At 60.4% G+C, this 46074-nt stretch carries 57 protein-coding genes, 1 pseudogene and 1 riboswitch; of the genes and pseudogenes, 23 read left to right on the forward strand and 35 right to left on the reverse strand.

What is annotated here, in order from left to right; translation table 11 throughout:
- On the reverse strand, nucleotides 1-1213 hold a 1213-nt coding region (locus tag EN993_RS03670; protein ID WP_164757527.1), incomplete at its 3' end, for a class I SAM-dependent RNA methyltransferase.
- Entirely contained in the window at nucleotides 1210-1974 is a 765-nt protein-coding gene (locus tag EN993_RS03675; RefSeq protein ID WP_127262395.1) for a TlyA family RNA methyltransferase, read from the reverse strand. The genes EN993_RS03670 and EN993_RS03675, both read right to left, overlap by 4 nt.
- Before the next feature lie 334 nt (nucleotides 1975-2308).
- On the opposite strand from EN993_RS03675, the gene EN993_RS03680 reads away from it, so the two are divergent.
- Together EN993_RS03680 and EN993_RS03685 are read left to right on the forward strand one after the other, a co-directional pair.
- A complete protein-coding gene (locus EN993_RS03680) occupies nucleotides 2309-3304 on the forward strand; it encodes a sterol desaturase family protein (protein ID WP_164757529.1) in 996 nt (331 codons plus the stop codon).
- A gap of 65 nt (nucleotides 3305-3369) precedes the next feature.
- Nucleotides 3370-4449: a GNAT family N-acetyltransferase gene (locus EN993_RS03685; protein WP_245468621.1), complete on the forward strand. Its 1080-nt coding sequence runs from the start codon at nucleotides 3370-3372 to the stop codon at nucleotides 4447-4449.
- Nucleotides 4450-4546: 97 nt separating this feature from the next.
- Here the strand turns inward: EN993_RS03685 and EN993_RS03690 are convergent, their stop codons facing one another.
- From EN993_RS03690 to EN993_RS03715, 6 genes are all read right to left on the reverse strand, one after another.
- Complete coding sequence (locus EN993_RS03690) at nucleotides 4547-4840, reverse strand: hypothetical protein (protein ID WP_127262398.1); 294 nt, start codon at nucleotides 4838-4840, stop codon at nucleotides 4547-4549.
- A 149-nt stretch (nucleotides 4841-4989) separates the two neighbouring features.
- Entirely contained in the window at nucleotides 4990-6903 is a 1914-nt protein-coding gene (gene dxs / locus EN993_RS03695; protein WP_127262399.1) for a 1-deoxy-D-xylulose-5-phosphate synthase, read from the reverse strand.
- A gap of 164 nt (nucleotides 6904-7067) precedes the next feature.
- Entirely contained in the window at nucleotides 7068-7988 is a 921-nt protein-coding gene (locus EN993_RS03700; RefSeq protein WP_109662229.1) for a pirin family protein, read from the reverse strand.
- Between the two features lie 42 nt (nucleotides 7989-8030).
- A complete protein-coding gene (locus tag EN993_RS03705) occupies nucleotides 8031-8297 on the reverse strand; it encodes a DUF2277 domain-containing protein (protein WP_027035955.1) in 267 nt (88 codons plus the stop codon).
- Nucleotides 8298-8395: 98 nt separating this feature from the next.
- Nucleotides 8396-8647, reverse strand: coding sequence for an exodeoxyribonuclease VII small subunit (locus EN993_RS03710; protein ID WP_013532792.1), 252 nt, complete (start codon nucleotides 8645-8647; stop codon nucleotides 8396-8398).
- A gap of 3 nt (nucleotides 8648-8650) precedes the next feature.
- Nucleotides 8651-9577 (reverse strand): histone deacetylase family protein, encoded by a 927-nt coding sequence (locus tag EN993_RS03715; protein ID WP_127262400.1) that lies wholly within the window; start codon nucleotides 9575-9577, stop codon nucleotides 8651-8653.
- 121 nt (nucleotides 9578-9698) lie between these two features.
- Nucleotides 9699-9879: riboswitch (cobalamin riboswitch) on the forward strand.
- Nucleotides 9880-9938: 59 nt separating this feature from the next.
- Between EN993_RS03715 and bluB the strand changes: the two are divergent.
- A pseudogene (gene bluB, locus EN993_RS37640) lies at nucleotides 9939-10556 on the forward strand (5,6-dimethylbenzimidazole synthase); the annotation flags it as partial.
- A 104-nt stretch (nucleotides 10557-10660) separates the two neighbouring features.
- Here the strand turns inward: bluB and EN993_RS03725 are convergent.
- Nucleotides 10661-11644: a hypothetical protein gene (locus EN993_RS03725; protein WP_245468622.1), complete on the reverse strand. Its 984-nt coding sequence runs from the start codon at nucleotides 11642-11644 to the stop codon at nucleotides 10661-10663.
- Between the two features lie 89 nt (nucleotides 11645-11733).
- Nucleotides 11734-12342 carry a TetR/AcrR family transcriptional regulator gene (locus EN993_RS03730; protein WP_109662224.1) on the reverse strand — a complete coding sequence of 203 codons (609 nt, stop codon included), beginning with the start codon at nucleotides 12340-12342 and terminating at the stop codon, nucleotides 11734-11736.
- Between the two features lie 120 nt (nucleotides 12343-12462).
- Here EN993_RS03730 and EN993_RS03735 point away from each other — a divergent pair, with 120 nt between their 5' ends.
- A complete protein-coding gene (locus EN993_RS03735; RefSeq protein ID WP_127262402.1) occupies nucleotides 12463-13683 on the forward strand; it encodes an MFS transporter in 1221 nt (406 codons plus the stop codon).
- A gap of 57 nt (nucleotides 13684-13740) precedes the next feature.
- Here the strand turns inward: EN993_RS03735 and ribB are convergent, their stop codons facing one another.
- Entirely contained in the window at nucleotides 13741-14841 is a 1101-nt protein-coding gene (ribB, locus tag EN993_RS03740) for a 3,4-dihydroxy-2-butanone-4-phosphate synthase (RefSeq protein WP_109662220.1), read from the reverse strand.
- A gap of 108 nt (nucleotides 14842-14949) precedes the next feature.
- The gene (aroC, locus tag EN993_RS03745; protein WP_127262403.1) at nucleotides 14950-16059 is read right to left on the reverse strand and encodes a chorismate synthase; all 1110 of its coding nucleotides are present in this window, start codon (nucleotides 16057-16059) and stop codon (nucleotides 14950-14952) included.
- Between the two features lie 178 nt (nucleotides 16060-16237).
- Here aroC and EN993_RS03750 point away from each other — a divergent pair, with 178 nt between their 5' ends.
- Nucleotides 16238-16498, forward strand: coding sequence for a DUF1344 domain-containing protein (locus tag EN993_RS03750; protein ID WP_109662215.1), 261 nt, complete (start codon nucleotides 16238-16240; stop codon nucleotides 16496-16498).
- Between the two features lie 75 nt (nucleotides 16499-16573).
- On the opposite strand, the gene EN993_RS03755 is transcribed toward EN993_RS03750, so the two are convergent.
- The 4 genes from EN993_RS03755 to EN993_RS03770 all read right to left on the reverse strand — a co-directional run bounded on the left by EN993_RS03755 (nucleotide 16574) and on the right by EN993_RS03770 (nucleotide 19780).
- Nucleotides 16574-17161 carry a histidine phosphatase family protein gene (locus EN993_RS03755; RefSeq protein ID WP_127262404.1) on the reverse strand — a complete coding sequence of 196 codons (588 nt, stop codon included), beginning with the start codon at nucleotides 17159-17161 and terminating at the stop codon, nucleotides 16574-16576.
- Nucleotides 17162-17208: 47 nt separating this feature from the next.
- On the reverse strand, nucleotides 17209-18027 hold the full coding sequence (gene fabI, locus EN993_RS03760; protein WP_109662211.1) for an enoyl-ACP reductase FabI: 819 nt from the start codon (nucleotides 18025-18027) through the stop codon (nucleotides 17209-17211).
- 106 nt (nucleotides 18028-18133) lie between these two features.
- Nucleotides 18134-19063, reverse strand: coding sequence for a J domain-containing protein (locus EN993_RS03765; protein WP_126068385.1), 930 nt, complete (start codon nucleotides 19061-19063; stop codon nucleotides 18134-18136).
- Between the two features lie 255 nt (nucleotides 19064-19318).
- Nucleotides 19319-19780, reverse strand: coding sequence for an RT0821/Lpp0805 family surface protein (locus EN993_RS03770; protein WP_109662207.1), 462 nt, complete (start codon nucleotides 19778-19780; stop codon nucleotides 19319-19321).
- 41 nt (nucleotides 19781-19821) lie between these two features.
- On the opposite strand from EN993_RS03770, the gene pdxH reads away from it, so the two are divergent.
- Nucleotides 19822-20439, forward strand: coding sequence for a pyridoxamine 5'-phosphate oxidase (gene pdxH, locus EN993_RS03775; RefSeq protein ID WP_109662205.1), 618 nt, complete (start codon nucleotides 19822-19824; stop codon nucleotides 20437-20439).
- A gap of 9 nt (nucleotides 20440-20448) precedes the next feature.
- Here the strand turns inward: pdxH and EN993_RS03780 are convergent, their stop codons facing one another.
- The 7 genes from EN993_RS03780 to EN993_RS03810 all read right to left on the reverse strand — a co-directional run bounded on the left by EN993_RS03780 (nucleotide 20449) and on the right by EN993_RS03810 (nucleotide 27075).
- Nucleotides 20449-21201 (reverse strand): crotonase/enoyl-CoA hydratase family protein, encoded by a 753-nt coding sequence (locus EN993_RS03780; RefSeq protein WP_127262405.1) that lies wholly within the window; start codon nucleotides 21199-21201, stop codon nucleotides 20449-20451.
- A 19-nt stretch (nucleotides 21202-21220) separates the two neighbouring features.
- Nucleotides 21221-22990: an acyl-CoA dehydrogenase gene (locus EN993_RS03785; protein ID WP_127262406.1), complete on the reverse strand. Its 1770-nt coding sequence runs from the start codon at nucleotides 22988-22990 to the stop codon at nucleotides 21221-21223.
- Nucleotides 22991-23232: 242 nt separating this feature from the next.
- Nucleotides 23233-23664: a hypothetical protein gene (locus EN993_RS03790; protein WP_127262407.1), complete on the reverse strand. Its 432-nt coding sequence runs from the start codon at nucleotides 23662-23664 to the stop codon at nucleotides 23233-23235.
- A 351-nt stretch (nucleotides 23665-24015) separates the two neighbouring features.
- Nucleotides 24016-24633, reverse strand: coding sequence for a hypothetical protein (locus EN993_RS03795; protein WP_127262408.1), 618 nt, complete (start codon nucleotides 24631-24633; stop codon nucleotides 24016-24018).
- A 38-nt stretch (nucleotides 24634-24671) separates the two neighbouring features.
- Nucleotides 24672-25067: a hypothetical protein gene (locus tag EN993_RS03800; protein WP_127262409.1), complete on the reverse strand. Its 396-nt coding sequence runs from the start codon at nucleotides 25065-25067 to the stop codon at nucleotides 24672-24674.
- A 3-nt stretch (nucleotides 25068-25070) separates the two neighbouring features.
- Nucleotides 25071-26393 (reverse strand): phage terminase large subunit, encoded by a 1323-nt coding sequence (locus EN993_RS03805; RefSeq protein WP_127262410.1) that lies wholly within the window; start codon nucleotides 26391-26393, stop codon nucleotides 25071-25073.
- Between the two features lie 46 nt (nucleotides 26394-26439).
- Nucleotides 26440-27075: a hypothetical protein gene (locus EN993_RS03810; RefSeq protein WP_127262411.1), complete on the reverse strand. Its 636-nt coding sequence runs from the start codon at nucleotides 27073-27075 to the stop codon at nucleotides 26440-26442.
- Between the two features lie 346 nt (nucleotides 27076-27421).
- On the opposite strand from EN993_RS03810, the gene EN993_RS03815 reads away from it, so the two are divergent.
- From EN993_RS03815 to EN993_RS03840, 7 genes are all read left to right on the forward strand, one after another.
- Nucleotides 27422-27610: a hypothetical protein gene (locus EN993_RS03815; protein WP_127262412.1), complete on the forward strand. Its 189-nt coding sequence runs from the start codon at nucleotides 27422-27424 to the stop codon at nucleotides 27608-27610.
- 100 nt (nucleotides 27611-27710) lie between these two features.
- Nucleotides 27711-27950, forward strand: coding sequence for a hypothetical protein (locus EN993_RS03820; RefSeq protein WP_127262413.1), 240 nt, complete (start codon nucleotides 27711-27713; stop codon nucleotides 27948-27950).
- 63 nt (nucleotides 27951-28013) lie between these two features.
- Entirely contained in the window at nucleotides 28014-28445 is a 432-nt protein-coding gene (locus EN993_RS03825; RefSeq protein WP_127262414.1) for a hypothetical protein, read from the forward strand.
- Entirely contained in the window at nucleotides 28442-28624 is a 183-nt protein-coding gene (locus EN993_RS03830) for a hypothetical protein (RefSeq protein ID WP_127262415.1), read from the forward strand. The genes EN993_RS03825 and EN993_RS03830 overlap by 4 nt, the downstream gene beginning before the upstream one ends.
- 3 nt (nucleotides 28625-28627) lie before the next feature.
- On the forward strand, nucleotides 28628-29077 hold the full coding sequence (locus tag EN993_RS03835; RefSeq protein WP_127262416.1) for a hypothetical protein: 450 nt from the start codon (nucleotides 28628-28630) through the stop codon (nucleotides 29075-29077).
- A 124-nt stretch (nucleotides 29078-29201) separates the two neighbouring features.
- The gene (locus EN993_RS38300) at nucleotides 29202-29336 is read left to right on the forward strand and encodes a hypothetical protein (protein WP_281040301.1); all 135 of its coding nucleotides are present in this window, start codon (nucleotides 29202-29204) and stop codon (nucleotides 29334-29336) included.
- Nucleotides 29333-29533 carry a hypothetical protein gene (locus EN993_RS03840; protein ID WP_127262417.1) on the forward strand — a complete coding sequence of 67 codons (201 nt, stop codon included), beginning with the start codon at nucleotides 29333-29335 and terminating at the stop codon, nucleotides 29531-29533. The genes EN993_RS38300 and EN993_RS03840 overlap by 4 nt, the downstream gene beginning before the upstream one ends.
- A 106-nt stretch (nucleotides 29534-29639) precedes the next feature.
- On the opposite strand, the gene EN993_RS03845 is transcribed toward EN993_RS03840, so the two are convergent.
- Together EN993_RS03845 and EN993_RS03850 are read right to left on the reverse strand one after the other, a co-directional pair.
- A complete protein-coding gene (locus tag EN993_RS03845) occupies nucleotides 29640-30185 on the reverse strand; it encodes a hypothetical protein (protein ID WP_127262418.1) in 546 nt (181 codons plus the stop codon).
- A 12-nt stretch (nucleotides 30186-30197) separates the two neighbouring features.
- On the reverse strand, nucleotides 30198-30716 hold the full coding sequence (locus EN993_RS03850; RefSeq protein ID WP_127262419.1) for a hypothetical protein: 519 nt from the start codon (nucleotides 30714-30716) through the stop codon (nucleotides 30198-30200).
- A 219-nt stretch (nucleotides 30717-30935) separates the two neighbouring features.
- Between EN993_RS03850 and EN993_RS03855 the strand changes: the two genes are divergently transcribed.
- Nucleotides 30936-31520: a hypothetical protein gene (locus tag EN993_RS03855; RefSeq protein WP_127262420.1), complete on the forward strand. Its 585-nt coding sequence runs from the start codon at nucleotides 30936-30938 to the stop codon at nucleotides 31518-31520.
- A 123-nt stretch (nucleotides 31521-31643) separates the two neighbouring features.
- Here EN993_RS03855 and EN993_RS03860 read toward each other — a convergent pair whose 3' ends face one another.
- The 4 genes from EN993_RS03860 to EN993_RS03875 all read right to left on the reverse strand — a co-directional run bounded on the left by EN993_RS03860 (nucleotide 31644) and on the right by EN993_RS03875 (nucleotide 33913).
- Nucleotides 31644-32780 (reverse strand): hypothetical protein, encoded by a 1137-nt coding sequence (locus EN993_RS03860; protein WP_127262421.1) that lies wholly within the window; start codon nucleotides 32778-32780, stop codon nucleotides 31644-31646.
- Nucleotides 32777-33073, reverse strand: coding sequence for a hypothetical protein (locus EN993_RS03865; protein WP_127262422.1), 297 nt, complete (start codon nucleotides 33071-33073; stop codon nucleotides 32777-32779). Before EN993_RS03865 ends, EN993_RS03860 begins: the two co-directional genes overlap by 4 nt.
- A gap of 91 nt (nucleotides 33074-33164) precedes the next feature.
- On the reverse strand, nucleotides 33165-33713 hold the full coding sequence (locus EN993_RS03870; protein ID WP_127262423.1) for a hypothetical protein: 549 nt from the start codon (nucleotides 33711-33713) through the stop codon (nucleotides 33165-33167).
- Nucleotides 33710-33913 carry a hypothetical protein gene (locus tag EN993_RS03875; protein WP_127262424.1) on the reverse strand — a complete coding sequence of 68 codons (204 nt, stop codon included), beginning with the start codon at nucleotides 33911-33913 and terminating at the stop codon, nucleotides 33710-33712. Before EN993_RS03875 ends, EN993_RS03870 begins: the two co-directional genes overlap by 4 nt.
- Nucleotides 33914-34083: 170 nt before the next feature.
- Here EN993_RS03875 and EN993_RS03880 point away from each other — a divergent pair, with 170 nt between their 5' ends.
- The 6 genes from EN993_RS03880 to EN993_RS03905 all read left to right on the forward strand — a co-directional run bounded on the left by EN993_RS03880 (nucleotide 34084) and on the right by EN993_RS03905 (nucleotide 38813).
- Nucleotides 34084-34344 (forward strand): hypothetical protein, encoded by a 261-nt coding sequence (locus EN993_RS03880; protein WP_127262425.1) that lies wholly within the window; start codon nucleotides 34084-34086, stop codon nucleotides 34342-34344.
- Nucleotides 34345-34459: 115 nt separating this feature from the next.
- Nucleotides 34460-36388 carry a virulence-associated E family protein gene (locus tag EN993_RS03885; RefSeq protein WP_164757528.1) on the forward strand — a complete coding sequence of 643 codons (1929 nt, stop codon included), beginning with the start codon at nucleotides 34460-34462 and terminating at the stop codon, nucleotides 36386-36388.
- 379 nt (nucleotides 36389-36767) lie between these two features.
- A complete protein-coding gene (locus EN993_RS03890) occupies nucleotides 36768-37004 on the forward strand; it encodes a hypothetical protein (RefSeq protein WP_127262427.1) in 237 nt (78 codons plus the stop codon).
- Between the two features lie 226 nt (nucleotides 37005-37230).
- The gene (locus tag EN993_RS03895; RefSeq protein WP_245468626.1) at nucleotides 37231-37650 is read left to right on the forward strand and encodes a Rap1a/Tai family immunity protein; all 420 of its coding nucleotides are present in this window, start codon (nucleotides 37231-37233) and stop codon (nucleotides 37648-37650) included.
- A gap of 166 nt (nucleotides 37651-37816) precedes the next feature.
- Entirely contained in the window at nucleotides 37817-38167 is a 351-nt protein-coding gene (locus tag EN993_RS03900) for a hypothetical protein (protein ID WP_127262429.1), read from the forward strand.
- Nucleotides 38168-38555: 388 nt separating this feature from the next.
- Nucleotides 38556-38813 carry a hypothetical protein gene (locus tag EN993_RS03905; RefSeq protein ID WP_127262430.1) on the forward strand — a complete coding sequence of 86 codons (258 nt, stop codon included), beginning with the start codon at nucleotides 38556-38558 and terminating at the stop codon, nucleotides 38811-38813.
- A gap of 30 nt (nucleotides 38814-38843) precedes the next feature.
- On the opposite strand, the gene EN993_RS03910 is transcribed toward EN993_RS03905, so the two are convergent.
- Together EN993_RS03910 and EN993_RS03915 are read right to left on the reverse strand one after the other, a co-directional pair.
- A complete protein-coding gene (locus tag EN993_RS03910; RefSeq protein WP_245468624.1) occupies nucleotides 38844-39092 on the reverse strand; it encodes a hypothetical protein in 249 nt (82 codons plus the stop codon).
- 95 nt (nucleotides 39093-39187) lie between these two features.
- On the reverse strand, nucleotides 39188-39802 hold the full coding sequence (locus EN993_RS03915) for a hypothetical protein (protein WP_127373139.1): 615 nt from the start codon (nucleotides 39800-39802) through the stop codon (nucleotides 39188-39190).
- Between the two features lie 173 nt (nucleotides 39803-39975).
- Between EN993_RS03915 and EN993_RS03920 the strand changes: the two genes are divergently transcribed.
- Nucleotides 39976-40833, forward strand: a complete 858-nt coding sequence (locus EN993_RS03920; RefSeq protein WP_127262432.1) for an ATP-dependent DNA ligase — start codon at nucleotides 39976-39978, stop codon at nucleotides 40831-40833.
- Nucleotides 40834-40863: 30 nt separating this feature from the next.
- On the opposite strand, the gene EN993_RS03925 is transcribed toward EN993_RS03920, so the two are convergent.
- The 3 genes from EN993_RS03925 to EN993_RS03935 all read right to left on the reverse strand — a co-directional run bounded on the left by EN993_RS03925 (nucleotide 40864) and on the right by EN993_RS03935 (nucleotide 43186).
- Nucleotides 40864-41598: a hypothetical protein gene (locus EN993_RS03925; RefSeq protein ID WP_127262433.1), complete on the reverse strand. Its 735-nt coding sequence runs from the start codon at nucleotides 41596-41598 to the stop codon at nucleotides 40864-40866.
- Nucleotides 41599-41687: 89 nt separating this feature from the next.
- Nucleotides 41688-41969 (reverse strand): hypothetical protein, encoded by a 282-nt coding sequence (locus tag EN993_RS03930; RefSeq protein ID WP_127262434.1) that lies wholly within the window; start codon nucleotides 41967-41969, stop codon nucleotides 41688-41690.
- Nucleotides 41970-41977: 8 nt separating this feature from the next.
- Nucleotides 41978-43186: a site-specific integrase gene (locus EN993_RS03935; protein WP_127262435.1), complete on the reverse strand. Its 1209-nt coding sequence runs from the start codon at nucleotides 43184-43186 to the stop codon at nucleotides 41978-41980.
- Nucleotides 43187-43474: 288 nt separating this feature from the next.
- Between EN993_RS03935 and EN993_RS03940 the strand changes: the two genes are divergently transcribed.
- Together EN993_RS03940 and EN993_RS03945 are read left to right on the forward strand one after the other, a co-directional pair.
- The gene (locus EN993_RS03940; RefSeq protein WP_127262436.1) at nucleotides 43475-43693 is read left to right on the forward strand and encodes a hypothetical protein; all 219 of its coding nucleotides are present in this window, start codon (nucleotides 43475-43477) and stop codon (nucleotides 43691-43693) included.
- A gap of 156 nt (nucleotides 43694-43849) precedes the next feature.
- Entirely contained in the window at nucleotides 43850-44959 is a 1110-nt protein-coding gene (locus tag EN993_RS03945; protein ID WP_127262439.1) for a glycoside hydrolase family 25 protein, read from the forward strand.
- Nucleotides 44960-44973: 14 nt separating this feature from the next.
- Here EN993_RS03945 and purD read toward each other — a convergent pair.
- Nucleotides 44974-46074 (reverse strand): phosphoribosylamine--glycine ligase (gene purD / locus EN993_RS03950; protein ID WP_127262437.1); only part of this gene is annotated, 1101 nt, incomplete at its 5' end.

The raw sequence follows: 46074 nt of genomic DNA on the forward strand, positions 1-46074 counted from the left end.
GCGCCACCGCCTCGACATGCGGCGACCACAGGAACTGGTCGATCGGCGTCACGCTTTTCAAGGTGTAACCGCCGTCGATGAGGATGCGCAGGTCGCGAGCCAGCGTCACCGGATTGCAGGACACCGCGGCAACATACGGCACATCCGAGCGGGCGATCTGCTTCGACTGGTCTTCGGCGCCCGCGCGCGGCGGATCGAACACCACGCCATCGAAGGCATTCAATTCCTTGAACGTCAGCGGCCGGCGGAACAGGTCGCGGCGTTCGCCCGTCACCCGCTTCAGGCCGGTGGCGAAGCGCGATCCCCGGTCGAGCGCCGAAAGGGCTGCCGCATCACCCTCCACCGCATGGACCTCCGATTTCATTGCCAGCCGCAACGCAAAGCTGCCGCAACCGGCGAAAAGATCCGCCACCTTCTTGGCACGCTTCAGATGTCCGCCGACAATATCGGCCATCGCCTGTTCTGCAGCCTCGGTTGCCTGCAAGAAGGCGCCCGGCGGAATGGCAACGGCCACGCCGCCGAACGTGACCACCGGCTTTTTGGGTTCGATGACGATCTCGTCGTCGATCGAAAGCCGGGCAAATCCCTGGGCCATGACGAAGTTGGAGGTGACCCGACGCTGGTTCTCACCCAACTTGCCTGACTCATAGACCGCGACATCGAGCCCCGAACCGGTCACAGTGACCGCCATGCGGAACGATTTGGTGGTGGCGCAGACCAATTCGGCGAGTGCCTTCAGGCGATCGAGCGCGGCGACGATCTCCGGCAGCGAGATCGGGCATTCCTCGATCGAGATGATCTCCGGCGACAAATGGCGATGGAAGCCGAGCAGCATGCCTGTATCGGTGCGCCGGGCGGCAAGCACGACACGTCGCCGCGTGTGCGGCGCGCAGGCGACCAGTTCGCCGATCGCGCAATCGATGCCTTTGCCCTTCAGGGTGTGCGCCACCTTTTCGCGTTTCCACTGGCGATAGGCTTCGGCTTCGAAATGCTGGAGCGCGCAACCGCCGCATTCGGTGAAATGGCGGCAGGCGGGATCGATGCGCAGCTGCGAGGCTTCCAGCACCGCCATCAGCATGGCGCGATCCCTTTCGCGCGCGGCGGTGACCGTTTCGCCGGGCAATGTAAAGGGAATGAACAGATCGCCTGTCTCGGTCTCGGCGATGCCGTCGCCCTGGGCGCCGAGTTTCCTGATGCTGAAGCGCGCGCTCATCGGTCCTTGATCCCACCGAGCAGGAATTCGCGATTGCCGTCGCCGCCCTCGATCGGCGACAAATGCAGCCCGAGCGAGCGCCAGCCGGGAACGGCGTCCAGCCAATCCTGCAGCAGGCCGGCGACACGGGAGGCGTCGTAGGGATCTTTCAACAGACCACCCTTGCCGATCGCTTCGCGACCAGCCTCGAATTGCGGCTTGACCAGAAACATGGCCTTGGCGCCAGCCTTCGCAAGGCCAAGCGCCGGTGGCATCGCCAGTTTCAGCGAAATGAAGCTGACATCGGATACGATGAAATCCGGAATACGACCGCCAAGATCGGCGGCTGTGAGATCGCGGGCGTTCAGACCCTCGATCACCGTCACACGCGGATCTCCTCCGACATCAGGGTGCAGCTGACCATGCCCCACATCGATCGCGGTAACATGAGCAGCGCCACGCTCCAGCAGAACCTGGGTAAAGCCGCCGGTCGAGGCGCCGACGTCGAGCGCCTCGCAGCCGGCAGGATCGAGGCCGAAATGGTCGAGCCCACCGATCAGCTTGAGTGCCGCGCGCGACACATAGCCTTGCGCCGGATCATCGACGGCAATCAGGCATTGCGGCAAAACACTCTGGCCGGGCTTGCGGGCAAGGACACCGTCGACCGTCACCGTGCCGCGTTCGACCGCGTCGCGGGCACGCGAGCGGCTGACAAACAGCCCGCGCTGGACGAGCAGGTCGTCGAGCCGCTGGCGGGTGCTGGCTGGCAGAGGCGAATTCATCGGCCTTCATGGCGAAAGCCGACGACGATGGCAAGGGCGCCAACCGGGCATTGAGGGAGGCATTCGTTTCCCACTCCAACCATCATCCTAGCAATATTGGGCTTTGAGACGATGGCGGTTAGTTCTGTCACGCTTCCATCCTTTGAAAATCCGTGCGCTACACTCGTTGAAACGGGTGGTTGCCGAAGCACGAGGCGTCGCCGTTTGCAGACCACTGTCCCGAATTCCAGAAATCTCATGGATCGTTAACCTATTTTCGTCGCATTTGCTTGAGGACTAAATGTTATGACTGCGACAGCCCGCAAAACAGGGTGAAGAGGCGTCAACCTTGGAAATGGCCAACGATATCGTCTACAAGGTGCTTGATCGGATTTCCGGCGCCGGCCTGCTGGCGACCGGACTTCTGTTGCTGACCGCTTTGGTCAGCGCCCTCGTCGCCTATTGGCGCACGGTCGAGAAAAAGAGCTGGAAGGAATTCTTCGAGTTCGCGATCCCGCACGAGGTGATCACTCATCCCTCGGCAAGGGCCGATCTTTTGTTCTGGGTGACGAGGAAGGCCCTCATGCCATTCCTCATGCTGCCTGCCGGCATCGTCTTCGTCAGCGCCGTCGGCTATGCGACGAACTGGCTGCTCTCGACGCTCCTGGCGATCCAGCCGCCCCTGATCGAGGGCCCGGCAGGCCCGGTGACGGTGACGATCTTCACCATCACCATGCTGCTCGCCTACGACATTTCGTACTATCTCTATCACGTCGCCCAGCACCGCTATCCGGTGCTCTGGGAACTGCACAAGGTGCACCATTCGGCTGAGGTGATGGTCGGCATCACCAAGGATCGCGTCCACCCGCTCGACGAATTGATGAACCGCGCTTGGGACGGTGTCATTCCCGGCATCTGCTTTGGCATCTGGTCGCTGGTGTCGCTGAACCTCGTTGAACTGACGGTCTTCGGCGTCAACGTTTACATCATACGTAACATCCTGATGATGGATTTCGTCAGGCACACGCATTTCAAGATCTCGTTCGGGCCGCTGAACAACCTGATCCTGTGCCCGCACTGGCATCAGTTGCACCACAGCACGGACCCGCGCCACTACGACAAGAACTTCGGGCTGCTCTTCTCGTTCTGGGATCGGCTCTTCGGAACTCTATGCGTTCCCAGACCCGACGAGGACTTCAAATTCGGGTTGATCGAACGCAACGTGCGCGACTATCAGTCGCTCGCAGGGCTCTATATCATGCCGCTGAAGCGGATGTGGTGGCAGATCGCCAGACACTTCCGAACCGGCAAGCCCGAGCCACAGCAATCGTCGCAAAGGGCCAAGCCTTGAACGGGCCTGTCGTGTGCCGGCTGCCGCGAACGCACCGGATCGAAGTCGCAACTTCGGATGCACGCGTGGCAGAAATCGCGCCCGCCTGGGCGGCGCTCTGGCAACGCGCCGGCGGCCTCGTTTTCCAGCATCCGGACTGGATCTCGGCGTGGTGGCGCACGACGCCGCATCAGGATCGGCGTGGCCTCAGGATCGGGTTGGTCTGGAGCGACGAGCGGCTCGTGGCCGTCATTGCGCTCGCGACCTTCAGACGCTCGGGTATCCGCGTCCTGGAATGGGCGGCGAAGGACCACTGCGATTATGGCGATGTCCTGCTTGCCCCGGATTGCGACCCGCAGATCCTGCGGCAGCTCTGGCAACGCATCCTCGACGACGGCGGCTTCGACCTTGTCTATCTGAATCGTCTTTTGCCCGATGCCCGATTGCCGGCCCTGCTCGGTCCCGCCGCCCCAGGCCGCGGTACGATCTTGCAGCCAAATCACCGCAGCGAGGTCAGCTATCGTGTCGCTGGCGCCTGGCCAGGCGGCGCGCAATGGTTCGAAAGCCAATCGAAAAAAGCCCGGCAAAACTATCGCCGTGGCCGCAAATTCATGGAGGAAGGCGGCGCGCTGCGCTTCCGCCTGATGGAAGCGCACGAAGCCCGCGAGCCGGTGCTTGAGCGCGTCGCGGCGCTGAAGCGGCTATGGTTGGCAAAGCACGGCCGCGTTTCGGACCTCTTCGACGAAGGCTCCACCGCTCTGGCAGCACTGGTGTCCGTGCTGGCCGGGCTCGGATTGCTGCGCATCTTCGTGCTCGAACGCGAAAACGAGATCATCGCCATCTCGATCAATTTCGAGCAGCATGGAACGATGATGGCTTTCGTCACAACCTATGACCCGGCCTTCGAGCGTGCCTCGCCGGGCATGGTCCTGATGATGGATTACATCCAGTGGTCGCTTGACCGGGGCTTGACCACGGTCGACTTTCTCTGCGGTGGCGAAGATTTCAAGCGCCGCTTTGCGACGCATTCGGTGACCTTATCGTCGGTGATGGGTGGGCGAAGCCTGCCCGGACGCCTCGCCGCCTTGGCCGACCGCGCCCGCCATGCCACGAAATCCTGGCGCTCCGAGAAACCATCGAAACAAGCGGAGCTGGCGGAGGAGTAAGATTGCCATCGCCTGCATGACGGCGAGCACAATGAAAAGGTCGGGCACAAACCGATCCGATCATACCCTCTTAAGCTTAGGCCTACTGGCCTCTAATCTAGAAAATGGTTCGCGAAACCTGGCGCTCGACGGCTGGGGACAACCCGTCGTCACGATCCCCAGAAGCTTGCTCACGTGAAGGCTCGGTCGCAACCGCAGGCGCGGAGACAGGGTCCGGCAGGACCACCAATTGCGGCACCTGCTTGTAGGAAAAACCGCCGCGGATGTCGCCCATCTTGCCGGCGACGATGCCCACCGCCGCCTTTTCGAGGCTGCGATCATAGCGCGTTTCGGCGACGGCCGGCGCGACGAGGACGGCGCAAAGCGCTACGCCGCACAGAAGCGTTTTCATTGTTGTTGTCTCCCTGCCTGGCCAATGATCTAGCAGGGCGCCGTTGAAAAACGGCCAAGAGACACGGTAAGCGAAAAGCCAAACGTCAGCGTAAACAATGCCTTAAGATCGTTGGCCGGCAAACTGATTCAAGTCTTTGAGACTTTGATTCAGGCGCGCTGGGCGCGGGTGCTGTGCCCGAGCGCGACGAAGACCGTGCGCACGATGCCGGCTGCGTCGAGCCCGGCATCGGCATACATCTTCTCGGGCTTGGCGTGGTCGGTGAACGCGTCGGGCAACACCAGCGGGCGCACCTTCAGGCCGCTTTCCAGCAGGCCTTCGTGGGCGAGGAACTGCAGCACATGGCTGGCAAAGCCGCCGACGGCGCCCTCTTCCACTGTTACCAGAACCTCATGCGAGCGGGCCAGCCGCCGGATCAGATCTTCGTCGAGCGGCTTGGCGAAACGGGCATCGGCGACCGTGGTGGAGAGCCCCGCAGCGCCAAGCTCCTCAGCGGCGATCAGACAATCCTGCAGCCGCGTGCCGAAGGACAGCAATGCGACCTTGGTGCCCTCCTTGACGATGCGGCCCTTGCCGATTTCGAGAACCGAGCCACGTTCCGGCATGTCGACGCCGACGCCATTGCCGCGCGGATAGCGGAAGGCAATCGGGCCTTCATCATAGCTCGCCGCGGTGCGCACCATGTGGCGCAGCTCCGCCTCGTCGGCCGCCGCCATGACGACGAAACCCGGCAAGGTCGCCAGGAAGGTGGTGTCGAAGGCGCCGCAATGGGTCGCGCCATCGGCACCGACGAAGCCGGCCCGGTCGATGGGAAAGCGCACCGGCAATTTCTGGATGGCGACGTCGTGGACGACCTGGTCGTAGGCGCGCTGCAGGAAGGTCGAATAGATCGCGGCGAACGGCTTGTAGCCTTCGGTGGCAAGGCCGGCGGCGAAGGTCACAGCGTGCTGTTCGGCGATGCCGACATCGAATATCCGCGACGGAAACGCTTCGCCGAACAGGTCGAGGCCGGTGCCGCTCGGCATGGCGGCGGTGACGGCGACGATACGGTCGTCCTCACGGCCTTCCTGAACCAGGCTTTCGGCGAATACCTTGGTGTAGGCCGGTGCGTTGGCCGGCGCCTTGGCCTGCGCGCCGGTGATGACGTCGAACTTGTTGACGCCGTGATACTTGTCGGCGGCGGCCTCCGCCGGCGCGTAGCCCTTGCCCTTCTGGGTCACGACATGGATCAGCACCGGGCCTTCGCCATTGTCGCGGACATTTTTCAGGACCGGGATCAGATGCTCGAGATTGTGACCGTCGATCGGGCCGATGTGGTAGAAACCGAGCTCCTCGAACAGCGTGCCGCCGGTGACGTAGCCGCGAGCATGCTCGACCGCCCTTGTAATCGCACGATCCGCCCGCTTGCCGAGATAGGATGTCAGTTTCTTGCCGAAATCGCGCAGGCCGATATAGGCCTTGCCCGAGGCCAGACGCGCCAGATAGGCGCTCATCGCGCCGGTCGGCGGCGCGATCGACATGTCGTTGTCATTGAGGATGACGATCAGCCGTGCATCGAGCGCGCCGGCATTGTTCATCGCCTCATAGGCCATGCCGGCAGACATGGCGCCGTCGCCGATGACGGCGATGACATTGTTGCGGCCGCCGGAGAGGTCACGAGCAGCGGCCATGCCGAGGCCGGCCGAGATCGATGTCGAGGAGTGGGCGGCGCCGAAGGGATCGTACTCGCTCTCGGCGCGGCGGGTGAAGCCGGACAGGCCGCCTTCCTGGCGCAGTGTGCGGATGCGGTCGCGGCGGCCGGTCAGGATCTTGTGCGGATAGGCCTGGTGGCCGACATCCCAGATCAGCCGGTCATCGGGGGTGTTGAAGACATAGTGCAGTGCCACCGTCAGCTCGACCACGCCGAGGCCGGCGCCAAGGTGGCCGCCGGTGCGGGAAACAGCATCGATCAGCTCTGTGCGAAGCTCGGATACGAGTTGCGGCAGCTCGCTTTCGGCAAGCGTGCGCAGGTCGGCCGGGATGCGGACCTTGTCGAGAAGCGGCGTATGCGGCGTTGCGTTCACGGTGCTCAGGCTTTCGGTTGATGGGCGAAATAGGCCGCCGGCCGGCGAAAGTAAATGCGTGTCAGTGACGCGGTCGTGAGCCTGTCTGTTTGTTGGGCATGATCTCTGGATAAACGGAAACCGTTTGTCCGGGAAAACCGGTTCCCACTTTTCGGGATCATGCCCTAGCTCTCAGGCAGCGGGATAAACTCTTCCTCATCGCCGGGAACGATATCGAAGCGGCCCGTCTTCCATTCCTGCTTGGCCTGTTCGATGCGTTCCTTGGACGACGAGACGAAATTCCACCAGATGTAACGCTGCGAGCCGAGCGAGGCGCCGCCAAACAGCATGAAATGCGCGCCGGTGTCCGACGACACGACGATCTCGTCGCCTGGCCGAAACACCAGCAGCCGTTCCGCCGGAAAGACGTCACCTGATATCGAGACCTCGCCTTCCAGCGTGTAGATGGCTCGTTCTTCCGCATCGGCCGGGATTTTCACACTGGCGCCGGGCACCAGGCGCAGGTCGGCATAGAGCGTCTCGGAGTCGGCCCGCACCGGGGACCGCAATCCCTGGAAATCACCAATGACGATGCGCCCGCTGACGCCCTCGGCGTCGATCTCGGGAAGCCTGAGCGCTGCGGTGTTCTCGAAAACCGGGGCCACTTCTTCCTTGCCGTCCGGCAGCGCCAGCCATGTCTGCAGGCCGGAGATCGACATCGGCGCGCCGCGCAATTCTTCGGGGGTGCGCTCCGAATGAACGATGCCGCGGCCGGCGGTCATCAAATTCACGTCGCCGGGCTGGATGACCATTTCGGTGCCGAGTGAATCGCGATGCCTGATCTTGCCGTCGAACAAATAGGTGACCGTCGACAGGCCTATATGCGGATGCGGACGGACATCGAGCGCCTGGCCGGCGCGCAGGATCGCCGGGCCCATGCGATCGAAGAAGATGAAAGGCCCGACCAGCCGCCTCTTGGCGGTCGGCAGAGCGCGGCGCACCTGGAAACCACCAATATCCTTGGCGTTGGGAATGACCATCAATTCGATCTGGTCGCTGGCGAAGGCATCGCCGGCCTGTGGGTCGTTTCCGGGGAAGAAGCTCACGAGATGATCTCCTTGTCAGCGGACAATGCCCGCTTGGCCGCGTCAGGCAAAGCGGATCGCCGCCTTTGCCCGCAGTTTGGCCGCCACCTCTTCGCGATTGCGAGGATGCTGATGGGTTTCCAAGGAATCGAGCAGTTCGCGCGCCGAGGCGGCAATGGCCTCGACCGCGTGGTCGAAGGCATGCTGGTTCTGCTTCGAGGGCCGCGTCGTTCCGCTCAATTTGCGGACAAATTGAAGTGCGGCGTCGCGGACTTCGTCGTTGGTTGCGGGCGGGTCAAAATTGAACAGGGTCTTGATGTTTCTGCACATCGCTTCCGTATCTCCTCTTGTCCTGGAGCGCTTTCAATCGGGACGAACCCTATCCTCAGTCATGATCGTGTCCAAAAGTCGGTGAGACGGCTGCGGCCTCAGTCCGCGTCAAGCGGCTCCGTTCCAACCGGCTTGCCGTCGCGCGACAGCCTGATCTTCTCGACCTTGTCTTCAGCTGCCTTCAGCAGCCGGTCGCAATGCGCCTTCAGCGCCTCGCCGCGCTCATAGATCCTGATCGACTGGTCGAGCGGCACGTCGCCACGCTCCAGATCATCGACGATCTTCTCCAGCGCGTCGAGTGCCTGTTCGAAGCTCATCGCCTTGACGTCTTCGTTGGTCTCACCAGCCATCATTCATCCTTTCATCAGTCGCCCGACATGGGCGGCGACCGAAAATGCCAATCCTTGCAGATCGTAGCCACCCTCGAGCAGGCTGACGAGCCGGTTGCCGCTGTGGCGCGCCGCACGCTGCATCAGCTGGCCGGTCGCCCAGTCGAAATCGTCCTCGGTCAGGTTGATCTCGGCCAGCGGATCGCGATGGTGTGCGTCGAACCCGGCCGAGATGATGATCAGGTCGGGCGCGAAATTATCGAGCGCCGGCAGCACGCGCGAAAGGAAGGCATCGCGAAAGACCTCGCTGCCAGTCTGCGGCGCCAGCGGCGCATTGACGATGTTGCCGGTGCCGGTTTCGCTTTTTGCTCCGGTGCCGGGATAAAGCGGCATCTGATGCGTCGAGCAATAGAGCACCGTTGGATCTTCCCAGAAAATATCCTGCGTGCCGTTGCCGTGATGCACGTCCCAGTCGACGACGGCAACGCGCTCTACACCGTGTTTCTTCTGCGCGTAACGTGCCGCGATCGCTGCGGTGTTGAACAGGCAGAAGCCCATCGCCGTGCTCTTTTCGGCATGGTGGCCGGGCGGCCGGGCGGCGACGAAGACATTGTCGGCGCGACCTGTGAAGACATCGTCGACGGCAGCGTTGGCGGCACCGATCGCGGTGATCGCCGCCTGCCAGCTCTTCGGGCTGGCAGTGGTGTCGGCGTCGATGCGCGCGATCCCTTCGTCGGGAATGGCGGCGCGGACGCGGGCGATAAAATCGGCGGGATGCGCATAGAGGATGGTGGCCTCGTCGCCTTCCGGCGCCTGGACGCGATCGAGCCCGACAAACGCCTCGTCATCGAGCACGCGCTCGATGGCGCGCAAGCGGTCCGGCCGCTCGGGATGGCCGGGCGGCGTGAGGTGCTCAAGGAAGATCGGATGGGTGTAGAGACGAGTGGTCATCGTCCTAATCTAGTGACCCGGATCGACAAAGGCCATGCGCGGGCGGCCGATGGCTGGGGAAAATCACGCCTGCGTCCATTCGTGTCGTTGCGAGCATTGGCGTCCTCAGCGCTTCGGCGTAAGGTCACCGCCACTGCCTGGTGCCCGCCGCAAGCGGGAGAATCGGGAACACGGTTGAACTCCGTGGCGTGCCCAACGCTGTAAGGGGGACCGCGCCGGTAAATGCCACTGTCGATGACGGGAAGGCACCGAACGCGGGTTGATCCCGAGCCAGAAGACCGGCCTGGCAGGCATCGCCATCCGCATGGTCAGGCGGACGACATTGATTGCAATCGCAAGGGGACAAGCGATGCCGGAACACATGACTGCTCCTGTCGGCGACGGATTTGACCAGAACGCGCGCGATGCGGTCTATCGCGCCATGTTCACACGGCGTGACGTGCGCAGCCATTTCCTGCCCACCGCGCTCGACGATGAGGTGCTGGCGCGGCTGCTGCTTGCGGCTCATCACGCGCCGTCGGTCGGCTTCATGCAGCCTTGGAACTTCATCGTCATTCGCGACGCCGGGCGGCGGGAAAAGGTGCGCGACCTGTTCCTGGCAGCACGCGAACAGGAACTGCCGGCGATCGACGAAGAGCGGCAGGCGCTCTACCGCAAGCTCAAGCTGGAAGGCATCTGCGAAAGCGCGCTCAACATCTGTATCACCTGCGACCGGCAGCGTTCGAAGGGTTCGCCGCTGGGACGCTGGCACAATCCGGAGATGGACCTCTACAGCACCGTCTGCGCGGTGCAGAATTTCTGGCTGGCGGCGCGTGCCGAAGGCGTCGGTGTCGGCTGGGTCAGCATCATCGAGGCGCAGGCGCTGAAAGGCCTGCTGTCGATTCCCGAGCATGTGACGCCGGTCGCCTATCTCTGCGTCGGCCGTGTTTCCGAGTTCGCGCCTAAACCAGACCTCGAAACGCATGGCTGGGGACGGCGGCTGCCGCTGCCCGAGCTGATCATGAGCGAGATTTTTTGCGGCCAGGGTGAGGTGCCGCTGAAGTCAACCGTGGCGCGTCTCAACGCCGTCGATGCCGCTCCGGATCAGCGTGTCGCGCCGGCTGTACCCCAGCGCGAGCCGCCGAAGGAGGCCAGCGCCTTGTCCTTGAGCTCCCTGAACTTCGACGACGCCTCGGCCAGCCGGGCGTCCCAAGCCGGATCAGGCACCTGGCCCTCTATGGTCTTGAAATAGACCTGCATCAGGCAAGCGATGGCGAAAGGCTCGATGAACGCCGCCTTGAAGGCCCAAGCGAAGACGATGGCGAGCACGAAGGCCCAGCCTGCGAGTTGCCCAGGCATCAGGAAAAGAATGGCGCCGGCGGGCGCCAGCATCAGCAGGAAGATAACGAAGGACACGCCCCACATGATGACCGCCAGCCAGACGGCGTTCTTGACCATGACCTTGCCGTTCTGGGCATAGAGCACCACGCCTTGGCGCGCCGTCTCGAACGGCGAGGCTGAATTGATGCGGATGTTGTAGCCGAGGATGATCTCGTCGACATAGGTCAGCGACAGGCGGATCACCGTGTTGATGAAGGAGACCAGGCCGCTCAGGCCCGGAATCGGCAAGAAGGCGGCGATGCCGCCGAGCAGGCCGATGATGGCGCGGATGGCGCCCTTGACCAGCTGGTCGACGACGAAAAGGATATTGGCCTCGGCAAAGCGCTGGGTCACGATGTCCTTGGCGTAGGCGATCTGGTCCTGGCCGCCGGGAATGTCACGGCCGTCGATCAGATGGACCATGACGGCGATGTGGCCGGCCTTGACGACATAGAGGATATATTCGCGGATCCAGTAGACGGCGATCGAGACGATGCCGAAACCGACCACCCCGCCCCACAAGGCAAAGGACAGCGGCCCGTCGGGATCGGTGGAGATATGGCCGACGCCATAGCCGACGGAGGCGCCGGTGCCGGTCGCCATGATGTAGGCCAGCGTGATGCCGAAATAGACGATCATGCGAAAGACAATGAACGGCCAGGTCCGCATCATGATGGACACCGACCTGCCGATATCGAAATCCCACATGCGCCCCGAATCTCCGCTCAGAGATGGTGGCAAAGGATGAACTCAACCCGGCGATTGTCAATTGCCGGCCGTGGGTCACCGCTGGGACATCAGTTCGGTTGCGGACCCGGCCTCTTGAGCAGGCCTTCGAGCAGTTGCTTGAACGCCGTAACCACCTTCTTCGACGTCGCTTCGGGGTCGTTCGAATTGGCGATCCGTTGCGCCGCCTGACTGCTCGCACCGTTGATCAGCCGCGAGGCAGTCTCGGGATCGAGGCCGGAGACGACAACCCCCTCCTCCTGCAGCGTCGTCAGATGGCCGGCCATTGACGCGATGCACGCATTGGCATTCGGCCATTGTGCGGGATCCCCCAGCACGGCCGGACCATCCCGGAACATGATGCGCTGGATTTCCGGCTCCAGCGCCATCTCGATATAGGTTGTGCATTCGTCGACGAAATGCTGCCAGCGGGTCGGGGCCCTCGCCGCCACTTCGTTCACGCGCGCCGCCATCTCGCCGTCGATTTCTGCGATGACTGCCTGCAGCAATCCCTTCTTGTCGCCAAAATGATGATAGAGCGCGCCGCGCGTCAGCCCGGCCGATGCGGTGAAATCATCCATCGAGGCTTCGGCATAGCCGATCGTACCGAAAGCATGGCGGGCGGCCGCGATCAGCTTGGCGCGCGTCTCGGCAATCATCTCCTTGCGGGGTTTGTGCATGGCTTCTGGACCCATTCACATACGTTACGTATGCCAATTGACATACGCGGCGTATGCTCTATTTAACAATCATACGCTCCGTATGTAATTGTCGAATCGTCCTTTGTCGAGGAACCACCCATGCAAAATCCCTATTCGGAAATCTTTCGCGCCCCCGGAGCCAAGGGCTTTGCAGCCGCCGGCTTCATGGCGCGCCTGCCGATCGCCATGGCGCCGATCGGCATCGTGGCGATGCTGTCGCAGACGCGCGGCGAATACTGGCTGGCGGGTGCCGTCTCCGCGACATACGCGCTGGCCAACGCCTTCGTTGCGCCGCAGATATCGAGGCTGGTGGATCGCCTGGGCCAGACACGGATCGTGGTGCCCACCACCATCATCTCCGTACTGGCTTTCGCAGTCCTGATTGCGGCGGCCAATCAGGACTGGCCGGTATGGACGTTGTTCGTGTCGGCGTTGCTGGCCGCCGCCATGCCCAGCATGCCGGCAATGGTGCGCGCGCGCTGGACCGAGATTTTCCGCGGGCGGCCGCAGATGAACACCGCTTTCGCCTTCGAATCGGCTGCGGACGAGCTGGTCTATATTGCCGGTGCGTCGCTTTCGGTGGGTTTGAGTGCGGCGCTGTTCCCGGAAGCCGGTGTTCTGGTGAGCACGCTGTTCCTTGCCATTGGTTCGATAGCTTTCATCCTGCAGCGCTCGACCGAGCCGCAAGTGCGGCCGGTGGACCATGGCTCAAGCGGCTCGGCAATCCGCCTGCGGCCGGTACAGATCATCACCTTCGCCCTAATTTTCATCGGCGCGACCTTCGCGACCACGGAAGTGAGCACGGTGGCGATCACCAAGGAGCTTGGCCAGCCGGGCGCCGCCAGCCTTGTCATCGGCGTTTATGCGCTGGGATCGTTCGTGCTGGGCCTCGTCGTCGGCGCGCTTGGCCTGAAGGCGCCACTGCAACGCCAGTTGGCCATCGCAGTCGCCCTCGTCGCGCTCGGCACGCTGCTGCCGCTCACCGCCGACACCGTGCCACTGCTGGCGCTGACCGTGTTCATCAGCGGCGTGGCGATCTCGCCGACCTTCATCACCGCCTTCGGCCTGATCGAGCGGCACGTGCCGGAGGCGATGCTGACCGAAGGCATCACCTGGGTCATGACCGGCATCGGCATCGGCATGGCGCTCGGCTCGTTTGCCGCCGGTGCGGTGGTGGATGCGTTCGGCGCCCAGAGCGGGTTCTGGGTCTCGGTGGCTTCAGGCACCATCGCCCTGGCCACAGTGTTGCTTGGCCAGCGCAGCCTTGCCACGCACGAATGCGAACTGGATGGATGCGAAGCAGCAATCCCGGCCGAGTGATAGCCAGGGTATGTTGAGGCCCAGGTCAGGCTGGCCTTACCTGAATATCGACATACCCTAGAGAATCTCGGTCTTGGCGATATGGATGCCAAAACCTTCCAGGCCGACATAGTGGCGTTCGCGCGAGGCGATCAGATTGATCGAGGAGATGCCGAGATCCTTGAGGATCTGCGCGCCGAGCCCGATCTCGCGCCACTCGTTTTCGCGGCGGCGGGCCTCTTCGTGATCCTCGCGGTCGCCGCTCGCCGGCCGTTTGCGCTCCTGATGGGCGACGCCGACGGAGCCTTCTCTGAGATAGACGATGACGCCGCGCCTGCGCTCGCCCATCGACTTCATGATGCCGTCGAGCCGGTGGCTGGTGCCAAAGACATCGGTCACCACATCCTCGGAATGCAGACGCACCGGCACGTCCTCGCCGTCGCGAATGTCGCCGAAGACGATGGCGACGTGATGCATGGAGTCCCAGGGCAGCGTGTAGGTGAAGACCTGCGCCTTGCCGCCGAGCGTGTCGATTTCGGAGCAGGCGACGCGCTCGACCAGCGTTTCCTTGCGTTGCCGGTAGGCGATGAGGTCGGCCACAGAAACCTGCTTCAGGCCATGCTCTTCGGCGAAAGCCTGCACCTGCGGACCGCGCTTGACCGTGCCGTCGTCGTTGACCAGCTCGGAAATGACGCCGACCGGCGGCAGGCCGGCGAGCTTGCACAAATCGACCGCGGCCTCGGTATGGCCAGAGCGCATCAGCACGCCGCCCTCGCGCGCAATCAGCGGGAAGATGTGGCCAGGCCGGACGAAATCCGAACCGCCGACATTGCCGTTGGCAAGATTGCGAACGGTCAGTGTGCGGTCCTCGGCCGAAATGCCGGTGGTGGTGCCATGCTTGAAATCGACGCTAACGGTGAAGGCGGTGGTATGCGCGGAGTCGTTGTCGGCGACCATCGGCGCAAGGTTCAGCCGCTTGGCCTCCTCGCGCGGCATCGGCGTGCAGACGATGCCGGAGGTGTGGCGAACGATGAACGCCATCTTTTCGGGCGTGCAGTGGACGGCAGCGACGATCAGGTCGCCCTCGTTCTCGCGCCCGTCATCATCCATGACGACGACGATCTCGCCGCGTTCGAAAGCGCGCAGGGCTTCGACGATTTTCTTCTGGTCGTAAGGCATGAACGCTCGCTTCGCTCGCAGGGCAGTAGGGGAATAGGGCAGTAAGGCAGTAGGGAAAAGGAAGATTTGGCTGTTTCGGCGGACGGCGTAACATACTGCCTTACTGCCTTACTGCCCTACTCCCTTTCCTGTTTGCCCCCTATGACGCAGATAGTGATCAGCAATCGCGCAGGCAACCATCGCTTCGCCGATCGGCACGGCGCGGATGCCGACGCATGGGTCGTGGCGGCCCTTGGTCATGATCTCGACGTCCTTGCCGTCCTTGTCGATCGACTTTCGCGGCGTCAGGATCGACGAGGTCGGCTTGACGGCGAAACGGGCGACGATTGCCTGGCCGGTCGAGATGCCGCCCAGGATGCCGCCGGCATTGTTGGACAGGAACACCGGCTTGCCGTCATTGCCCATGCGCATCTCGTCGGCATTCTGCTCGCCGGTGATGCGGGCGGCCTCGAAGCCGTTGCCGATCTCGACGCCCTTGACGGCATTGATCGACATCAGGCCCGACGCGATGTCCTGGTCGAGCTTGGCATATATCGGTGCGCCGAGACCGGCCGGAACACCGTCGGCGACGATTTCGATCACCGCACCGACCGAGGATCCCGCCTTGCGGATGCTGTCGAGATACTGCGTGAAAACGGGAACGGAAGCCGGATCGGGGGTGAAGAACGGATTTTCCGCGTCGCCGATGAAATTCCAGTTCCAGTTGGCGCGGTCGATGGATTTTTCGCCCATCGACACCAGCGCGCCGCGCACCACAACGCCGGGCACCACCTTGCGCGCCAGGGCACCGGCTGCCACTCTAGCTGCCGTCTCGCGGGCCGAGGAGCGGCCGCCGCCGCGATAATCGCGGACGCCGTATTTGACGTCATAGGTGTAATCGGCATGGCCGGGCCGGTATTGGCGGGCGATCTCGCCATAATCCTTCGAGCGCTGGTCGACATTCTCGATCAGCATCGACACCGGCGTGCCGGTGGTGATCATCGTCTCGCCATCCTCATCGAGTATAAAACCGGACAGGATCTTGACCTCGTCAGGTTCGCGACGCTGCGTCACGAAACGTGACTGTCCCGGCCGGCGCTTGTCGAGTTCGGCCTGGATTTCTCGCTGAGTGAAGCGGATGCCGGGCGGACAGCCGTCGACCACGCAGCCAAGCGACGGGCCATGGCTTTCGCCCCAGGTGGTGACGCGGAAAAGGTGGCCGAACGTGTTGTGAGACATGAAATGACCCTGCCCGGCAGCGGAGCCGGCTCAAGGCTGCCTTCTATTGGCGTTTTTCACAGGGGTCAAACTGTGATCTGGCGGATTTAGTTTTGACACATTCGGTTGGTTTCTGCTCTGCTCCATCCGCCGTTGAACGCCCGCCGCTATGCCGGTGCAATGATAAAGAGGAACGATTATGCGTACCCTGATTGGCGCCGTTGCCGCCACACTGCTGCTTTCCACCGCCGCTTTCGCCGGCCAGACCGAAGGCCTGATCAAGAAGATCGACAAGGACACGGCGACGCTGACGCTGGATGACGGCAAGTCCTACAAGCTGAACGCCGAGACCGATCTCGACGCGCTGAAGCCGGGCATGGACATCGTCATCGCCTACGATGTGACCAATGGCGAAAACGTCGTCACCGACATGGAACTGCCGGACAGCTCAGCCAATTAGAGCTTCCAGCCTCAATTGAATGCAGTGCTTGCGGTCAGTTTTCGCTGAGCCGCTCTGATCAATTGTCTCTACGGTCTAGAGCCACTCCAGACTCTTGCCCTCGAGCTTGAGCAAGCGATCCTGCGGTATCTCCAGGTTCGCTGCCTCGTCCTCGGCCAATCCCAGAACGAAGCGAAACAAGGTGCGCATGACGCCGCCATGGGTCACGCAGATCGTCTGGCGTTCGATCGCGTCGAAGCATGGCCTCACCCGTTCGAGCAGCATCTGGTAACTCTCGGCGCCTTCGCCGGGCGGCTGAAAGTTCCATTTGTCCAGCGCTCGCGTCCTGCTCGCTCCGGGATACCGTGTCTCGAGTTCGGGGAAGGTAAATCCCTGCCAATCGCCGAAATTGACTTCGACGAGGCGCGGATCGGTTCGATAGGCGCCCGGATCGAGCTTCATGGCGACGCGAATGCGCTGCATCGTTTCGCGCGTCCGTTTCATCGGGCTGGCGACGAAGTCGAATTCCCAGGGATTGTGGACCAGCTCGGCCAGCCGAAGCCCGTTTCCGGACGCCTGTTCGCGGCCGAGAGCGTTGAGATCGGTGTCGGCCTGCCCCTGAAGCCGGAATTCGGCGTTCCACGCGGTCTGGCCGTGGCGCGCGATATAAACCAGCGGGTACATCAGGTCTTCCGGTGCGGGATCGGGACGGATGACGTTTGGCGGGGGTGTTAGTCCTTGACCGTCGAAATATCAGGCGCGTCGACCGCCTTCATGCCGACGACGTGGTAGCCCGAATCGACGTGATGCACTTCGCCGGTGACGCCGCGCGACAGGTCGGACAGGAAATAGACGCCCGAATCGCCGACTTCCTCCTGCGTCACCGTCTGCTTCAGCGGCGAATTGTACTCGTTCCACTTCAGGATGTAGCGGAAATCGCCGATGCCGGAAGCGGCCAGCGTCTTGATCGGGCCAGCCGAGATGGCGTTGACGCGGATCTTCTTGGCGCCGAGGTCGACCGCCAGATAGCGCACGCTGGCCTCGAGCGCCGCCTTGGCGACACCCATGACGTTGTAGTGCGGCATTACCTTTTCGGCGCCGTAATAGGTCAGCGTCAGCAACGAGCCGCCATTGGTCATCAGCGCCTCGGCGCGCTTGGCAATGGTGGTGAAGGAATAGACCGAAATGTCCATGGTGCGCAGGAAATTGTCGCGCGTCGTCTCGACATAGCGGCCGGTCAGCTCGTCCTTGTCGGAGAAGGCAATGGCGTGGACGAGGAAATCAAGCTTGCCCCAGTGGCTGGCGACATTGGCGAAAACCTCGTCCAGGCTCGCCGGGTCGGTGACGTCGCAATGGCCGGCAACAAAGGCGCCCAGTTCCGCCGCCAGCGGCTCGACGCGCTTCTTGAACGCCTCGCCCTGATAGGTCAGCGCGATCTCGGCACCATGGTCGACGCACGACTTGGCGATGCCATAGGCGATCGATCTGTTGTTGGCGACACCAAGAATAAGGCCGCGCTTGCCGGCCATTAGGCCCTGTCCACCCGCCATGTGAGCGCTCTCCGCAAGATTTCTGCTTTGTGGAGTGCCCTATCGCACAGGCACAGAGCCCCTTCAAGCGTTCAAACCGGACAGTTCGGGGGACAAAAGCCGTCGATCAGTCTTTTTGGCCGCGCAACAGCGCTTCGAGCGCGCTATCGCCGCCTTCCGGCAGCATGATCCGCACATGGGCGTAGAGATCGCCGTGGCCGCCGGCCTTTTCCGGCAGGCCCCTGCCCTTCAGCCGCAGGACCTTGTCCGAGCTCGACCAGGCCGGAATGTTGACTGCAAGCCTGCCGGTCGGCGTATCGACCGGCACCTTGGCGCCGAGCACCGCATCCGCCAGCGCCACCGGCAGATCGGCGTGCAGGTCGCGGCCCTCGATGCGGTAGCGCGGATGGCGGCGAAGATGGATCTTGACCAGCGCGTCGCCCGGCTGGCCCGGCCCTTGCTCGCCCTGACCCTTCAGCCGGATGGTCTGGCCATCCTCGACATAGGCCGGCAGCTTGACCGCCACCTTGCGACCGTCGGGGAACATCGCCGTCACCTTTTCGGCGGTCGCCGCTTCCTCGATGGTGACGTCGAGCGTCACGTTCAGATCGGCTGATGTCGCCGGCTGGCGGCGGTCGCCCGCGCCTGGCCCGCGCGCGCCCGAAAAGGCATCGCCGAAAATCTGGCTGAAGATGTCGCTGTTGCCGTCGAACGGATCGCCGCCGGGACGCCCTGAGCGGAATTCGAATCGCGAACCGCCCGGACCTTGCTGCCGGCGGAACCCGCCGAAGGGATCGCCGCCACCGGCTGCGCCCTCAAAGCCCTGGAATCGCGGCTTGCCGTCGGCGTCGATCTCGCCGCGATCGAAAGCGGCACGATTCTTCTCGTCGCCGACGATCTCGTAGGCCTGGTTGGCCGCGGCAAAACGGTCCTTCGCCTTGGGATCATTCGGATTTTGGTCCGGATGATGCTTCTTGGCGAGTTTCCGGTATGCCGATTTTATGTCCTTGGCCGATGCGTTCTTGGCAACGCCCAGCACCTCATAGGGGTCGCGCATGCTTACTGCCCTGGAGAAGAGTTGAGTCTCTGGTTGCCTCCTATATGCGCTCGCATAGGAAGAAATTCCAGTGCTGGAGCAGCATATCAAAGGCGGAAAATCAGCGCCTGATCCGAAAGTCGGCGGCTGAGGATTGGTGAGGGATTTTTGTCGAGCCGGAAGAAGCCGATCGCAGCCGGGATGTCGGCAAGGTTGGCGACGTACTCGGCGGCGAAAGGACCCGCCGAGCCGACCCGATCGACTTTCGGATCAGGCTCAGAGCGCCTTGAAGTCCTGCATGCGCCAGCCGCCGGCGCTGGCCAAGCACAGCTCGCCTTCGAACATGGCAACGCCATCAAAGCTTTCGCGCGAGGCCTTGAAGCGACGGCATGTCTGGCCGTTGTCCTTCAATTCCGCCAGCCCGGTGATGGAGCCGCGTGACCCCGTACCGGCATTGGCCCACGGCACGGCCTGTCCGCCGAGTTGCTCGATGTCGGCCGAGGACACGGCGTTGCCGATCGTCGTCTGGTCGGAGTCGCGATCCGAACTGGCCGGTGTCGCCGAGACCGATGTGCTGCTGGTCAGGATCGAGCGGTCGACTTCGGCCTTTTCCAGGCTGAAGCCACCGGCGCCGCAGGCGGCAAGCGGCAAGGCGACTGCCACGATCACGGCTTTCGTGCTGGCCGAAGCGATAACGCCCCATTGCCTGCTGTCAAAAGCTTGCGCGATACGCGACAATCTGCAACCTCCCCTGCTCCCGTGACAATTTGAGAAAAACTATGAGTGACACAGAGTTAACAAGCAGTGACTTTACCGAGGCAGCCGAGCCGTTTCGTCTCTTTGCCGCATGGCTGGACGACGCCACGAAAAGCGAGCCGAACGACCCCAACGGCGTGGCGCTGGCGACCGTCGATGCCGACGGCATGCCGGATGTGCGTATGGTGTTGCTCAAGGGCTTCGATGAAGGCGGGTTTGTCTTCTACACGAATTTCGAGAGCGCCAAGGGCCAGGAGATTCTTGGCAGCATGAAGGCGGCGATGTGCTTCCATTGGAAATCGCTGCGCCGGCAAGTGCGCATTCGCGGCCCGGTGGAGATCGTCAGCGACGCCGAAGCCGATGCCTACTATGCGACGCGGCCGCGCGGCAGCCGCATCGGCGCCTGGGCCTCGAAACAGTCGCGCCCGCTGGAAAGCCGCTTTGCGCTGGAAAAGGCGGTGGCCGAATACACCGCACGCCACGCGATCGGCGAGATCCCGCGGCCAAAGCACTGGTCGGGCTTCCGCATCGTGCCGCAGACGATCGAATTCTGGCACGACAGGCCGTTCCGACTGCATGACCGTGTCGTCTTTTCCCGCGATGCGAAAGGCGGCTGGGACAAGACGAGGCTTTATCCCTGAAGGAAAGGCTCAGGCCTTTTTTCTCGTCATGAACGCCGTGAGTGCTGCGCGCGCCTCATCGGATTTCAGCCGCTCACGGAAATGCTCGCTTTCCTCGCCGATGCGGGCGACGAGGTCGTCGCGCGAGCCGCGCATCAGGTCGCGGGCGATCTTCAGCGCTTGCGGCGGCTTGGCCGCGATCTGGCCGGCCGCCGCCAAGACCGAGGCTTCAAGCGCTGCTTCCTCGACCACCTCGTAGATCAAGCCGGCAGCCTTCGCGCGCTCGGCCGATAAGCCCTCGCCGAGACCGAGCAGCGCGAAAGCAGCTTGCTGTCCCAGGATCCGCGGCGCCAGAAGGCTCGATCCCGCCTCGGGCACCAGGCCGAGATCGACGAACGGCGTCCTGAAGACGGTGCGCTGTGTGGCGAAAGTCAGGTCGCAATGCAGGTTGAGCGTCGTGCCGATGCCGACCGCGATGCCATCGACGCCGGACACGATGGGTTTTTCGACCCTGGCCAGCGCCATCAGGAAATCCCAGACCTCGGTGCCGCCATCGCCGCCGGTGGCGACGATCATGAAATCGGCAAGGTCGTTGCCGGAGGAGAAGGCGCCGGGCACGCCAAGGAACACATGGACGCGGATCGCAGGATCGGCGTCGCCCTCGGCAAGAGCAGCCGACATTTTCGCATACATGGCGCGCGTCAGCGCGTTCTTCTTGTCCGGCCGGTTAATACGGATGATCTGGATGGCGCCGTGGCGCTCGACGAGGATGTGGTCTGTCACGGTCTTTTCCTTGTGAACGTCAGGCGGAAATCAGCGTTTTGCCGGCAACGGCAAGACTCTCGGCGCCATCGACAACGCGCTCCTTCAAGGCACTGACCTCGCCGAGCAGGTTTTCGGCGAAGAAGCGGCAAAGCGCGATGCGGTTGTGATCGGCAAGCGCGCCCTGCGCCAGATAGGCGCCGCCGGCGGCAAGCGAGATCAGCCTGAGATAGGGCGTCGCACCCGCCAGCGCCTCGTCTGGCCGGCCGTCGGCCGCCAGTTTCTGCAGGAAACGGGTCGCTTGCGTCAGATCGCCAAACACTGCGTCGAGAGCATCGGCAGTACGGCCGAAACCCTCGAGATTCGATGTCCGTACGGCATTGGCGACCACAGCAAGTTCGGCGATATAGCCATGCACATGGTCGCCGCCGCCGAGCGGCAGCTTGCGCATCACCAGATCGACCGCCTGGATGCCGTTGGTGCCTTCGTAGATCGGCGCGATGCGCGCGTCGCGATAGAAGGCGGCCGCGCCCGTCTCTTCGATAAAGCCCATGCCGCCATGCACCTGGACCCCGAGCGAAGCAACGTCGACACCGACGTCGGTCGAGAAAGCCTTGGCCAGCGGCGTCAGCAGATTGGCACGGTCGCGCCAGTGCGCCGCCTCATCGCCGTCCGAGACGCGCGCCAGGTCGATGGCGTGGGCACAAGAATAGCTGATCGCCCGCGCGATCTGCGTCAGCGCCTTCATGGTCAGGAGATTGCGCTGCACGTCGGGGTGATGGACGATGGGCGCCATGCCGGCACCAGCGTAGCTTGCCGCCTTGCCTTGCCGGCGCTCATTGGCATAGGCGATTGCCTTCTGCGTCGCGGCCTCGGCGACCGCGACCCCCTGCATGCCGACACAAAGCCGCGCATTGTTCATCATCGTGAACATGCAGGCGAGGCCCTTGTTCTCCTCGCCGATCAGCCAGCCGACGGCGCCCGGCTTGGCGCCCTGGAAACCATCGCCATAGATCATGGTGCAGGTCGGCGAGGCATGGATGCCGAGCTTGTGCTCGAGGCCGGAACAGAAGACGTCGTTGCGCGCCCCCAGCGAGCCATCGTCGCCGACCAGGAATTTCGGCACCAGGAACAGCGAGATGCCGCGCGTGCCGACAGGTGCATCGGGCAGCCGCGCCAGAACCAGGTGGATGATGTTGTCGGTAAAATCGTGCTCGCCATAGGTGATGAAGATTTTCTGGCCGAAGATGCGGTAGCTGCCGTCACCAGCCGGCTCGGCGCGGGCGCGCAAGGCGGCGAGGTCCGAACCGGCCTGCGGCTCGGTCAGGTTCATCGTGCCCATCCATTCGCCCGACACGAGCTTTTCGAGATATTTCGCCTTGAGGTTTTCGGAGGCGTGTTTGTCGAGCGCTTCGACCGCGCCCATGGTCAGCGTCGGGCCGATGCCGAAGGCCATGGCGGCGGAGTTCCACATTTCGAGCGCGGCAACGCCAAGCATGGTCGGCAGGGCCTGGCCGCCATAGGCTTCAGGCCCGGACAGCGCGTTCCAGCCGCCGTCGATCCAGCGGCGATAGAGTTCCTTCCAGCCGGGCGGTGTGGTGACGGCGGCGTCCTTCAGCACGGCGCCTTGCTGATCGCCGATCTTGTAGAACGGTGCGACCTCTTCGGTGGCGAAGCGGCCGGCCTCGCCCAGAACGGCATCGACCAGATCCTCACCTAGATCGCCGAACCTGCCGGCATCAAGCGCCGACTTCATGCCGGCCACGTGCTTGAGCGTGAACGCGATATCCTCGACCGGTGCCCGATACATGCCGCTCACTCCTCCTGATGCATCGGCCCCGCCGACTCTAGAGCCAGCGCCACTGCAAAACCATCCGCCCTTTGGGCGATCTCCCATCTTCTTTTTACGTAAACATCGACTGAACACAAACTATGCTGCAAAAGCAATTACATACCGAAATGCCGCAAGGTCGATCTACACAATCCATCCACAAAGAAAAAGGGCGCCCGATTGCTCGAACGCCCTTTGATCAACCGTGCAAACGTAGACTGTCAAGCAGGGCGAACGCGGCCCGCGCGATCATCTGCTTTTTTCGTTTGTATGCTGGCTGTGGCCTTATTCCGGCCGAGCGCGACATGATGCGCGATCACCTCTTTGCGGCTGGCCGTCGGATTGGCATTCGCATAGGCTTGAATGTGACCGCACACACCCATCTCGACATCGGCGACGACAGGGGCGACAGGCTTGCCCTTGCCCTTCGGCGCGGGCTTCGTCTTCGCGACGGTATCGGCGACCATGGCCTTGATCGTGGCGGCCTTGGCGGCGGCGGTAGGTTGGGCTTTCTCTCGAATCTCGTATTGGTCGACGCCATCGACACGCGTGCCGTAAAGCTCACGAGTGCCGGCGGCGTACAGGCCAGCTTTGACGGCTTCGCGAAGGGCTGCGACGGCGGCTTTCTTGTCGGTGAAAATGGTGTTGGTCATTTGATGTGCTCCGTTGTCGGCGCCGCACAATCGCGGCGTGCAGGAACACGTATCTACGGTTGCAATGCCGGTGGCACCGCCAATCGGAGCGCGAAGCCAAAATATCCGGCAAGCGTCGGCTGGTGCTCGTAATCGTCAAGCATCGAAGCGAACTCGCAAACCTCCTGGTCGTGCTCGTCGGCATCGAACGTGAGGGGGAACGATGTCAGCGCAATGCCGCGCTCACGTGTTGCTGTGCGCGTCGCCTTGGTGTTCGCGCGACGGCCAGCACGTCGGCACGCATAGCGGCAGTAGGTCTTGGAGGATGTCGCGGATATCGGCGCGCCGCATTGCCGACACGATGCCATGGCGTCACTCGAATGTGCCGTTGAACCGGGTCGCACCAACCGTGCGGCCGTCACCTGGCGAACGCCAACCCTTGCCGATGCGCTGCCACACTTTGAAGCCTTCCTTGCCGAGCCGCTTATAGTTCGTGTCGAGCTTCACGGCTGGGATGCGCTCACGCCAATGCGGATCGGTCAAATCGTTGTAGTGCTCGGCAATCAAGGTATCGGCTGCGATCTTGGCTTCTGCCCTGACCTGCTTCGCCGCATTGCGCGCTTGCTTGATCGCCTGCCGCTCAGCGCGGCTCTTGGCGTTCTTGATCGCCAGTCGAAAGGCGCGCCGTTCCTCAAAGGCCAGCATGTGGTCGAGATCATCGTCCTGGTAATCGTAGATCGTCGCAAGCGCCAACATGAGGAGAGGCTGGTTCGAGCGATGCTTGCCGGCGCGATTGAGGCCAGCCGCAACGCGTTCGGCGTCCTCGCGCTCGCCTCGTTCCCATTTCGAGATCACCACGCGAGCAAGGTTCTGTTGAACGCGTTTCGTCTCGTCAGCGTGCCAAGGACGCCAGGACGATACCTGTTCGCGACGGTCGGTGAGCGGATTGATCTGGTTAATCCAGGCGCCCATTGCTTCCCAAACCCTCATGTAACCCTCCAAGAATGCGCGCATCGGCGCGATTTGCGTTAGCGGTCTAGCGCCCAGCCCGTGATATCTTCGATTGAAAGGCGTTTGCGCTTCGGCCGTTTGGACGGATTCTTCGGCACGTGGCGTCCCATTGCGCGAAGCTGATCTTCGAATTCGGCGATCTCTTCGGCCGGCGTTTTGCCGCCATGTCGTGCAAACTCATCCGTGCCCACGTCTTCAAGTGGTGCCATCGCCGCGACTTCATCCGCAATCACCCGGCCAATGACTGGCGGCGGTGGCGTTGGAATAAACCGAAGCTCGTCGGTCACGCTGGTATCGATCACCATGCCAGGATCGCAGACGATTATCCGAATCTCGGGACCGTCGTCGCCGTTGATCCGCTCGATGTCAGGTAGGGGATTGCCGTCGATATCGCTGAAAATGAACCGTGCCATTGCTCACCACCCCGGAATGCGCATGACGCCAACACCGTCGTTTGCCTCGACTAGGTCGCGGCCCATGACCGCATAGCGGATCGAGTCCCAACAGTGGTCGTGACCTTTGCGGACCTGCTGCAATCGCTTGCCAGTCACGCGGTCGATCTTCCATTTGTAATGCTTGGTCTCGTCAATCGTCTCAGTGCACTCTGGATGAATGTACTGGGCCGCATAACCGCCGATCTCGCGAACGCCTTCAACCACCGACTTGCCGACAACGTTCTTGCGGGTGCGATTGATCGAGTAACCCTTATTGTTGAGGCCGTCGGTCGTACGCGGCTCCGAGTTGTCGGAGATCACGTCATCGTCCTTGCTGTCGAGCACGGCGTTGAGCAGGTCGGCAATGCCGTCAACATCCTCGCCGTAACCGACTGCCTCTTTCTCGACGTAGATCAGGCCGTATCGCGGGTTGAGCCATGTCTTGGTTGCGACCGTCGGATCGTCAACATAGCCAAGGTCGAGGCCGTAATGGCATGTTGCGCCCTCCAGGTACTGACGAGGCACGATCCCGACCTTGAACTTAGTATAGACGCGCTCGCCTTTGAAGACATCATATCCGCCACCGTACACGTGGGCATGCAATTGAGGGTCTTCGGCGAGCAGGCGATGGTATTCTTTAGCGGCTGGTGACGTCGCGAAGGTCGCCGAATCTTCGTGTTGCAGATGAACCTTGAGCAGGTCTTGCGGTGGGTTATCGCCGCGATAGTACTTGTCGCAAGCGTCTTCCGGATCGAGCGGATTCCACGACGAGATAAGTTCAGCGCCACGCCTGCGAAGTGCGCGGACAACTTCCATGAAATCTTTGTAGGAGACGTTCCGCGCTTCATCGAGCCAGAACACATCGACGCCTTGGGTACCGCGCATGGTTTCTTCGGCGTCGGATTCGAGGCCCTTGAAGAAGGCGAGCGAGCCGTTTTCTTTGTGGATGATCTCGTTGTGCAGGACGTCAAACCGGTCCTGCAAACCAAGCATGCGGATCGCGTCCTTGAGCGATTGCATGGACGAGTGGCGCAGCGAGACCAGGCGCTTACGCAAGCAGACGACACGGGTATATGCCGCCTCCATGCGGGCAATGATGTAGAGAGCGATTGTGGTCGTCTTCTCAGTGACGCGACCGCCATAGACGGCTTTATGCGTGAAGCCGGGGCGGAAGACCTGCATTGCCTTTCGTGACAGCACCAGCTTCCCATTCCACGAGCCTTCGGCGACGGTCTGCCGAAGCGTTCGAAGCTGGCGATTGGTTGCGGCATCGCTGACGAGCAGGTTCCATCCGGCCACATTCATCGCATCACCGTGCTAACGTCGTTACCTGGCATTGACGTTCGCACGGTCATACAATTTTACCGCTCGGCGGCCTGACGATGCCTTCGCCGGCCTTCTCCGCTGATCGCTTCGCGCCTGCCTGTTCCAGCTTCAGACCATTGACCTTTGCCCCGAGCAGGCCGAGCAGCGTGGTCACAAAATCCTTATCGCACTCGCCATTGGCATAAGCCTTCATGACGGTATCGATTGCGTCAGTCGGGGCGAGTTCGGTCAAGGCCTTTGCCTCTGCCGCTGAGCCGATGGTGTTCGGAACGCTGTGCGGGCCGACGGCGCGCTTCATCATTTCGCTGGCGATATCGAGCCGGTCAGCGAGCTTCGCCTCTGGCGACAGCAACACCTGTTCCATCACCTCGAAAGCCTGCTTGAGCAACGAAGCAGCGCGACCGCGAGCGTACTTCTTGGCCTGCCCGACGGTCATGGCGCTGTTAGCTGCGCCGGCCTCTTTCAGGAAATGCTGGTGGCGCTTCAACTGGAACTCGGTGCGCGCCTTTTCCTCGGCTTCATGCTTCGCCTTGCGAGCGAGGTAAACCTCTTCCTCGGATGGGTTGTGCCAGATGACGGCGCGCTTGAACTCCAGCTGTTTGTCGGTCAGTTCGGCGAGTGGCGCGTAGCGTGCGACGTTGGGATCGGCGGGAAAAGACATGTTCGGCTCCTGCGTTTCGTCAATACATGCGGCGGATCACACAATAAATCAACAGTATTCGAGAGCAACGTGAAGATTCTATTAGTGGCACATTATTGTTTTCGCGTACGTTGATCAAATCGCCGGAACGCCTAGACAACGTTTTGGTTTCGCCAAGGACAAGTGGCGCCTCACATGACTACGAATTCAACCGCGCGCTCGCGCTCCAGTTTCACCAATCCCGGCGACGGGATGCACGCCCTGGTGGTGTGCGGCGCCGCGTTAATTGACATGCAAACCATGCCTTGTCCGCATGGTGTCGGGCCCTCGCGGCGCCCTTGCTTCAACACCATGGAAGGACAAGCACATGGTCAAGATCGTTTCGTTTCCCGCCAAGCCGAAGAAGGTCGTCTCATTGTTCGAGGCGGCGCCAATCCCTGCCGACGTGATCGTGGCAATGGGATTGCAATCCGGCTTGGTGATGTACGGCGGTCGTTTCCACGCAACGAAGCTGGGCAAAGACGAGGTTCGCCCTCTCCTGCGCCACGCCGATTAACCGCATCGGCGCTCGGAGGAAACCCCTTTCACCGGACGAGCGCAGATCACCCGGCGACGGTTCACAAGGCGTCGTCGGGACGAATTGAAGGAATGAACCAATGAAGCTGACAGACGCCGAAGTCGCAGCCGAAATCGACCGCGTGTTCACGAAGGCACGTCGCGGCGAATTCGATCCGATCCCCGGCGCCAAGTCGGCTGACGTGATCAAGGCAAACGCCATCGCCATGCAGATGGAACTCGATGCAGCATTGCGCGAGCGTCCTTACGATCCGACGGAGAAGTTTGACGGCAACGCCTATGCGAAGGCCGCTCGCGAAGACATGAAGTTCAACCGGTAAATGCCGACAATGTGGCTACTCAAGGGGTTCGCAACAACGGAATCGATCGATCAAGAGCGGTGCATGTTCGTGCGCCGGTCGATCCCGATCACCAAGACGTTGCCGCCATTGTGTGTGAGCCATCGTGACGGCATCCGCGCACCGCTCGAACTCGCCGGTCGCGTTCTTAAGCTGGAATGGCGCGAGAAAAATCTTTGGGCGGAAGTCGCGGTCGAGGACAAGCACAAGGACGTGAAGGGGTTCAGCGTCGGGTGCCAGCTCAAAGAATTCGAGACGGTGCGAGCATTCGAGAATTCGTACTCGAAGGTTCTTCTTGCTGAACTGACCGAGCTCTCAATCACGAACAACATGGCGAACCTGGAAGCGCTGGTCGTATCGCGTGAACCATACGTTGCCACAGGGCAGGACGACGGCATGGCCGCGTACCTGGCACGCAAGGCGGCGCGTGATGTCCAAATGGCCTTCTGGCTGAACGAGCTCCGAGGCGGCCAATGAACCTGACCAAGCACGCAATGGAACGTAATCCGGCACGGCCTGCCGACGAGCACATGTCGACCATGCCTATTTGGAATCGCTCCATGAATGCGATGCCTGAGGTGTTGCCGCTGGATCAGGCGACGTTGGACGCCGCGATGCCCACAATCCCTGATCCAAAACCCAACACAAAGGAATAACCAATGCTTTCGTCCGAACTCCGCGATCTTATCAAAGGCTGGCCGGCAGACGCCATCGCTCGCGGCGCTAAGATCCCTGTCAAGGTCGCCGAAGATTTCCTCTCCGACAAGGTCTACCCGAACGCGGTCGATATGGCGAAGATCACCGCATGGGCAGAACTTCATACGCGCTATGGCGCGACCGGCGGCGTGTTCTTCGACAAGTACATGGGCGTGCAGCCAATGCCTCCCATGACCGTGCCGGTGCATCTCGGCGAATATGGCCAGAAGTACGAAGAGGCTGGCGTGCAGGACGGTACTTCGCTGGCGGTCGTCGACCCGGAAAAGACGCTGGTCAACATCGCGAGGGATGCGGCGCGCCACAATGCCATCACCGGTGTCGATATCAAGATCAGCGAAGAGAAGGTCTTGGCAGGCAAGCAGCTTTTTCGACGCGAAGACAAGGCTGCGTGATCCATGGCGGACAAATCCGAGACAATCGATCCGAAGGCCAAGGCCGACCTCAGCCGGCCACACCGATGCCGAAGCGCGCTCGATCCTGTCGCTGCGGCGCCGGGCGTTGAAAGGAGCTTGATCCATGGCGCGTCCGCAGGGCGATGAATATTTCTCGAATTGCGTGCCGGAGGCGATGGCCGAACTGGGCGATGCCCACGCTGATCTGTGTGCTGCGGACACCGGAGTACCCTTCCGTCACGGAGGTGAAGACGCATGAAACGCGCTCACTTGGACATGATCGAACGAGAGCAGGAATTAGAGATGAAACGCGCTCTGGATCGCATCCAGCGCGCCGAGCCGTCACGCGCCGACCTCGCCCGCCGCGCAACGCTCAAGGCAAAGCAGCCGCTCGAGCAGTCGAACGTGAGCGGTGCGCGCTTTTTCAGATCGTTCGAGAAAGGGTCGCTTAAATGACCTGCAAACCGAGCCGCGCATATGTCGGAGATTTGGCGCAGCCTTTGGTCGCGAACCGTGCAGCCGGCGACGGTTCACGCGCTGATGGGGATCGTACCGGTCTCACCTAAGCAGAAGGCGAGACGCCTTTTGCTTTTGCGTCAGAAACGAAAGGGAACTCCGCGCCGTTGAATGCCCACCAGTAACGATTGAGGCTTTGCCACCAAGTCACCTTAATGCGTTTTGACTTATCGCTGCCTAGGCTTTCGGCGGCAGCGTTGTAGGCGATCGCATCCATGGCCCGCATTGGAGGCGGCTCCTCCGCATAAAGACGATTAAGAGTCGCCTCCCATGTTCTCACTTTTAACGGGGTCGGCTTTTCGACCTCCGCGATATCCGCCGTCAATTCGTAAAAGCGGCGTTGCAGAAACTCATGAGTTCGCGCCCTTCCTCCAAAATCGAACACCAGCTGCAACAATCCTGCCATAGTAGCCGCAAACGCCAAAGCGGCAGGCGACGCTAAGTTCCTCTCAAAGTCGGCCACAGCCCCTGCGCCAGCCGCCACAACAATCAAGCTCATCATGCGGTTGAGCAGATCGTAGTAATTTCGGCGCGCAGTGTGATAGATCGCGTTCCTAAGTGCGTCAAAATTGATCTTGGACGGTTCGCGCATCGTATTTGGCCATCAGTTTGGAGGCGGCTTAATTCCCGGCCCCGCCATTCTTATGTAGATCTTGTGCCCAGCCGGTGCAAATATGAGAGGCTTGATGCTCTCGTATCCGAGCTTGTCGGTTATCGCTCCAAGCGCATCAACGACGCCTGCTTTGTAGGCGTCGAAATTGTCAGGTTTTAGAACGGCGCGAAAACCAGACGCCTCATTCGGTGACACTTCGATATACGAAATTTGTCCAGCCTTGGCGTCTACCAATGCGCCGGGTTGCCCCTCAAGCGTCACTTGGTACTCCCCCGGCGGCACCCTGTATTGCCTTACAAGCGGAAAGCCGGGCGCATTCCATTCAAACTTATCGAGAGAATTGCCCTTGGCGTCGGTGGCGGAAATGGAGAGTTCTTGGAGCGGATTTTGGACGTAGATTGCTATGCCGCTCTGATTGGGCGGTACAGTGATCCAACTTTCCAAGTCCCCTGCCATAGATGGAAATGCTGCCGATGTTGTCGCAAGAAAAATCAATGCCGCGCGCAACATCGGTTCCCCCGCTCGATGAAGTGAAGTGGGATAATGACATACCTATAAGTCGATTGCTATCCGCGCTCTTTTGACTTGCGCAAGCTTGCGATTTCATCCTTTTGAGGCTGCTTCGGCTTGGTCTCTGCTGTCCCGATGCGGCTTCGGTGGTTCAGCCTACGTGCGTTGCAGTCGTTCGTTTGAACTTGGCTTCGTTGCGACTCTTTGGGAGATTCAGGCATGGCCAACCCTTGGGACCCGTTCGAATTTCCGCTGGTGGGCACTCGGGACGAGTCAATCCTTTTCGAAGCCCTTGGTCGCGCCGTGAGCAGATGGGAATCTGTCGAGTGGCGACTGGCGACAATGTACAGCCTTTTCGCCTATGATCCTACTTGGACAAAGATGAGAGAATATGGCGCTGGCACAATATTCCGTAAGCGGTTGGATTCTCTCGGGCGAATAGCAGATGCTTGGTTCGCCAAATTTCCAAATCAGGCTGCGGAGGGCGCATTTCAAAGTATCGTAACTACGGCAAGTGGCTTCTCAAATCGTAGAAACGAATTTGCACATGGTATAGTGAGGGACCTACGCGATTACGTGTATTTCCACACCAAATTGCGCTTGGCCAGCGTGACTGTACCTCAATTCGTGGTGGTCCCTCCATTGCACTCCCGCAGAGGGAAAGACGGCGATTTCGCACTTCCTGCTTTTGGCTACTCAAGCCTGGAGCTTGACAGCATCTACAATAAATTATTGCGTTTTGAGGATGAAATAGATCTCTTTAGTGGCCGCCTTTGGCCGGACCAATGGCCGTCGCACCGATAGCCATAAGAATCTGCCAAACCACATCACGCGGCACCTACAGCGTGACCATCGCTGCGGCAATGTCGGGTATTATCGTCGGCGTGCGACACCTTCCAAGACCGGTGATGTCGGTTGACCGCGGTTTCAGATGTTCTCCAATTTGCGCGGCGTGAGGGCGAACGCTTCACCGTGTTCACGTCGATCCTTAGGAGACGTCTTGCGACCGCGCAGCGCTGCGGCCCATGTCAGTTCGACGTAGCCGACATATTTCTCCCGATAGAGGCCATTACGGTGCATGACCTCGATGTAGTGGTTGATGTTCGATGTCTTCTGCGCCATTGCGGACGCAATCGTCATGTCCACTTTGTTGGCATCATATGGCAGCTTGTCGGCGCGGCCATTCTCAGGGAACTTGGCGGTGAGCACGTCCAGCGCGGCCTCGCGGTAAGCGATGGCGGCAGGCTCGTTGACCTCGCGCTCAAGCGGGAACAGAAAGCACAGGCGCGGATCGGTCTTTGACCAGGATTTCATGGCGCGGACCTGTTCAATTACCTGCTCAAGCTCGCCGTCGGCAGGCGGTAGGTCGAGACCTTCAAGCAGGTCGCGATTGATGGTTCCACCAGCCGCCACGTGCTCGTCAAAGATGTAGTTGACGAGTTCGGTAACGTCGGCAATCGGCACGTCCTTTACCGCGTCCATGGTCATGGCGAAGAAGCGCTGTTGCCAGTAAATCTCGATGGCACCGAGCAGCCCTTGGTGCACAGCGCGCAGACGTTCGCACGGGGTTGCGATCACCCCGAACATGTGGAACCCTTTGCCGCCCATGGACCGCGCTGTCAGCGTCGGAAATTTCAACGCCGTGACAGCGACGGTATGGGCGCGGGAGCCGGGCTCCAGCTTATAAAGATCGATATCGATACCGACGATTTGGTGCTGCGGGGTGAACGCGAAGCCGAGCGCCTCGAACCGGCTTGGCTGATCTCTGCAAAGCTTGGCCGCGTTTCGGATCGGCATGTGATTTGCCGGATTATTGACATCAACGGCATATCCATATTGGTTCAACGGAACCTTGGCGACCTTGCCTTCCTTGCCAGCGCGAAAGTTGCACGGCACCCACGACACCGTGTGAAACAGCGGGTCCCAATTCGCGCTGATACCATCGTTCGTGAACGCGGCACGAGCGCGCTCACGATAGGGATTGAGGGCGATATCCTCCGCCGCTCGCGTCGCTTCATACGCGGCAACGGCCTGCTGTGCGAGGGCGTGAGGATCGTTGGTCATTTTGCGGCGCCGGCTCGATGCATGCTGACGTGGATGCACATGCGTTGAAGAATTGCCGCCTGTACCTTCATGCCATCGTCCAGGTCAGGCATGAGCGCGTCGATATCATCGAAGAGCTGCTCGGGGTTGTCGATACAATCGCCTTCTTCGCACCCAGCGAGGATCATCCGGACCGTTCGACCAACCTTCCACTGGGCGAGGTCGCAATCGGCCTGTTCTTGGGTGACAGTGACGGGTGGCATCGAGTTAAAAATCATGGCGAGGTTCTGCGTCTGCGTTGCGGGCAGTGTCATCTGGCAAAATTTCCTTTGCATTCAACATGTTATGGGGGCCGCTATTGTTATGCGAAAGACGTTCACGCGGTAAGGGGCGACCTGTGAGAATTCAACGGTCGTGCAACGCCAAAGCGAACGCCTGAGCGTGTTCCTCGGTCTGCTGTTCGGCTGTCGCGTCGGCAATCGCTTTCGCCTGCCAATAGGCGCTGTTCTCTTCCTCGACCGTGCCGGGTGCGTGAAGCTTGATCGCATCCGGTTTCACGGACTTGTACGCCTGCACGATTGAAGTGCGGCCCACCGTGAGAATGTCGACCTCATACGGCCTACCATACATCTGAACGGTGTTGGTTACCTGGAGCACCTCGACTGCGTGGCAGAGCATTTCGAAGCGTTGCCACTCGTCGTTCTTCACGTTCGGGTTCGGATCGTTGAGTCGGAAGATTTCATCGATGGTGAACCCGCCGAAGCGCCCCTTGCCGAAGACCATCGAACGGAACACGCAATAGGGGAAGGTGTCGCCTGTCTCGCGGCGCAGTTCGGAATGAATGATGGCGACTCGGTGGGTGCCGGTTGGCAGGCGTCGGTCGTGCGGATCGTGCCATGCCGGCAGCGGCTGCGGGAATGGATGGCCAGATAGGGTTTTGAAAAGGTTGGTCATGCACCGCATTCCTTCTCGATGGCTTCACGGTAATTGTGAGCGACAAATCCGAGCCATTGGTATGCCTCGGAGGCATTCCAGCCGTTAAGCCGGATCACGGTGCGAACCATTGACGCCATCAGCTTGTGAGAATCGACGTTCGGCTGATCCTTTACGATCTCATGCGTAATGGTGCGAAGGTTATCTGGTGTGAGGTTCATACTATATCCTTACTAGTTATTTGATCCGGTTAAATAACTCTGACATCGCCTGAAACAACGTCGTTCGTAGCTATTGACAAATATATTCGAATGCGCGTAACAATGTCAATATCAAATTTTTACAAATCGGCAGTTTACAAGTATAGGCGAAATATAAAAAGGAGAATGCAGTGAATACTTGCTCGAAAGCATATGACGATGCTGATATCCATCACGGCGAACCCTTGCCCCTCGATCTCGTCGCCGTCAATGAATACATCCGCCAGCGAGTGCAGAACAGCAATCGCGGGCAGCTGTCGCTTGAAGTAGGTCTGACCTACAACAAGCTGAACCATTTCGTGCGCAATCCAGGCACGACCTTGCGTGTCGAGGACATGCAAAAACTGATGGTGCATTTCGGCATCGTGAAGCCCGTCACATCGCAGGCTTGACCGGCTATGCGTGTCAGTTCAATAGTCCGAACGTCGCTCTCTGCAGCGATCCAGCAAACCCGCGATCCTCGAACCCATGTGGTGGATACTCGCAACAATTCGACGCGAGACACACATGGACGGGATTGCGATGACCGAGACTAAATGTGCGCTGTGCCAAGGCACGCACAGCCCGGAATATGTCTTTCACGAAAAGGCCGGGTACTGTGTCCCGCCTTCGAAGGCCCCACCAGCGCCGCCGCCGATCCCTGCGGCACCGCAGGCGCCTGTTGATGACGCGGATGACCGTGTGGACGTCGTTCCGCCTGCGCCGCCACCTCCGCCTCCCATACCCGGCCGCGACCTGGATGCCGATGATTGGGCGCTAATGGGTCTCGCGCCGCCAGCGCCGCCGATATCGAGTGCCGAACAGGCCGCACAAGACGCCGCCGACAAGCAAGCGAAACTGGATAATGCATCACCCTATGATCTGGTCGAGCAAGACATCCTGAACCTCAATGCCGGAGCGACGATTTCGGACGTTGAAAAGATCTTGGCCAAGTTCGCCATGCAGCAGGTCGATCCGAAGCGCCCTGTCGCGGAGCAAGTTGTTCGCGACATCATCGAGAGGACCGGCACTGCCAAGATGACGCTTGCGCAAGTGCGGACGTGGTACGCCAAGGCATACGCCGACGCCAGGAATTCAGCAAAGACCGAGATTGTTAAGTCTGGCATGCCGATCCTTCGCATCAACAGGGATGGTTTCGCAGCCAGTATAGAAATGAACCTGCATGATACGTTTCGCAGCGGATCATTCTGCCGTTTGATTTTCGATGAATTTAGACATGACATTCAAGTATGTAAGCGAGACGAGAATACATCGCTTGACTGGCATAAATCGCCGACGCCGTACCTTCATGACGAAGCAGATTATACCCGCCTGTCGGAACACCTACAGCGCAAGTACGGGTTCAATTCCATCGAACAAAATCTGCTTTACCGCTGCATCATGTCAGTCGCCATGGAAACGCGGATCAACAGCATGCAGCAATCGTTCAACATCGCCGCCGCTCGTTATGACGGCAAAAAGCGCATTGACACCTGGTTGACCGATATCTGCGGGGTCGAGGACAGCCCTTTAACCCGTGTATACGGCGCTCGATGGCTGATTGGCGTCGCCGCCCGCGTGTTTGAGCCCGGATGCCAGTTCGATAACGTGTTGTGTTTCGAGGGCGGCCAAGGTGAAGGTAAAACCACGATCCTCCGAACGCTTGCAGGACGACCAGAATATTACTGCTCGTTCACAGGCAAGATGAACGACCGTGACAGCCTAATGAAGGTGCGCGGTAAATTGATTGTCGAGTTTGCCGAAGGCGTCACCACGCGGAAAACCGAACAGGACGAGCAGAAGGAATTCATCACCCGCACCGATGACGAATACCGCGATCCTTACGGGCGCTCGATGAACAAGCACAAGCGGCAGTTCGGGCTGGCGATGACGATGAACCCGAGCGAATATCTGAACGATCCAACCGGCGCTCGGCGCATGTGGGGTGCCCGCTGCGGCGCCATTGACCTGGACGCCTTTCACGCGGTGGTCGGGCAGTTGTGGGGTGAAGCGGTTAGACGTTATCACGGCGGGGAGCGCTGGCACATTGGCAAGGGCGAGACCCTGCTGATCGGCATGCAGAAAGAGAGCGCGGAGGAGAGGCGCAAGCAGCACCCATTGGAGCCTGTTATCGCAAATTGGCTGACCCATACAGGGCACATAATCAATGGGAATTGGCGGCCTCAACACAAAAGGCCGATCCCTTTGACGTTCATCAAGAACGTTGGCGTTGTGCTTCGCGATGTCCTCGGGTTCCAGGATACGCGGCTCGACCGCAAGGACGAAGGCATGATGGCGGATATTTTGACGGTGCTTGGTTTTGAGAAAGCGAAGGTTCGCGGCGAAGGTTTAGGGCGAGATGTGAACCCTCTTCTCGGGTGGTGGCATCAATCATTGCCTCAAGCGGACAGGCGTGCTTTCGCTGCGCAGTTAATTAAAAGTGCCGAACAAGAATGAAAAAGAAGGGTCACACAGCACCGAAAAACTGTGTGTGACCCGTGTGTGTAGGGTCACAGGGTCACACGAACAGTTCCTATGTGAATAATTTGCCTCACATTTTCTCCCCCTACTGTTTTAAACCAAGGGTCACAAGGGTCACACAGGGTCACACAAGGGCTTTCGAGGCGCTTTTGGGGTGAACAACTGGGAGCACACAGGGTCACACAGCAAATCAGCACCGAAACGGCAGTAATTCGCTGATCGCTCGACAACTTAAGCAGTCAAGATCAAATTCCCGCGCTGCGCGGCGCCCCTTCCGTGCAAACGTCTTCGCCACTGCAACACTCTCGTAGGCCGTGCTATCCTGCCAGATCAAATCAGCTAAGAGGGATTCTGGATGAAGCGCTATGTCGTCGTCGCCAAGGCTCTGCGGTCGATACCGGACGGTCAAGATTCGGAGGGAAGCCCGCGCTGGTTGAGATACTTCGAAGAGCTCTCATATACGTTCACAGGCGATCAGCCGATATCGGCGATCTTCGCTCGGCTGGACAGCGACGTGGTAGAGATCAAGCTTCACGATGACGGATCGAACTATCCGGCTCGCCCTGCGGAGCAGTATGAACCCGCCTTTTGACGGGACAAATCAGCCGCGTCCCTCAAGCCGCCGCTTTCCCGTAAAACGGCAACTAAGCCGCGCGGCGTCAGGACTACCAAGGCGTCGCCGCCCTCGCCGATTGACTGCCTCCACACTTTGCCCCACAGCGCGGTTGGCGGCGCTGTACGGTCGAACCCTTGCGGCGGAAGGGTTGGAGGCTCACCCTATCTGTTGTCCTCGAACAGACGGGAGATACTCTTTGACGATGATCGCAAGATTGACTGCTCTGGCGCTGGTCGGTGCAGCACTTCTGACGCCAGGCGTCGCGATGACGCAGGAAGGGAAAGTTGCTGGCTTCTATGTAACCGGCGAACAGCTTAACGATGCTTGCCGCATCTACCTCTCAGTGAGGCGGAACAACGGTCAAGCGAACAGTACTCAGGAAGCTTGGTCGGCCGGCATGTGCTACGGGTATGTAGTAGGCGTAATGGATTTGTACAGCGGTCTAAAGGTTTCCTACAACGCGATTTCCGGAGACCCGCAGCCAGCCTTTTGCACCGGTATGATCAACGGCCTTTCTGCGGCCGAAGCCGTCGCGCTCTACCTTGACCAACATCCAGAGGAACGAAGCGAGGTTGGTTTCTATTTGGTACGGAAGATTCTGGCCGAGAAGTTTCCATGTTGAAGGGGCGTGCCGCCTATGCCCGAACAGATACCGGCACCATGGTGGTGGCATAAGCCGCTGAACCCTGGCGAATGATCGACCCAACATGCAGGCACTGGCGGCCTGCATGTTGGGTGTATCTGGACTTGCATCGCGGTTAGTCCCATTCTCTCTTCGGGAGAGGGGTATGGGACTCCAAGGGCAAAAGGCTTCTCGGCCGAAGAGAAGGCGTAGACGTTCGTTGCTGGAGCAGCGGGCGCTAATTCCGGTTCTGTTGTGCGGTGTTGCCGCTGCCAGCTACTTCGTCCCGCCTACTGAGCAGCACCCCCTTCCGACGGTGCATCGGCAAGGCGAGTCCAGCGCGCCAAATGGCTGCAACATCAAAGGCAATATCAGCGTCGAGACAGGCGAGCGCATCTACCACATTCCTGGCCAGCGATATTACGACGAGACAGTGGTAAACCCGGCCAAGGGCGAACGCTGGTTCTGCTCACAATGGGAAGCGTGGTGGGCAGGATGGCGGAAGTCGAAGGTATAGTCCCCGGGGCGCGACGCCTGCCGGGCAAACCTACCGCATTCCGACCACAGGGCGTCAGCACGTGGGGTCGCCGCGTTCGATGCGACACGACATACCCCCGACATCGAACGCGCGCTGACCGCGCCCTGTCCCGCAAATTTGTCGGTTGGAATAAAGGGTTTGTTAATAGTTTCGGCCCGGCAAGAGTATAAATGAGTCGGTCATCTGAAATCAGCGAAAAGGATTCGCGCACCGATGACCCTCCTCCAGTTCGCCTATGCAATGCTCGCCGTGTCGTATCTCGTCGCCGTGGTGGCGTTATGGGGAGGGCATTAGCGCCTACTGCGCCCAACCTAGCCTGCAAATCCATTTCTGGTATCATGGCCCCTTTCTCTGGGAGGGGATAGCGATGGAATTCAGGGTACTAAGCTGGGTAAGGGGCGTGCTATCAACCGGCAAGGCCAAACTGGTCGTTGACGAAAGAAGGGGACTTGTGGAACTGCGGAGCCGCATTCGCGGGCGGATGTACAGGATCCCGATTTCCCAGGATCAATCGAAAGCGATTGCGGACGCGCACAAACTTTTCGACAAGGCTCGAAAAACGGCTCGCGATGAGCGGATCTATAAGGCCGCCGAGGCAGCCCTTGCCCCTTTGGAGGCGGAGTGACAAGACGCGCGTTCGTTTAGTCGCCCCCTGTTAGCGCCCGTCCCTCGCCTTCGCATAGGCGTTGCCGATCCTCTTGGCGTCGGCTTGCACATAGTCGGGCGTATAGCTGAAACCGACCGCACGCTTCTTGCAGGCCGTGCACTTCATTCGAGGGGCCAGGTCGGTTGCCATCGCTGGCGCGTCCGCACCGTACCGTTCGCGCAGCGCCTCTAGGTCGAGCGTTTGCGAATGGTTACAGTGCAGGCAATGCGCCGTCACTTTCATGTCGTGCTCGATCAATGATGCGAACGTCCACCCGGCCATGCGATACGATACCGACGCCAAGTGAGCATTGCAACGGTTTGTTCCGTGTCTGTTCACCATATGCTAGTCGATCAGTGAAGAGCACCGCTCAGAGCAGTCGTCGCTATTCCTGAGAAGAAGCCGCCGAACGTTTTCACGATATCGGTAGCGGCCTTTAACTTTGCCTGGTTTTCGGGAATGTCTTTCGTAGTCAAAAGGACTATCATGGAACCCAGGAAGGCGAGGGCCATAACAACAAGGATCAGCAGGATGACCCACGGAACCATCCAAGAAAGGTCAACCTTAACGGGTGGATCAACTGCGGTTGTTGCCCCATAAGCGGACGGAATCAAAGTGTCTATTAATTCTTTTATATCCTGCCAAATTTTTGCAAAACTTTGTAATGTCAATGCTAGAATTGCTATAGTTCCGCTGATGGCAATCAACAGTGTAGCGTACTTTGATCTGACATTTATTTCATAAACCTGCGTATCTGGCTTATCATTCATCAGAACAATATCGGCAATTGCGGTTCGATCTTCTTTGTGAATTTCGTATTTATTTAGTATTGCGTCTAACCGCCTCTTGCGCTCGTAAAGCCTCTCGACCTGCTTTCCCCCTGAGCGATAGCCGATATATCCGAAGAGGGCGCCTGCGGCGGCAGTTCCCACAGTGACAGCGATCATAAGAAGCGAATTTGTTGACACTGATTACCCCTCTTGTTTGCCAAGCTTTCGATACACCCATGCCGCGATTAAGTCTTTCAGAAAGACCTCTGTTAGCGGTAGGCACAGCAACGCCCCCCACCCCTGTGGCATGCACGCCCTTGCAACCATTTTAGCTTTATCTAATTTAAATTCGGTCCTGTCCGAGTTTGCGTATGACTTTGAAGTTCATTGAGCCGCTGATGCCCACCCTTGTGGAGAAGCCTCCCGAAGGCCCGGGCTGGATTCATGAAGTCAAGTTCGACGGCTACCGCTCGCAGATGATCATTGATGAGACTGGCACGCGCATTTACACGCGCCGCGGCCTCGACTGGACGGCGAAGTATCGCGACCTCGCAGCCGCAGCGAAGACCCTGGACGTCGAAAGCGCGATCATTGATGGCGAGATCATCGTTCTGAATGAGGCCGGGCTGTCGGACTTTGGCGAGCTTCGAAAGGCTATCACGCGTCGCCAGCACGACCTGTATTTCGTGGCCTTCGATCTCCTGCACCTCAACGGGCACGATCTGCGCGACATGGCTCTGGACGACCGCCGGGAAATACTCGAAAGCATGATCCCGCCAGACAGACGCATCCAGTTCAGTCAGGCGCTGCCCGGCGATGCCATGGCGATCTACCACCTTGTCGACCAAGCTGGCCTGGAAGGCATGGTGTCGAAGCGTCGGGACAGCAAATACCGGAGCGGCAACTCGACGAGTTGGCTAAAGGCGAAGTGCTACAGCGTCGATGAGTTCGATCTTCTCGGAGTGGAGCGTGAGGCCGGCAAGCCAGCCTTCGCTCTGATGGCCGACAGGAAGACCGGGCGATACGTCGGTTCGGCCTTTATCAACTCGAGCCGCGCAATCCGCGAACGACTTTGGCAGCGCGTACAGGAACACACCGGGCTTGCGCCGAAGGGAATGAAGCGGCCAGCGACGCAATGGGTCAAGCCGGGGCTAATAGGGCGCGTGAAGCACTTGCGTGGCGAGGACGACTTGAGGCATGCCTCACTGCAGGATTTTAGGGAGGAGTGAGAGGCGGCCGCAAAGCTTCGCGGAATCTCTTTAAAAGAACGATTTGATGGCCGTCAAAATCTCGTCTCGAAAAAACGTAGCCAAAAGGCCCAATATTATAGCTGAAAAGAACCATTTTGGCGGGCTGGAAATCCGCTCATAGACAATACGGCCTCGCCCGAAATTAAATACAGTCTTAGGTATTACCTTACCGCTCGCCCACGGGATTCCGAAGATTAATGCCGCAAATACGAAAAAAAATATTCCTGGGGGCTTAGCGTCACCTGCCTTGGAGAAAGGAAGTGCCACAAGTATACCAACGCCTGCTGCCAGAGGGAAAACGATAGCCATCTGCAACAAACCCGGATAATTGTGTACGTTGATCCAGGTGTACCACTTCTTAGAGGCTCCTATCACACTCGTTATGCTCTGCTCCAACGCTAGGCAGACGTTTCTTTCTCCAGAAATTTCGTAGCTTACTGGCGCCATCCACGTCTCGCGCAGCCGAACGCTTACCCTATTAGGTATATTGTACTCAAAAACGCTGTAGCTAATAGATGAAATTCTGCTGGATTCGATGAAAGGATCCTTTAGCAACTCATCAATGTTGTCTGAAGTTATCGACCTTTCATTCATCAATTCAATGGTTACTGTCGGAAGCTTTCCAATGTGCTTTTGAATAGTCGCCGATATGGCAGTTAATTGATCCCTTGAAAAGACGTAACATCCCTGCTGTTTCTTGGTAATGCTCAGCTTGTCAGTCGGCACAACTACAGCCTGACTCATTCTATTTCCCCCATTTGGCCGGCCAGCATAACGAACCAGTGCTAGGCGAGCAACTTCAACCCCATTGCCCCCCTCGACCGCCGATGCGCCTACCGTCCCGGCTCGCCAGCCGCTTCGGCTGCTTCCTGAGCGAGGCGCGTTATCTCAGCCAGCCATTCTGGTGAGCCTTCAATCAATCCGTCTTCACGCGGCACCTTTTCGCGGATCGCCAGCACGTCCTCACGGCGATAGCGCGGGCGGCCCTCGCTCGACCATGCGACCCTTTGCAGGCCGAACTGTTTGCGAAGCTGCCACCATCGTGTGCGGCCAACACCAAGCAGCTTGGCCGACTGTTTGGCGTTGAGCGTGGCGGCGTTTGTTGGGTCATTCATGGGATCGATCATGCCGCGGCATCCTTAGCGAGTTGGATTGTTTGCGCGATTTGATCCTGGTCGCTGTTTTGCTTCGGAACGGACATCACAAAATCATGCCAATACGTTAGCGCGGCGCGGCGTTTGGCGAGGCCAGATGCCCGGCGATAGCTCGACGCGGTGCGGTCGCCGACACGATGCGAGATCGTTTCTTCGGCCGTCTCATATGACACGTCCGTCTCGTCGCCAAGATACTCGCGCAGCGATGAACGAAAGCCGTGGACGGTCACGTCGCCTGGTGTCAGATGCAGGAAGGCCGATGCTGACAGGTGGTCAGCGCGTTTGCCGCGACCGCCACGGGAGCCGGGGAACACAAAGGCATGATCGCCGATACGTTCATGGAGCTGGTGTCGAATGATCTGCATGGCGCGATCCGTCAGCGGAACATCATGGGGACGCTTGTTCTTCATGCGTGACGCCGGGATATGCCAGACACCCTCATTCAGATCGAACTCGGGCCATTTCGCCTGTGTCGCCTCCGTCTTGCGCGCCCCGGTTAAAATGATGAACTCAAGCGCGCGTGCAGCTAACGTCGCCCTCGTCCTCAACCCCTCGCAAAACGACGGTACGGCGCGGTAGGGCAGCGATTTGTTGTGTGTCGTCGTGTGATCGAGCGGGGTGACGTGGGCAATGATGCGAGCGACGGCCGGGTTGCCGGATCGAAGGCCCTTGGCGACGGCGACATCGAACACGCGCCGAATGACCGACAGGACGAAGCGCTTCTGCGGAACGCGGTCATCGAAGGGCTTCAAGACAAGCCGAATGTCCTCGACCGTGATCTGTGCCACAGGGTCGCCGTGGATCGCCTTGCAGGCCTCGATTGCTCGATCCCACTTGACCTGTTCACGGTCGAGATGACGCCACTTGGGCTTCAAAACATTGAACGTCTCGGCGGCTAGTTCAAGGAACGTCATGCCGGCTTGCTTAGCCGCTTTAACGACCTGGATAGGGTCAAGGCCCGTGGCGAGCACGTCGCGATGATCCGTCGCCTTGGCGCGAGCCTGTGCCAGCGTGACAGCCCCTAAGCCGGCCTCTCGGCGCTTGCCGGTGACAGGCGACGTGTACAGGAACGAGAACGTTGCGCCGTTCCAATAAAGGCCGCCACCGTCGGCCACCCTGCCCGGACCCTTGAACGCCTTCACCTCGCGGTCGGTCAGTCGATTAATTCCACGTGCCATAATTTATGCCCCTTGTGTTGCGTTGACCCCACAATGCATCCCACAAAGGTCGCTTGCACGCACCTGACCTCATGTGAACACTGACGAACACTCAGCCAGAAGAACGCAGCAAAATCAACGCCAAAATGCACCTATTCCCCAAGGCCTTCAAGGCCATACGCATTTTTTACGTAAACGTCAAATTTTGTCACGCGGATTTTGCAATTGCGGCGGCGCGTATTAAATTCAATCGACGCCGGATCAAATCAACCGGCGACAGATCAGAACCAGCCGACCGGAACCCCTGCCATGCTTGCCAGACCCGACGCCTATCGTTGCATCGAATGCGGCCTGCCCTATCGAGCGGAAGGGTTCTGCTACCATGAGGGCAGACTGGAACACGGTGCCGCCTACTGGTCGGATCGCGGCATATTGTGTTCACCGCAATGCTCCCTCGCCCACCACCGTAAACGCGCCGCCGAAGGCACGCTGCGGCAGGAGCCTGCGCCGGACCCGTTTGAATTCTAGCCGCTGATGCGACGCCAGCTTTCCTGACGCCGGCCCCCGAAAGCAAATCCTTAACCATAGCGGTTCAGCATCTACCTTTGATCAACGGGGATTCCCTGTTTGAAAAGGACGGCGCGGCTCCTTCGCCGCACAGCGCTTCTCGCACTCGCGGCGACGATGGCGCTGTCGACGGCGGCAAAGGCCTCGGATTTTTCCGAGCCGTGGAAGAACGCTGACCGCGCCCTCATCGTCGATGCCTATGAATACAATTCCATCGACTGGGCCCAGCTCGCCACCGACAAGCGGGTCGTCGGCTTCATCAACAAGGCGTCCGACGGCATGCCGCCGCCCTATTTCTGTTTGGGCGGCGACACCGAGGTGAAGCTCTGCAAGGCGCTATGGAAACGCCATGCGGTGACGCGCGAACTGTTCCAGACGCGCCGGGTGGTTGCCAAGGCGCTCGGAATGAAATGGGGAGCCTATCACCTTGCCCGTCCCGGCAATCCGGTCGAGCAGGCCAACAATTTCCTCGATTTCGCCGAGCCCGCACCGGACGATCTCATGGCTCTCGACATCGAAGGCAATGATCCCTCGCAATGGATGTCGCTCGACGATGCCGAGGAGTTCGTGCGCCAGGTGCATCGGCGTATCGGCCGTTTCCCGGTGCTCTACACCAACGGCAAGACGGCCCAGTACATCGCCGATAACAGCTACAGATACAGGCTGCTGTCGCGGCTGCCGCTCTGGTATGCGCGCTACAAGTCCGACATCGACGTGCATTTTCCGATGGGCAACTGGCAAGGCTACGCACTGTGGCAGTTTTCGGCGCAAGCCAATTGCGGCCGGTTCCGCTGCCCTTACAGGGTCGCCGGCACGCCTAACGACATCGACGTCAATGTCGCGCCGACGGACGCCGCCACACTGCGAGCGCAATGGCCGTTCGGTGGGCTCATCGATGTGCCGCCCGACTATCTCGCCTCGATACCGCTGCCTGTCTCACGCGAAGCCGGCCTCGCCGGCAATGTCACCATCACCTACGCCTCGGTGGCGGCGCCGCCGACCTTCGAGGAAATGATTGTGGCGTTGGGCACGCGCTGGACGAGGTTTCGCGACGGCTTCCGCATGCCAGTCGTGAAGACGGTGCCGCGGCGGCCGGGCTTCGGCATTGTCCAATATGTCGCCTGGAAGCGGACCGAACAGCGTTCGCCCGCACAACTCGACGCTGCCTTTGCCGCAGCCGATCCACTCAGCACCGCTTCAACCGAACTCGATCGCGGCCAGCGGTAAGCCAATACGGAACTTCAGTTTCCCTGTTCGCGTGCCACGGCCTGCCAGCCGATGTCACGGCGGCAGAACCCGTCCGGCCAGTCGATGCGGTCGAGCGCGGCATAGGCCCGCGCCTGCGCCTCGCCGACCGTGGCGCCTGATGCCGTGACGTTGAGGACGCGGCCGCCATTGGCGACCAGCGCGCCGCCATTGATGGCGGTGCCGGCGTGGAAGATCTGGACGCCATCGCTCGCCGCCTGCTCGACGCCACGGATCACGGAGCCTTTTTCCGGCGTGCCGGGATAGCCCCTCGCCGCCATTACCACGGTCAGTGCGGCCTCGTCGCGCCAGCGTATGGAAGTGTGCGCCAGCTGACCGTCCACGGCGGCGTTGAGCAGGACCAGCAGATCGTCCTTCAGCCGCATCACCAGCACCTGGCATTCCGGGTCGCCGAAACGGGTGTTGTATTCGATCAGCTTCGGGCCTTTGTCCGTGATCATCAGCCCGGCGAACAGCACGCCGGAGAAAGGCGCGCCAAGTTCCGCCATGCCGCGCATGGTTGGCTCGATGATCTCGCGCATGGTGCGCTCGACCAGTTCCGGCGTCATCACCGGGGCCGGCGAATAGGCGCCCATGCCGCCGGTGTTGGGGCCGGTGTCGCCATCGCCGACCCGCTTGTGGTCCTGCGCGGTGCCGAAGGGAAGTGCTGTGGTGCCGTCGCAGAGGCAGAAGAAACTCGCCTCCTCGCCGGTCATGAACTCCTCGACCACAACTTCCGCGCCGGCCGCGCCGAAGGAACCGTCGAAACAGGCATCAAGTGCTGCCCGCGCCTCGTCCAGTGTCATGGCGACGGTCACGCCCTTGCCAGCGGCGAGGCCATCGGCCTTGATGACAATCGGCGCGCCGGTCTTTTCGAGATAGGCTTTGGCGGAGGCCAGATCACTGAACCGGCCATAGGCGGCGGTCGGGATGTTGTAGCGGGCGCAGAGATCCTTGGTGAAACCTTTCGAACCCTCCAGCTGTGCCGCAGCCTTTGAGGGTCCGAAAACGCGGATGCCTTGCGCGCGCAGATCGTCGGCAATGCCGGCGACCAGCGGCCCTTCCGGGCCAACGACGACGAGGTCGATCTTTTTCTC

Origin of the sequence: Mesorhizobium sp. M7D.F.Ca.US.004.01.2.1 (assembly GCF_003997785.1) — a bacterium.
Lineage (GTDB): Bacteria > Pseudomonadota > Alphaproteobacteria > Rhizobiales > Rhizobiaceae > Mesorhizobium > Mesorhizobium loti.

Excerpts from the sequence above, each read along its gene's own strand:
- EN993_RS03675 (WP_127262395.1), bottom strand. The coding sequence starts at position 1,974 with ATGAATTCGCCTCTGCCAGCCAGCACCCGCCAGCGGCTCGACGACCTG.
- EN993_RS03680 (WP_164757529.1), top strand. The coding sequence starts at position 2,309 with ATGGCCAACGATATCGTCTACAAGGTGCTTGATCGGATTTCCGGCGCC.
- EN993_RS03690 (WP_127262398.1), bottom strand. The coding sequence starts at position 4,840 with ATGAAAACGCTTCTGTGCGGCGTAGCGCTTTGCGCCGTCCTCGTCGCG.
- EN993_RS03705 (WP_027035955.1), bottom strand. The coding sequence starts at position 8,297 with ATGTGCAGAAACATCAAGACCCTGTTCAATTTTGACCCGCCCGCAACC.
- EN993_RS03710 (WP_013532792.1), bottom strand. The coding sequence starts at position 8,647 with ATGGCTGGTGAGACCAACGAAGACGTCAAGGCGATGAGCTTCGAACAG.
- EN993_RS03715 (WP_127262400.1), bottom strand. The coding sequence starts at position 9,577 with ATGACCACTCGTCTCTACACCCATCCGATCTTCCTTGAGCACCTCACG.
- EN993_RS03725 (WP_245468622.1), bottom strand. The coding sequence starts at position 11,644 with ATGTGGGATTTCGATATCGGCAGGTCGGTGTCCATCATGATGCGGACC.
- EN993_RS03730 (WP_109662224.1), bottom strand. The coding sequence starts at position 12,342 with ATGCACAAACCCCGCAAGGAGATGATTGCCGAGACGCGCGCCAAGCTG.
- EN993_RS03735 (WP_127262402.1), top strand. The coding sequence starts at position 12,463 with ATGCAAAATCCCTATTCGGAAATCTTTCGCGCCCCCGGAGCCAAGGGC.
- ribB (WP_109662220.1), bottom strand. The coding sequence starts at position 14,841 with ATGCCTTACGACCAGAAGAAAATCGTCGAAGCCCTGCGCGCTTTCGAA.
- aroC (WP_127262403.1), bottom strand. The coding sequence starts at position 16,059 with ATGTCTCACAACACGTTCGGCCACCTTTTCCGCGTCACCACCTGGGGC.
- EN993_RS03750 (WP_109662215.1), top strand. The coding sequence starts at position 16,238 with ATGCGTACCCTGATTGGCGCCGTTGCCGCCACACTGCTGCTTTCCACC.
- EN993_RS03755 (WP_127262404.1), bottom strand. The coding sequence starts at position 17,161 with ATGTACCCGCTGGTTTATATCGCGCGCCACGGCCAGACCGCGTGGAAC.
- fabI (WP_109662211.1), bottom strand. The coding sequence starts at position 18,027 with ATGGCGGGTGGACAGGGCCTAATGGCCGGCAAGCGCGGCCTTATTCTT.
- EN993_RS03765 (WP_126068385.1), bottom strand. The coding sequence starts at position 19,063 with ATGCGCGACCCCTATGAGGTGCTGGGCGTTGCCAAGAACGCATCGGCC.
- pdxH (WP_109662205.1), top strand. The coding sequence starts at position 19,822 with ATGAGTGACACAGAGTTAACAAGCAGTGACTTTACCGAGGCAGCCGAG.
- EN993_RS03785 (WP_127262406.1), bottom strand. The coding sequence starts at position 22,990 with ATGTATCGGGCACCGGTCGAGGATATCGCGTTCACGCTCAAGCACGTG.
- EN993_RS03790 (WP_127262407.1), bottom strand. The coding sequence starts at position 23,664 with ATGACCAACACCATTTTCACCGACAAGAAAGCCGCCGTCGCAGCCCTT.
- EN993_RS03795 (WP_127262408.1), bottom strand. The coding sequence starts at position 24,633 with ATGAGGGTTTGGGAAGCAATGGGCGCCTGGATTAACCAGATCAATCCG.
- EN993_RS03800 (WP_127262409.1), bottom strand. The coding sequence starts at position 25,067 with ATGGCACGGTTCATTTTCAGCGATATCGACGGCAATCCCCTACCTGAC.
- EN993_RS03805 (WP_127262410.1), bottom strand. The coding sequence starts at position 26,393 with ATGAATGTGGCCGGATGGAACCTGCTCGTCAGCGATGCCGCAACCAAT.
- EN993_RS03810 (WP_127262411.1), bottom strand. The coding sequence starts at position 27,075 with ATGTCTTTTCCCGCCGATCCCAACGTCGCACGCTACGCGCCACTCGCC.
- EN993_RS03815 (WP_127262412.1), top strand. The coding sequence starts at position 27,422 with ATGGTCAAGATCGTTTCGTTTCCCGCCAAGCCGAAGAAGGTCGTCTCA.
- EN993_RS03820 (WP_127262413.1), top strand. The coding sequence starts at position 27,711 with ATGAAGCTGACAGACGCCGAAGTCGCAGCCGAAATCGACCGCGTGTTC.
- EN993_RS03825 (WP_127262414.1), top strand. The coding sequence starts at position 28,014 with ATGTTCGTGCGCCGGTCGATCCCGATCACCAAGACGTTGCCGCCATTG.
- EN993_RS03830 (WP_127262415.1), top strand. The coding sequence starts at position 28,442 with ATGAACCTGACCAAGCACGCAATGGAACGTAATCCGGCACGGCCTGCC.
- EN993_RS03835 (WP_127262416.1), top strand. The coding sequence starts at position 28,628 with ATGCTTTCGTCCGAACTCCGCGATCTTATCAAAGGCTGGCCGGCAGAC.
- EN993_RS38300 (WP_281040301.1), top strand. The coding sequence starts at position 29,202 with ATGGCGCGTCCGCAGGGCGATGAATATTTCTCGAATTGCGTGCCGGAG.
- EN993_RS03840 (WP_127262417.1), top strand. The coding sequence starts at position 29,333 with ATGAAACGCGCTCACTTGGACATGATCGAACGAGAGCAGGAATTAGAG.
- EN993_RS03845 (WP_127262418.1), bottom strand. The coding sequence starts at position 30,185 with ATGCGCGAACCGTCCAAGATCAATTTTGACGCACTTAGGAACGCGATC.
- EN993_RS03850 (WP_127262419.1), bottom strand. The coding sequence starts at position 30,716 with ATGTTGCGCGCGGCATTGATTTTTCTTGCGACAACATCGGCAGCATTT.
- EN993_RS03855 (WP_127262420.1), top strand. The coding sequence starts at position 30,936 with ATGGCCAACCCTTGGGACCCGTTCGAATTTCCGCTGGTGGGCACTCGG.
- EN993_RS03860 (WP_127262421.1), bottom strand. The coding sequence starts at position 32,780 with ATGACCAACGATCCTCACGCCCTCGCACAGCAGGCCGTTGCCGCGTAT.
- EN993_RS03865 (WP_127262422.1), bottom strand. The coding sequence starts at position 33,073 with ATGACACTGCCCGCAACGCAGACGCAGAACCTCGCCATGATTTTTAAC.
- EN993_RS03870 (WP_127262423.1), bottom strand. The coding sequence starts at position 33,713 with ATGACCAACCTTTTCAAAACCCTATCTGGCCATCCATTCCCGCAGCCG.
- EN993_RS03875 (WP_127262424.1), bottom strand. The coding sequence starts at position 33,913 with ATGAACCTCACACCAGATAACCTTCGCACCATTACGCATGAGATCGTA.
- EN993_RS03885 (WP_164757528.1), top strand. The coding sequence starts at position 34,460 with ATGGACGGGATTGCGATGACCGAGACTAAATGTGCGCTGTGCCAAGGC.
- EN993_RS03890 (WP_127262427.1), top strand. The coding sequence starts at position 36,768 with ATGAAGCGCTATGTCGTCGTCGCCAAGGCTCTGCGGTCGATACCGGAC.
- EN993_RS03895 (WP_245468626.1), top strand. The coding sequence starts at position 37,231 with ATGATCGCAAGATTGACTGCTCTGGCGCTGGTCGGTGCAGCACTTCTG.
- EN993_RS03900 (WP_127262429.1), top strand. The coding sequence starts at position 37,817 with ATGGGACTCCAAGGGCAAAAGGCTTCTCGGCCGAAGAGAAGGCGTAGA.
- EN993_RS03905 (WP_127262430.1), top strand. The coding sequence starts at position 38,556 with ATGGAATTCAGGGTACTAAGCTGGGTAAGGGGCGTGCTATCAACCGGC.
- EN993_RS03920 (WP_127262432.1), top strand. The coding sequence starts at position 39,976 with ATGACTTTGAAGTTCATTGAGCCGCTGATGCCCACCCTTGTGGAGAAG.
- EN993_RS03925 (WP_127262433.1), bottom strand. The coding sequence starts at position 41,598 with ATGAGTCAGGCTGTAGTTGTGCCGACTGACAAGCTGAGCATTACCAAG.
- EN993_RS03930 (WP_127262434.1), bottom strand. The coding sequence starts at position 41,969 with ATGAATGACCCAACAAACGCCGCCACGCTCAACGCCAAACAGTCGGCC.
- EN993_RS03935 (WP_127262435.1), bottom strand. The coding sequence starts at position 43,186 with ATGGCACGTGGAATTAATCGACTGACCGACCGCGAGGTGAAGGCGTTC.
- EN993_RS03940 (WP_127262436.1), top strand. The coding sequence starts at position 43,475 with ATGCTTGCCAGACCCGACGCCTATCGTTGCATCGAATGCGGCCTGCCC.
- EN993_RS03945 (WP_127262439.1), top strand. The coding sequence starts at position 43,850 with ATGGCGCTGTCGACGGCGGCAAAGGCCTCGGATTTTTCCGAGCCGTGG.